The sequence below is a fragment of the Agromyces sp. NPDC029043 genome (genome assembly GCF_055564615.1).
Genome location: NZ_JBVHVX010000020.1, coordinates 57190 through 101649, shown reverse-complemented (window position 1 = coordinate 101649; position 44460 = coordinate 57190). Strand labels below are relative to the sequence as shown.

Genomic DNA, 44460 nt, shown 5'->3' with positions numbered 1-44460 from the left:
CATCCCCAGACTCACCGCCCACACCCCGCGACCTTGCTCACCCACATCTTGTGCCCGCGAGAACCCGTTCTACGCACCGTCAATTCGGAAGAGCCCCCATACGTCGTCGAAGGACGACGCGCCCGGCACAGGTTGAGTTCCGCTTAGCATCCAGAACAGGGTTGCGCCAAGGCTGTAAACGTCGGCCGCGATGCTGTAGACGCGCGCAGTCGTCGGGTGCTGACCGCGCGCCCCGATGCGTGCGACTTCCGGAGCCATGGTCGGAATGCTTCCGGCGGCGTCGGCCAGTCCGTTTGTGTCTTGAAGTTGGGCGAGCCCAAGGTCTCCTACGAGAACGTTTTGGTGGTGGTCTATGAAGAGGTTCTCGGGTTTGATGTCGCGGTGCAGCAACTTATGGTCGTGGATGCGGGCGACACCTTGGCAAGCTTGCCGGGCCCATCGAACGGCTATTGCGATGGGGACTCCGATGTCCGGCTCGATCTGGTTGGCGATCGTGCCATGCGTCGCCAGATCCGTCACCACGTAGGGGCGACCGGCAGCGAGGTCCGCATTCAGCACCTTGAGGATGTACTCGCCGTCAAGTTGCTTGAGGATCTGTGCTTCGGTCCACGGGCCCGCCACGGTCTGCTTGTGGATTTTGAGAGCACATAGTTCCTTGAGGTAGTAATCGAAAACTTCATACACCTCGCCGAAGTTGCCGTTCCCCAGAGCCTTTCGTATCTCGTACCGGCCAGCAATTATCTGTGCTGCCGGAATCGGTGCGGTCATGGCGTGATCCTAGGCACAATCTACAGATGCGGATGATGGGTTTGGCTGTGAGTATCAGCGGCAAAAAGATCACGGTGGCTGCCGTGATTCTCGACGATCACGCGCGACCGGAAGACGGGTTCGACAGGCAAGCGGTCAGCATAGAGAACTGCTTCGACGTCAAGGCGGACGAGGACGACCTCGCCGTTCGTTTAGGCGACCTGGCGAAATCGCTCAGCGGCAGAGTTCGGTCCATCGAGCCTGATGGCGTCGTGATTCGAAGAGCTGACAGGCCTCAACGTCCCTCCAACCAGGAGGGGCCACGGCTGAGACTTCTCGCGGAAGGTGCCGTTACAGCAGCGGTGCACGAGGTTGTTCGGGCGACTGCTATTCGCAACGGCAAAGACTGTGGAGCGGAGTTCGGCACTTCGAAAGAGAAGCTGGACGAGGAGGCACAGACCATTCTCGGCGGTAAGTACAAAGAGGCAACTGCGGCGGCGTTGTCGGGTCTGGCTAGTAACCGGAAGGCGGACTAAGGAACGTCGCTGATGTCCGGTGCGAGATGATTCGTGGCGATCGCGGCGTACTCCTCGGTGATCCGTTCGGCCTCTCTGGCCATCGCCTGTTCGGTCTGCAGTGCGGCAACCGCGTCCGCCAGCAACCCTGTCAGCCGCTCGCTCTGCCGTCGTTGCTTGCTGAGCTGATCCCGTGCGATATCGAGAGCCAGTTTCATACGGTGGGCGTCATCTCGGAACATCGCCTCGCTGATCGAGGGAAACCCGCGCCGCTGACCAGCGCGGCCCGCTTCCCAAGTTTCCAGCGAAGAGACGAACACCCGAGGCGCATTACGGGGTGCACGTGCGCCCGACGTCTGCGGCGGCCCGTCAAGGTCACCTGCCGTGAGCATCTGGTGGATGCGCTGACGCGAAACGCCGAGCCGCGTCGCCGCGGCCTGGATTGTCAGTGCATCTTCCACACCATAAGCATCGCGCAGTGACAATAGGTAAGCAACTTGCGTACAAGGGTGCTTCCGTTTCGTAGTTATGAAAGACATACTTGCTTACATGAGCATGCCTGTTAGCCTCCTGAACCAGGTTTGCGCAGCACAAACCGCCAACAGCACGCTGCGTGGCGATGATCTACGGAATGCTGGGCGCAAGGTCGCTGGCCTCGCCACTCGCGACGGTTGCGTGCTGATGGCGGTGGACGACGCTGGAGAGCGGCTCATAGCGGCGGCACTCCTTGCCGATCACGCCGTACGCGCTGCCGATTCCTCTGGCCGTCTCGACGACCAATCGGTTCTTCTCGTTGCGGGCCATCTCGCCGGGTCGACTGGCATCGCACTCAAAGCAGATCTCGCACGGGCGCTTGGAGCGGCGCACGTCCAGGCAGCATTCTTGGGCGACGAGCACCTGAGTGTCCACGGATGCGACCGCGTTACGTCGCTGACTGTGCGGCCGCACATGGTCGCGCTCTGAACGAAAGATTTGGAAGATGACCAAGCAGGGTTCGGCGATCGAGTGGACCGAGGTCACGTGGAACCCGACCACCGGCTGTGACCGCGTGTCGACTGGATGTGATTCTTGCTACGCGCTAGCTCTGGCTCGCCGGCTCAAGGCCATGGGGTCGGAAAAGTATCAGACTGACGGCGACCCGCGTACGTCGGGCCCCGGGTTCGGTGTCGCGATCCACCCGGGGGCGTTGCAGGAGCCATACCGCTGGCGCAGTCCACGCGTTGTGTTCGTGAATTCTATGTCTGACCTGTTCCACGCCAAAGTGCCGTTGAGCTTCGTGCGTGACGTCTTCGACGTCATGGCCGACACGCCGCGACACACCTACCAGGTGCTCACGAAGCGGTCGACACGGTTGCGCAAGGTCGCCGACAAGCTCGATTGGCCATCGAACCTGTGGATGGGAGTGTCGGTGGAGAATGCGGACGTTTTGTCGCGAGTGGACGATCTGCGAGCTGTTCCCGCAGCCGTGCGGTTCCTTTCCTGCGAACCATTGTTGGGACCGCTGGACGGAATCAATCTCGACGGCGTGTCGTGGGTGATCGCCGGAGGCGAGTCAGGTCCACGCTATCGCCCGATGGATCTGACTTGGGCACGCGGTATTCGCGACGCATGCCAGGGAGCGGATGTTCCGTTCTTCTTCAAGCAGTGGGGCGGTCGGACGCCGAAGGCGTCAGGCCGTGAGCTCGACGGGCGTTTGTGGGACGAGATGCCTAACGACGCTGCTATTGGCCAGTAGGCTGAATCGTCTGCTTGCGGGGCTTGACCTGCTTGTCACGCGGTTCAACGACCTTGTCGCCGGCGAGTGTGTCCCACGCTCGTGTGAGGTGCTTCTCGCGCGCAAGTCCTAACGTAGTGCCGAGGATTGCACCTATCCGGGACGACACGGGTATCGGGCCGCGCGCGACCAGGTCTCGAATGTTGTTGGTTATTAGACTGATCCAGTGCTGATCGAGCTTGTGTTCAGCTTCGCGTGCTTGCTCTGCCAGGTAATCGGAGGTGTAGTTGGCGAGTTCGACGTCGAAGAGATGTAGTTCTCCGTCGTCGATGGACGCCAGCCGATCCTCGCGAGCGATGTCGCTGAGGTAGCGGCGCCAGTCTTCGTTCGCCTTTGAGGCGGACTCATTGAACTGGTACGGGGCTCCCTCGTAACGATAGAAGAGCAGCATCACGAACAACGGGTGGTGTTCGGGACGGCGCCGAATCGGGACCGCGAACGATTCGAAGCCAGTGTCCGCCTGGATCTTCAAGCGGAACTGTTCGACAACGTGCAGCGCTGCCTTGGCGGCGGATCCGTCTGCGTCTAGCCTGCGTGCTTCGCTGAACGTGTCACGCCACCACTGTCCGCCGAGAAATTTGTCCATCCGCTCCAGCGTCGCTGAGCGCCCTGTGCTGGTCGTCTCATCGTCCTTCAGCTCACCCGTTAGGTACCCGCCAATCCGACTGACGGCGTTGACGTTGAAGTTGAGGAGTACCTCGGTCTTCAACCTCGCGTCGCGCTTGAGTAGCTTGTCCCGAAGATCGACATAGGGCAGCGCGGTACCGAACGGGTCGAGGAAGACGAACAGCGGCGACGAGCCAGCAACAGCCAAGGCGTAGTCGATATGATCTTGCACATCGCCATCAAGAACCTCATAGCACAGGTCGTCGCTTGCCTCCTGTCCGAGGACCGCGCGGAGGTTGTCGGCGTAGGCGCGCTTGCGTTCCACGAATATGCAATGCAGGTTGCGCCGCCACGCCCTGACGGTCGCTGCGGTCTGGATGGCCAGTAGCGGAGACCCGGGTTCTCCGTGGGCGCCTCCATTCTCGGGTTCGTAGCGTCCCGGTCCGGCGTACCCGTCGAGATACACGACCCGTCCGTCGGCGCTGCCCGCTCCTGTCATGGTCGCGAAGACTGTCGGATAGCGACTGAGGATGCCATGCTTGAGCACGGCGGCGGCCTGTTTGGTCTGGAAGAACTGATCGTTGTTCGTCACACTTCCCCTTCGCCGGGCAGGCGGAGCCCCTTCAATTGATGCGCTGACGCTTGGCACTGATTCTCCGCGGTGTGCGGCTTTGCATCAGGCTAAACCGCGCTTGACTCCGTTAGGACGGCTTCACGGCGGCCGACACAGGATCGGGGTAAGCGGATACTCTTCGGCTGTGCGTGGCAACTCGAACGGGCAACGGGATTCGAGAAGTCGTAACGCACGCTTCCACTTCAATCGCACCGCGCAAAGTACCAGGGCACAAGTTGATTTGCTGCTGGTTGGGAGATAGCACAACCTGCTTGCAGGTTCGTCACGCGGACAGGGTCGGCCTATGCTAAGCGATCGCTCGTCCCAATTCGGGACCTAACTCCGCAGCCACCCCTTGGTCAGTCGGTCGGAGTCTCGACACCGCCGTAGCGCGCCAGATGCCAACGAGCATGTGCCAATTGCTTGCGAAGGCTACCGCCAAGTTTGCTTTGGGAACCAGCAGCACCGATCGCAGCCTCAAGCGCCTGGACTTCATGGACTAGCGCGTATCGTTTCGCGGCGAAGTCTCGCGCGCAGTCGGGTGAGCAGTACAAGGGTCTCCGCCCACGAACGTCGCCAGGGTAGCTGCAGTTCTCACGGCACTCGGGGTTCATGCACGGGGCGAGGTCCGGATAGTGCTGTCGATGATGGAGTAGTTGCTCGACGGATGACGCGGGCTTCAATGCGCGAATGCTCATGATGTCCATCTACACGCGACCTCCGACAGCTGAAAGGCAAGGATGCGCGAATTGTGTGTGGTGTGTGTGGAGCCATCAGTCTAGCGCATAGGTAATCATGATTTCTGGTTCGATCTGAGTTCGTCATGCCACGTCATGAGTGTTGCGACACGCCGCCTCAGGTGCGAGGAAAATGTGACTGCCTCGGTACAGTCGCCTCAGTGTCCGCCTCCTACAGGAGGAAGGGGCGGGAGCAGACGCTGCGCCAACAGCGCCTACCCCCTTCGGGCACCTGACAGTAAGAAGGCGACCGCATGGTCAATCGTAGTGCCACCGCTCTCGCGGTCGACGCTGCCAATGATGCAGCGCTCGGCGACGCGATTGATGCCTGGTGGTGTCCGCAAACAGGCATTCCGCCGCCGCAGCATTCCACGATCCGGATTAGTTGACGCATCGCGTCTCGTATCACCGGAGCATTCGAGTTCCGGTGTGCCGTGGGAGGGCCGGTTGGCCCCGGCCCCCCACGGAGCGGCAACGCCGCATTCGACAACCCACCAGTCACATGGAAGGACATCATGTCTATTTCAGCGTGCCCTCGGCACGAACTCAAGCCGATCTCGTGCGTGTCGATCGGAGAGCGGTGATGGCGCGGCACGCGGGCGGCCCCGCGCCACGCATCGTCGACGAGCCCCGCACTGCCTCGATTGAGACGACTGCCGCTGAGGGGCAAGTCGTTCCGATCTCCGTCGACGGACTCGCCCTGGATCGGTTGAACCGGTTGCGGGAAATCCGAATCCGAGTTCGTAAGGGCGACAGAGCGATTCTGCCCGAGGCCTTGGAGCAGGCGGCGCGACTGCAAGCGATGCGACCGTTCACTTCGAAGGCTGTGGATCATGACACGGTAGCCGGGCTGGTCAGGTTGCTGATCGCCTTCTACCAAGCCAACGGCGTCATCGACGCACGCCGAGCGTTGCGCCGACCGGCTGTGGACCGCTACATGGAGCAACACGGACGGCCGACCCAGAGGACTGTCCGGTACTACTTGTACGCGATCGGCAGGCTTCTCTATCCGGGCGAGTACCCGCCCGCGCATACCGGATCGTCACCCAGGTCGCCACTGACAGCAGCAGCGAGCGATGACGACATCCGCACGCTGTACAGCCTCGCTCCTACGTTGGGAGACAAGGGAAGTCGTGTGCTGCTGTTGATGCTCGATGTCATCCTTGGGTCGGGAGCGCGCGTATCGGAGCTGAAGACGCTGCGATGCAAGGACTTCGATGACGTCGACGTGGCCGGTGAGAAGGTTCTCGTCATAACGCTGGGAACAGCGAAAGACGCTCCGCGCCGTGTTCCCGTCCTCGATGCTGCACGGGCACATCGATTGCGCGGGCTGGTCGCAACCGCTCCGCACCCGCACATCTTCGCTGCAGGCCGCAAGACCAAGGTTGAGCGTAACGCCGCGAACCGAATCAACAGCGACCTGGACACGCGCGGCTTGACTGTCCGGGTCGACCCCAACGCACTGCGGCACAAGTGGATGTTGGAGCAAGCTGCGGTTTTGCCGCTTGCGGACTTCACCGCTGTCGCCGGGATCATCGACGTCCGCGGGATTCGCGCATTGATGGGACCACAGCCTAGCGACGTCGCACGCCACGTGCTGCTCCACCAGATGCGTGCCCTCCGCGATCACCGATTGGAATCCTGACATGGCCGTACATCCCCATCACAACTATCCCGCCTGTACCGTCTCCGACCACGTCTTCAACGAAGCCCTTCTCATCGTGCGGGGCTCGGATGCCGAGGAACTTATTGGGTCCTGGCGGGGCGAACGACGCCAGGGACAGGGCGGACGACCAAGGTTGCCATTCACGGTGGCAGCCTTCATCTCCGCGTTGGCGTGCTGCATGCTCCTTGGTCTGCCGCGAACAATCGCTCAGGTATACCGGTGCCTGTCGGACTTCACCCCGGAGCAGTTGGAGAAGGTCGGCATGCGAGAGGACAGCTTTGCGGACCTGCGCGCCAATTACAAGAAGGGGTTGGCAAGCTTTCGAACTTGGCTGGAGACGGTCTTCGCGTGCGTCGATCCTGCACCAGAGCACCCGTTGCGGCGCGAAGATGTGGTCGTTACACGATCGCGCACCAAAGCGCTGACACCGGCGCAGCGCGCCGCCAACGAACTCGCGGAACAGCGACTGACAGAGCTCAGCAACGCCATCGTGGTCGCCCCGATTGATCGCACTCTGCTGGAGGGTGCACGCGGCGACCTGGTTGTCGACGGAACGAAACTTGAACTCGCCGGTCACACCTACGGCCTCGGCAACCATCCGGGCAAGCAACGCGGCGCTGCTCACTATGGCGCGCTGCAGGCGATCGAGTCCAATAGTCGTGTCGATTCCCAAGGTAAGAAAATCATCACGGATAGCGGATGGCGTCTGGAAGTCACCGCGGTCTCGGCTATCGGTCCCGCCGACGCGCTGCACAGTACGCCCACGGTATTCACCGGCATCGCCGTCCACCGGCCCTCATCCGGCTCGTTCGATGGACTCGACACCGCCGTCGGCTTCCACCGAGCAAATGGGTTTGACCAGCGAAAAACCGGCAACGCCCGCCTACCGATGGTCACCTGGGACAAGGGCTACACCGACGAGCGGATGGGGCAGTGGCAAGTCGACAACGGTTATGCCGGTGTCTTCCGTTACTCAGAACGTTGGACGGATCGTGTGCTCGTCGCGGTCGGCACTCGACCGGGTGAGGACGAGCTTCCCGGTCCCGTTCAGGTCGATGGAGTCTGGTTCTGCCCAATGGTTTCGCGCCTCACCGAAGGCAGGCCAGAAGTCTCACCGCTACGCGTGTTTCGCGACCCCGAGAACCCAGAGCTCTATGACCAGTGGGAGGCGCACGACACCTGGCTCAAGGAGTACCTGCCACTGGCGATGGGAGTGAACCGCCGGGCGTGGATCGCCAACGCGAAAGCAGGACGTCCGAGCACCATCGCTCCACCAGCGCGGGCCGTCAAGATGGAGTTGTCCTGTCCAGCGTCGCTGGGCAACATCAGGTGCACGCGATGGCACAACCCCGCTACCGAGGGGCGAGTCGACCTCGCCGAAGTGGCGCCCGGCCCAGACGTGCCCGACTACCGGTGCTGTCGTCGCAGGTCTGTGACTGTCACCCTCACTGAGAAGCAGGTCAGGCTGCATCAGCACTCGCAGTTCATCCCGCTGTCGTGGGACCACGCCATCTACTTTGAAGCCGCACGCTCGCTCACCGAGCAGCGCTTCAACGTCGTGAAGTCGCGCGCCGTGGCCGGCCTCGACAACCTGAAGATAGGGCCTCGTCGGGAAGCGCTGGTGAGGATCATCATCGCAATGGCATTCGCTGTCGCGAACCTCCGAGAGATTCAACGGTTCCGTGAGGTCGGACCAGCGAAGGGCGAATCAATCGAGCGGAAGTGGGCACGGCTCCGCAGGGACCTCAATCGCGAACCGGCGCGCACACCACCACGCACCTGAGCCGCATTTCCGCGAGACATCTCGCCATCAACGAGCCCCGGCCTACTCGGCTGGGGCTCGTTGCGTTTCCGTGTCGGCAAACTGCCCGGAGATTCAGCACCCCGCGCAAGTCCCCTGACCTGAACGGCGCCTGGCCCGCTACTCCCGCCGACATCATGGAACTGCGAGTCACTGAAACTGTGACGCTCGGCAGAATCACAGGGGCCACTGCGCACGGGTCAGAACCGGTACGGCAGCCCGTGAAATTCCCCGGAGATCGCGTCGAAATTCCCCGGACACCGTTATCAGGTAGCCGTGGTGAGCAGCCAACCTAAACTGCTCACCACCTCGAGCAAAGCCGCGACATCGGTCGAAGATGTCGCGGCTTTGTCGTTCCGGGTTTGGGTCGGCAAGATTCGCGACGGGGGTTCTTTTAGGTTCTGCGGCGCCGCGAGGTTGCGGTGGGTGGAGACTGACCCGCGGTTTCGTGGGGCGATCCGCAGGTTTTACGCTCGCCTCATGGCAGTCAGTCCCACGGTTCCCGTGGTCGCAGCAGGTTTGGTCGGTGGTTATGCGACGGCGCGCTTCAGCGGCGTTCGTCCGCTCGGCGGTGTCGTGCTCGCCGCGGCGGGTGCGTACTGTACGCGCGAGTGGGCCAAGCAGAGCCCCGTCGTCGCTGCTGGGCTGCTGACGACGTACCTCGGTGGGTTCGGGGCGTCGCATCCCCTGGCCAACAAGATCGGTGCATGGCCGTCGGTGGCGGCCGTGACCGTGGCGACCGCCGGTATTACTGCCGTCGCGACTCGCTGACATCACCTCGCTCGCCACGAGGTTGACGAAATCGACCCGCCAGGCGGCACAAGCGTCAACCGCGTCGGCCCTGATTCGGGGTCGACAGATCAGCGTTTGTCGTCGTCTCCGATATCGGTGCGCAGGTGACCGGTGATCTCGTCGACCTTCGCGCCGGTCGTCGGGGCGAAGCGTGATTCGTCGAAGCGCGGCGCGCCGTCGATGGTGAGGTTGTACTTCAGGAGTTGTTCTTTCACAGGGCTTTTGAGCTCCGCGAAGATCAGCGTGATGGCGTTGCCGCGTAGGTAGTCGTCGAGTTCGACGATCTCGTCGATCGCGGTCGCGTCGATCTCGGTGATCGGTTCGGCAGCGAGGATGACGGTGTGGATCGAGCGCCCCGCATCCCACGCCTTTTCGACCTCGCCGCGCACGAAGTCGTCGAAGAGGCCGCCGTTGGCGAAGAAGAGTGGGGCGTCGAAACGCACGATGACGACGCCGGGGATGCGCTCGGCGGTCGGGTTGCGCGTGACGTCGTGATAGCCGCGGACGCCGGGAACGCGTCCGAGTTCGGTGCGGTAGGGCCGCCATGCCTGGTTCACGAACGCGATGAACGCCAGGCCGATCGCCACCAGAATGCCTTCCAGCACACCGAGAAGCGCGACGCCCAGGAACGCCGCGATCGACAGCGCCCCCTCGACCCAGCTGACGCGGAACAGCTCGCGCACCGACTCGACGTCGATCAGCGAGAAGGCTGCCGAGATGACGACCGCGGCCAGCGCCGACGACGGCAGGTACGCGGTGACGCCGGGTGCGACGAGAATGAAGACGACGATCAGGAGGGCACCGGTCAGTGGTGCGAGTTGGCTGCGCGCGCCGGCCTGCTCGGCGACCGGTGTTCGCGACGACGACGCCGAGATGGGGAAGCCGCCCAGCAATCCGGAGCCGATGTTGGAGGCTCCGATCGCGGCCATCTCCTGGCTGCCGTTGACGCTGTCACCGGCGCGGGCGGCGAAGGTCCGGGACAGGACGCTGGTGTCGGCGAAGGCGATGAGCGCGATGCCGGCGGCCGGTCCGATGAGGGCGAGAGCATCACTGAGGTCGACGCCGCTCAGCGCCGGCGCGGGGAATCCGCGGGGCATGCCGCCGACGACGGGGAGATCGTCCTCCCAGCCGAGGGCCCACACGACGACGATCGCGCCGACGACGGCTATCAGCACTCCAGGAACCATCTTGCTGAACCGCTTGATGATGAGAATGACCGCGAGACAGGTGATTCCGATGACGGTGGGTAGTATCTCGAACTTGCGGTCGACGATGCCGCGGGCGATCTCGGTGATCTCGCCGAGGATGGAGTCTGCCTCGATGCTGAACCCGAACAGCTTGGGAAGCTGACTCAGGATCACCACGAGTGCGATGCCGTTGAGGTAGCCGATGCGGATCGGTTTGGACAGCAGGTCGGTGACGAACCCGAGTTTCAGCAGACCGCCGATGAGGAGGATGACACCGACCTCGATCGCGAGGACTCCGGCCAACGCGATGCGCTCGCCGTCGAACGCGGCCAGCGGGATGATGGCCGCCGCGATGATCGGGGCGAGTGAGGAGTCCGGTCCCAGCACCAGAATGCGCGACGGCCCGACCAGCGCGTAGATGATCAGCGGGACGATCGTGGCGTAGAGGCCGGTCACGGGCGGGAGTCCGGCGACCTCGGCGTAGCCCATACCCGCGGGGATCAGCAGCGCGGTCAGCACGATGCCGGCGACGATGTCGCCACGCAGCCAGCTGCGGTCGTAGTTCCGCGCCACGGCGAGTCCCGGCAGCCACCGGGAGAGTGTCGAACTCATCGGGTGATTATGGCTCAGCGCTCGGCCGGTTGGTGTGGGGTCCGGTGTCTGCCTCGTGCAGGTGTGCGGGCCGGTACACCGAACGGGCTAAAGGCAGGCTTCTCGCGCAAAACGGACTGTGATGTAGAGCACATATTCGTACACTCCAATGCGCCGCGGGATCTCGCCGAGTAGCACCCTGAACACCGCCCCGCTCCGTACTGGAGCGGGGCGGCGTCGTGTCCATCGCCCAACCGACTTACCCAGATTCAGTGCGTCGGATCGTCGATGCTGACGGCACAATCGCCGCATGCCACCCCATCCCCATCTCGATGTGCCGTCGTCACCGGAGCTTCGACGGCGATGTCAGGCGCGCGCCGTCCTCGAGGCCATCATCGCCGGCAGCGCGGAAGAGGCAACGTCGGCCCACCTCCGATACAACGACACCTGGCGCCCCGACGCCGCGCTGGCCACCTGGGAGGACGGGCAGGGCAACGAGTGGTCGGCGGTGTTCTCCCGTACCGGCACCTACCTGCGCGGCTACTACCGCGACTCCGCCATGAATCCCCTTCACTACCAACGTAATCGGCTGTGGGACGGGCTTCTCGACGACCTGCCGTCGCAGTTCGCCGGTTACGTCACCGACCCCGACGTCGACGGCAAGTACCGCTACGCGCCCGAACCCGATTCGGCGATACCGGCAATCACGTTGTGCGCGTGGCAATTACCTGACGACCGGTCGTGGCAGGGGTCGGGACTTCGATCCACCCGACGAGGTCGACGAGGAACTCGAAGGCCTGGAGTACCTGTTCCGCGATGTCGTCGAGTGGTCGTCGGACGAGGTCACCGAGGCGCTCACCGACTACCACGAACTCGACCTCGACGCAGCCGCCGTCGTCAAGGTCCTCGGTCGCGCGCCGCTGACCCCCGAACTCGTCACCTACGTCAACCCCGACGCCGACACCGCGTGGGTCCTGGCGCAGGCGGTCACCGCCGGCTATCCGAGCTAGGGGCCAGCCCCAACCTGTCCACAACCCACCATTTCGCGGCAACCTGTGGACAACTCACATGTGATCCTCGATCTGTCGTAGGCGGAACCTAATCTGGCCCGTATGAACGACTTTCGACCTCTCATCGTCGACGAGAAGTATCTCGCCGGGCGGTTCGGCAGTGCCGTTGCCGCCGGCTCTCGGCTCGCGCGCGACGGCCACGTGCTGACTCGCGAATGGTCGGAGTCCGGACTCGAACTCTCCGGCACCTGCGACGATCCCGACGGCTATTCCTACGCCGCGCAGATCCGGTTCCTCGGGACCCCCGGTGGTGGACGGCAAGTCGTCGGATCGCAGTGCTCGTGCCCGCTTACCCTCTACTGCAAACACGCCGTTGCCGTGATGTTGGACGAGACGGCCGCCAACCGCCACGTTTCCGGAGGTGTGGTTCCCGGTTGGCGCACCGCGCTCGACACCGTGGCCCAGACGCGCGGCAGCACGGCAGTCAGCCCAGTGGCGACTCCATCCCGCGCACGTGTGGGCCTCCTGTTCATCCTCCCCGATCTCGACGATGCACGAGACCCGGGCTTACGCATCCTTCCGGTGGTCACCGATGCCCTTGGCAGATGGCGGCCCTCGGTCACCTGGGATCAATTCGGCGACAGTTCGACCGCTGACTTCGAGTATGACGACGACGCCAGTCCGCTTGTCCCAGAACATGTCCGGGCGGCTCGCACCCTGGCGCGGGCCGCCATCGCCGCCGGGGCAGTCGACGACGAGACAGCGTGCATTGTCGTGGAACGGGCGCCCGAAGATATCTGGGATCTCCTCACATCAGCACGCGATGCAGGTATCGCGCTGATGGCAGATCCGGACGAGGCCGCATCCACCGTCGAGATCGTCCACGACGCCGAACTCGGCCTGCACGTCGAACGCGATGGTGACGGCATCGTCCTGCGTGCCGGGCTCCGCCGCGCAGGCGGGCACTCCACGGTCGACTCTCACGAGAAGCGCTACGCCCCACCCTTCGACGGTTACAGCGAGATGCTCCCGCACGGGTTCTTCCTCGTCGCCGAGCAGACACTGTTCCTCGGGTCGGTCGCAGCCTCCGTCAACAAGCCCGCTGTCGCCGAACTCGTCGATCATTCGACGATTCGTATCCCTGACGCGGACGTGCCCGAGTTCCGCGCCGAGGTGCTGCCCGCGCTGCAAGCCTCGCTGGCCATTCACGACCCGACCGGCGCCCTTGACGCCGCCGTCGCCCGCGGGCCATTCCCTCTACTAACGGTTGAGGGCACCGACCAGGGCTCACTCGTCTACTGGCAGCTCTGCTACGAGATCGACGGAACACAAGGGATTTTCGAGCGTAACTCGGTCCGCATGAACGCTTCGTTCCGAGATATGCGGGCCGAGGCCGACCTCTGGGAGCCTCTCGCCGACACGATGCGCGCCGTCGCGTCGACGTGCAATCGGTGGCCCATGCAGGCAGTGCGCTACGCGCAGCACGAGTTCATGCGCGCCGGCGCCACCAGAGAAGCGAGCTACGAGTTGCTCAAGAACATGATCGATCCGGAGAAGGCCATTTCCCAGGCGACGCCGGAGCTCCTGGCGCGCCGCTACACCTACAGCCGCGTGGACACCGCGCGCCTCTGCGGTGAGGTCGTCCCCGGCTTGCGGCAGCGCCCCGACGTCCGGGTGCGGCTACTCGGTATCGACACGGATTTCCGCGCCGCACAAACCGAACCGATCATCACCTTCGGCCTCGGCGATGATCCTCGCAGCGACTGGTTCAACCTGCGCATCCACGTCTCCATCGATGGGCAAGCCGTACCCTACGACGTTCTGCTTCGCGAATTACGCAGCAGCGCAACGCATATGATCATGCCCGATGGCACCTACTTCCCCCTCGATCACCCATCGCTGGAACGCCTGGTGGATCTGCTCGACGAGGCCAGGGACATCGGCGACATCCAATGCGGCCGCATCCGGCGCGGCTCCGTCAACGCGACCCTGTGGGAGGAACTGTTCGCACTCGGCGTCGTCGACGCCGATCTCACGGCCTGGAGCGAACGCCTCGTCACCCTCGCTCAGGCGACACCGCCGACTCCCGCGGACACGCCCGCGGCCCTGCGGGCGGAGCTCCGTGATTATCAGCGCGACGGCCTCACCTGGCTGAAGTTCCTCTGGGACAACAAAATCGGGGGAATCCTCGCCGACGACATGGGCTTGGGAAAGACGATCCAGACACTCGCACTGATCGCGACCGCGCTGGAGACCACACCCGACGCACGGTTCCTGGTGATCGCGCCGACCAGCGTCGTCGGAAACTGGGTGAAGGAGACCGAACGGTTCCTGCCCGACACGACGATCCGCGCGATCTCCTCGGTACGCACCCACGGGCCCGTCGACGAACAGATCGGTGACTCGACGATCGCGGTCACCTCCTACACGCTGTTCCGCCTCCAGTACGACACCTTCGCGGAGTTCCCGTGGTCGGTCATCATCTTCGACGAAGCGCAGTTTCTCAAGAACCACGACGGCAAGACCCACCAGTGCGCTCGCCGCATCCCCGCAGACCTGAAACTGGCCATCACGGGTACGCCGATGGAGAACAACCTCATGGAGCTGTGGGCCCTGCTCTCCATCACCACACCCGGGCTGTTCCCCACACCCCGGCACTTCATCGAGTTCTTCCGCCGACCCATCGAGTCGGGCGACAGGCGTGGCCGGCTCGCTCTCCTGCGCCGCCGCATCAAACCCGTCATGCTGCGCCGCACGAAGGATCAGGTCGTCGGTGATCTGCCGCCGAAGCAGGAGCAGACCGTCGCCCTCGACCTGAGTCCGCGCCACGAGAAGATTTACCGCGCCCGGTTCAATCGCGAACAGCAGAAGGTGCTCGGGCTCATCGAGGACTTCGAGCAGAATCGCTTCGAGATCTTCCGCTCCCTCACCATGCTCCGCCAACTGAGCCTGCACGCCGCCCTCGTCGACGACCAGCACGCCGACGTCCCGTCGTCGAAGATCGATTATCTTGCCGACAAGCTGCCCGAGCTCGTCGAGGAAGGCCACTCGGCGCTGGTCTTCAGCCAGTTCACCGGCTTCCTGAACCTGGTCCGCCGGCGCCTCGACGAGGTCGGGGTCCCCTACAGCTACCTCGACGGCTCCATGAGCGCACCCGCACGTGCCGCCGAGATCGACCGGTTCACCTCCGGCACCACTCGTGTGTTTCTCATCAGCCTCAAGGCGGGCGGTTTCGGGCTCAACCTCACCGAGGCCGATTACTGCTTCGTCTGCGATCCGTGGTGGAACCCCGCGGCCGAGGCACAGGCCGTCGACCGCGCCCACCGCATCGGCCAGACGCGTCCTGTCACCGTGTACCGACTCGTCTCGGCCGGCACCGTCGAGGAGACCGTCGTCGCCCTGCAGGAACGTAAGCGGGCACTGTTCGACGCCGTCATCGACGACGGCGATCTCTTCGGCACCGCGATCACCGCAGGCGACATCCGGGATCTGATGGGCAAGGGCGACGGTTAGACTCCCGGGACACCACAGAACGGGGGGACCCAGAGATGTTCATCAATCGTCGATTCCGCCGCGGCACCGTCGCCGCACTGGCATGTGCTGCCGTCTTCACGGTCGGCGCCTGCTCGACCGACGGGTCGGCCACCGGCGAACAGACCACGCCGACCGCCACCAAGTCCGGCAAGGAACTCATCGTCACCTCCGCCGATCTCCCGGCCGGTTACACCGAGACCCCGATCCCCGAGTCCGATTTCCAACGAACCGTCGATCAGATCCTGAACGCGACGAAGGGCGCCGACGTCGACCCGCCGCAGTGCGTGCAGCCGGAGATGATCCCCGGTTCTATGGACGTCTCCCAACTCGGCCTGATCGTCGCAACCAAGGGCGCAACCTCGTTGGCGGCCACGGTCGTGCCGACCACCCAGGATCTGGGCAAGATCGAGAAGTCGATGACCGGCGAGTGCGCCGAGATCACCATCAAGATCAACACCGGGCAGGCCGCGGGAGCGACGAGCACCGCCACCTACACCAAGAAGCAAGCACCCTCCACGCCCGCCACCGACGAAGCCGTCTTCGAGCAGAAGTCCGTCACGGCGTATCAGGGTCAGAACGTCACCACGACGACGCTCATGGGCTGGGCGGCGATCAACGGGTACACCGTCTCGGTGACCTCCGGCGGCCTCGACACTCCCGACGAGGCGGCGTTCAACGACCTCTTCGTGAAGGCCGTGACGAAGGTCGGCGACGCGACGTCGTAACCCGCTGGGCGCCACCTCCCGGACGCGATGACCCGCTGGACGTGACACCCCGCCGGACTCCGGTGCGGCGTACGGCCGGCGGTGCGCACCCCCTCGTGTGTTCACCGCCGACCGTCCGCGCGTGTTGTGGCCGCCGCCGACCGCGGTCGTCATCGGCGTCGCCGGGCCGTCGTACCGCTCCGCAGCGTTGGCCGTCGCAAGCCCACACACCCCCGACATCTGTGCCACCCCGAGGCACGTTCGGTGCGGACTCGTGGCGGCCAACGCTGCGTTGCCATCACGAAACCAGCGAAACGCCGGCCGAGCCAGCGACCCTCACGTATAGAGAGGTGAAGGTACAGGTCAGCGCGAGATTGGAAATTCCGGACCGGAAAAGCCCCGACGGTTTCCCGGAGTGTTTCCGCCGGGAACCCATGCGTAGGACTCAGTCGAGTGACTCAACTCACCGTCGGGAATTGGGCGAGTGAAGGGCGGTTAATTACCCTGAATCGGGTGTCCGTATCGGGGAGCGGAAAGCGTGAGGTTGCCTTCGGGGCGGCTTTGGCACGCCTGTTCATACAGGCGGGCCGTCCCACGCTGCGTGCCGCATCCTCGGCGTGTGCGGCGGCCGGAGCACCGGTCTCCGGCCAGCGGATCAGTGACTGGCGCAATGGACGGCACCTTCCCAAGGAGTTCTCCACCGTCCAGCCGCTGCTCGTCTGGTTGACCTCGCGCGCCGTCTCCGCGGGCGAAGACAACGTCCTGACGATCCCGCAGTGGAAGGACCTGTGGTCCGCGGACCCGGCCGCCGCCGACTCCGACACCGACGACCCGGGCAAGTCGCGGGACGTCGAGACGACCAACCGGCCGTTCCTCGGATTGGCCTCCCTCACCGCCGACGACCGTGCCGTCTACTTCGGCCGCGACGACCTCGTCAACGAACTCGCCGCGGTGATCCGCGGGGCGCTCGCCGACGAGTCAGGGGCCCCCCGCATCGTCATCGTGGCCGGCGTCTCCGGCGCCGGAAAATCATCGTTGCTCGGCGCCGGGATCGCCCGGGCCGACGGCGTCCCGACGCCGCGTCCCGCCGTCATCGACGCCGACGGTCTCCACTTCGACGACGAGCCTCCCGCCGACACAACCACAACCGCACAGATCGTCGTCATCGATCAGTTCGAGGACGTCTTCACCAACTCCGACGACGCGGTCCGCCACGTCATCGGCCAGCTCGAGGAGCTCGCCCGCGACGGCGTCGTGGTGGTGGGTGTGCGCGCGGACTTCTTCGGCCACTGCGTCGAGTTCCCCACCCTCGCCCGCGCCTGGCAGCGCCGCTGCGTCATCGTCACCGAGATGACCGACGCCCAATTGCGTGAGGCGATCACCGGACCGGTGAAGGTGGCCGGCGGGCGCATCGAGTCGGGGCTCGCCGACGTCCTCATCGCAGACCTGCACGCGGCGTCGGGTGTGGGTGATCGCGCCGGCCGGCTGCCGCTGCTCGCCCACGTGTTGCAGGTGACGTGGAGCCGGCGCTCGGGCAACCGCATGACGATCTCCGCCTACCGCGCCTCCGGCGGCATCGCCCGCGCCGTCGCCGATACCGCGGAGGCCGCGTGGGCCGCGGTCGATCCCGACGATCACGATCTCGCCCGCTCGCTGTTGATGGCGCTCGTCCACGTCGGGCCGTCGGGTGTCGCGCTGCGCACCGCGCTGGACCCGGCCACCATCGACGGCCGCTTCCCCGAACGTGTTCACGAGATCATCGACGTCTTCGCCCAGGCCCGGCTGCTGACGGTCTCGCAGGACGCGATCATGCTCATCCACGACGTCGTGCTCACCGCATGGCCGCGACTCGAGTCGTGGATCGGCGCGGACATGGAGAACCATCTCTGGCGTCAGCAACTCGACATCGATACCGCCGCCTGGGCCGGCAACGGCAAGCACAAGTCGTTCCTCTACACCGGCTCGCGGTTGGAAATGGCGCTCTTCCAACGCAGCGCCGTCGGCGAGCATTACCGGCACCTGCTCACCGCCGACAACGAAGCCTTCCTCGAGGCGGCCGTCGAACAGCGTCGCGGCAACCGGATGGTGCGCACGGGTGCCATCGGGCTCGTCGTCATCCTCGCGGTGATCTCGACCATCGCCGCCGTCATCAGTCTCCGCCAGGCACACGATCTGACCCAGCAGCGCAACAACGCCGAGCACGCCGCGCTGATGTCGCACATCGACAGCCTCCGCACCACCAACCCCACCGTCGCCGCACGCCTGTTGCTCGCCGCCCACAAGCTCTATCCCGACGACGAGTCCGTGTCCGAACGCATCCTCGGCGCCGCGAGCACGCCGCTGGCCACCACCGCTACCGGCCACGACGGCCCCATCTACGACGTCGCCGTCTCCGCCGACGGCAGCACGGTCGCCACGGCCAGCGGCGACCGCAGCGTCCGGCTATGGGCATCGTCGGACGACGCCGCGTCCTACCGGACCGTCGCGACCCTGCGCGGCTTCGGCAACTACGTCACCGCGGTCAGTTTCCACCCCACCAAACCGTTGCTCGCCGCGGCGAGCGGCGACGGCACCGTCCGCGTCTGGGACATGTCCGACCCGGCCGCACCGAAGGCCACCGCGACACTCCGTCCCGGCGACGGTCGGACCGTCTACATGGCCCGATTCTCGCCTGACGGAACACAATTGGCGACCAGTGCCGACGACGGATCGCTCACCGTCTACCGCGTCGGCACCGCCGTCGATCCACGGCCCGCCGCCGTCGTCCGCGCCCACTCGAGCGCCGTCCGCACACTCTCCTACCGCCCCGACGGGAAGGTACTGGCCAGCGGCGGTGACGATCAGGTGGTTCACCTGTGGAACACCGCCACCCCCGACGACGTGACGCCCGCCGGCCCCACCCTCACCGGATTCCCGTCCATCACGCACGCCGTCGCCTTCAGTCCCGACGGCCGCGACCTGGCGATCACCGGGGACTCCGCCAACGCCCAGATCTGGGATGTGTCCGACCCGTCGAGCCCGGTCGCCCGCAACTCCGCACTCCCGAACACCATCGGCGGATCCTGGTCGCTGACCTACAGCCCCGACGGCGCGCGGCTCGCGTCGGCCCGCTCGGACGGAAGCGTCGTCGTGTGGAACACGGTGAACCCGAGCGATGCACTTCCCCTGTGGTCCCTGGGCAATACCCCCGTCGACGGCACGCTGCGTACCTTCGCGGGCACCTTCAGTCCCGACGGCTCGCACCTGTTCGTCGGCCGTGACGACGGCGCACTCGATGTGTGGAGCATCCCGCCGGACGTGTACACCGGGCAGGGCGGGACGATCAGCAGTGTCGGGGCGTCGAAGACCGGGCAGGTGGTGGCCACCGCCGGCACCGACGCCGCGCTGACCGTGTGGACCGCTCAGGACGGGAAGCTCGCGGACCGCAGCCGAATTCCGTTGCAGCGCAGGGTCAATGACCGTCCAAGCGTGGCCGTCAACGCCGGCGGGACCCAGATCGCCACGGCGAACAACAACGGTGGCCTCGTCCAGCTGTGGGATACCGCCGACCGCGCCCGCCCCAGACTCGCCACCGACATCGCCACCGACACCCGCTACACGTCCTCGGTGGCGTTCTCCCCGACCGCCGACGTACTGGCCGCGGGCGCGTCGGATGTCACCGTGCAACTGTGGGACACGAGCAACCCCGCCCAACCCAGGCCGCGCTCGGCTCCCCTGACCGGCCCCACCGATCTCATCCGGAGCATCGCCTTCTCGCCCGACGGCACCCGCCTCGCCGTCGGCGCCGACGACACGCACACCTACGTCTACGACCTCACCTCCGATGCCACCACGCCGCTCGCCGTCATCGACGACACGAGCGCGCCGTCGCAGGTGGGCTTCACCGAGAACGGCGACATCCTCGTCGGCTCACGGGATCTCACCGCCTTTCGTGTCGATGGGAAGGGACAGGTCACCGAGGTCGCGCGCCGCGCCGACGTCCACGCCGCGACGCTGACGGTCCGCCCCGACGCGATCACGGTCGGCACCAGCACCCACGAACTGCTGACCTTCACCCTCGCCGCCGACGGCTGGTACGATGCGCTGGGCATCCAGCCGCTGCTGGTCCCCGGCGAGACGGGCACCACCTTCCAGCTCGCACCGCGCACGTCGTCGTCGGACTCGATTCTCGTCGCCGGCGACGGCACTGGCTCCCTCTACCGGCAGACCACCGACATCGACACCGCCAAGGCCTGGATCTGCACGAGCTCGCCGCCGCTCCACGAGGATCTCCAGGATTCGCTGCTCCCACACGAGCCGACCGACGACTCGTGCTGAGGTGCCCGGCACGGTTGCGCCGCCGGCCGACATCACGACCAATCCGTACGGTGCGACCCCGAATCAGGTTCCGCTGCAGGGATTTCCAGTGCAGGGGGAAGCACAGCACGGTGTGCCGGCGTTCGCGTCGGCCGACGTCACCAAGCCGTTCTCGATCGGCGCGATCCTCGCGCTCGTCGGGTCCGTCGTGGTGATCGCGTCCTACTTCCTGGCCTGGAACGTCGTCGCCGACGACACATCGGTCACCGTGAACGGATGGGGATCGGTCAGCGATCCGGCCTACGAGTTCACCACGGTCAAACTGCACTGGCTGCTGCTGGTGGCCGGCCTCGTCGCGCCGGTCGTCGCGGTGGTGCGGCTGCTCGGCAAGTACACCGAGGAGTGGAAGCGCGGGTCGATCGCGGTGATCGGAGCAGCCGCGATCGGCGCTCTGAGCACTCTGTTCCTGCCGCCGGATGGCGGGGAGCTCACCACGGGTGCCTATCTCGGCAGCCTCGGTGGACTGGTCATCGCGGCCGGTGTCGCGCTGATCGCGTTCGCGAAGCGCTGAGCACGACGGGCCGGCCGGTCACGACGGCTACTGCGCAGGCGGCGCGAACACCTCGAGCGCGTCGGGAATGACCTCGAACACCGCGGGCAGCTGACCGACGAGATCGCCGTCGAGGGACACCAGAGCCGTTGGATCGCAATAGAGTTCGACCTCGGTGCCCACCCACGTCGACACCAGCGCATGCCGTACGTGGGCACCGCTGAACACCGTCGGGAAGAGCCGCGCGATGGTGGTGCGCGGCAGCCGCGCGGGATACCGCGCCACGGTGAGATTGATGGCGCCGTCGAACATCGATGCCGCCGGCGTGACCTGCATTCCCCCGCCGTACGACGTCGCGTTGCCGATCGCCGCGAAGACGAGATCTTCCTCGCAGGTTTCGTCGTCGACACGAATCCGGTAGTGGCGAGAGCGCAGCCGCACCAGTTCGAGCAGGGCTGCGAGGGTGTATCTCGATTGCCCTTTCGGCCATCCCATCCGGCTGGCGCGCTCGGTCACCGAGGCGTCGAATCCGGTGGCGGCAACGGTTGTGAACAGGTGCGAGTCTCCGTCGGGAAACGTTGTTCGGCCGATGTCCATGCGACGGGTGTGCCCGGCCACGATGACCTCGACCGCGGCGAGCGGATCATGAAGGGGGATACCGAGATTGCGGGCCATGTCATTGCCGGAGCCGGCGGGAATGACCCCGATCGGGGTGCCGCTGCCGTAGCTGGCCTCCAGGGCCAGGCGGATGCTGCCGTCACCGCCGCAGACGACGAGCGCGTCGGTACCCGACGACGCCGCGTCGCGAGCGAGATCCGACGCGTGTGACACGTCGCTGCCGACCTCCAGCACCGCGTCGACGCCGCTGCTGCGGAACGCGTCGACCGCTGCGTTGGCGACCTCCTGGCCGCCGCCGTGACGCGACTGGGGGTTCGCGAGCACCATGACGTGCCGGACGGACATGGGTTACAGTCTCCCACAGAATGGCAACCTACGACCCTGGTGAGCAGGTTCTCGACGCTGCCCGGCGGTGCCTCCTCCGCCGCACGGGTCGTAAGGTCACGCTCGCACAGATCGCCCGCGAGGCGGGCGTCAGTCGCCCCACGGTGTATCGGCGGTGGGCCGACGTCAACGAGGTCATCCGGTCGCTGCTCACCCGCGAGGTGGTGCAGATCGTGCAATCGAGCCTGGGACCCAACGGCTTCGACGGCTCGTCCCTCGACGACATCGTGGCGCGGATCGTCCTTGGCGTGGAGGCGCTGCGGTCGAGCGAACTCATCGAAATGCTGTGGCGCGAGCAGAGTCAACTGATGGCGCCTTACGTCCTCGGACGCCTCGGCGCCTCGCAGCTCACCGCGCTGGATCTCATCGCCGACGGGCTGCGGCGGGCGCAGGATCGAGGGGTGATCCGCGCCGGCGACATCAACCACATCGCCTCGGTCGTGCTGCTGATCTGTCAGACGGCGGTGTCCTCGGCGCTGATCATCGACGCGACGCTCGGCGACGCATGGAAGCCCGAGGTGTACCGGCTGCTCTATTCCTATCTGGATCCGGCCGCCGGCCCGACGACCATCCCCGATCTCTCGCGCGGCTGACGACCGAACAGTGAGTACTCTCAACGCCATTCGACGACGGCACGCTCTTGAAGAGCTCGCCGATCCGCGGCAACCGCTGGATGTGCTCGTGATCGGCGGTGGCATCACGGGTGTCGGCGCCGCGCTCGACGCGGCGTCGCGGGGGCTGCGGGTAGCGGTGGTCGACGCCGCCGATCTCGCCAACGGGACCTCGCGGTGGAGCAGCAAACTCGTTCACGGTGGACTCCGCTATCTCGCCACCGGCCAGCTGCCGATCGCCTACGAGAGCGCCCTGGAACGCCACCACCTGATGACAACCATTGCGCCCCATATCATCTCGCCTCTTCGACTGGTCGTGCCCGATCGCGGTCCCCGTCCGGCGATCTCTGCCATTCGGGCCGGCTTCCGCGCCGGCGATCTGCTTCGCCGGGCGGTGCGCACCCCGTCGTCGGTGTTGCCCGGGCCCGCCCGGATCTCGGTGCTCGAAACGCTGACTCGCTGTCCGACGGTCGCGCGAGCGGGATTGCGGGGCGCGGTGACCAGCGCCGACGGACAACTCGTCGACGATGCGCGCCTGGTGATCGCGCTCGCGCGTACCGCCGCCGCGTTCGGTGCCGCGATCTGCACGTACACCCGTGCCGAGCGGGTCACCCCCGACGGTGCGCTCCTCACCGACGTCCGGACCGGCGAGCAGTTCGACGTCGCCGCCCGCACCGTCATCAACGCGACCGGAGTCTGGGCGGATCACCTCGACCCGACCATCGCGATACGTCCCAGTCGCGGAACACATCTCGTCTTCGACGCCGGCGTGTTCGGTCATCCGTCGGGAGCGCTCACCGTACCCGTCGACGGCTCGATCTCCCGGTTCGTCTTCGCTCTCCCCGAACAACTCGATCGGGTCTTCGTCGGCGTCACCGACGTCGCCGCGCCCGGCCCCATCCCGGACGTACCGCAGCCCGACGACGCCGAGATCGATTTCCTTCTCACCACGATCAATTCCGCACTGGAACAACCCGTTTCACGGGATCAGATCATCGGGACGTTCGCGGGCCTGCGCCCGCTCATCGACCCCGGTGCCGGAATGGCGACCGACGGCGCACTCGCCGACGTCTCACGCCGCCACCGCGTACAGGTCACCGATCGACTGATCAGCGTCGTCGGCGGCAAGCTCACCACCTACCGTCGAATGGCCCAGGACGCCGTCGACGCGGCCGTTACGGTCGGAAAACTGAATGCCGGGCCGTGCGTCACAACGGAACTCGCCGTGATCGGGGCCGTCGGCGACGTACCCTTCGGCCGGTATCCGCCATCGACGGTAGCCCGCTACGGCAGCGAGACCGCGGCGCTGTTCCGGGACGCGCGGACCGGCGAGGCGTCGTCGCTGATCGCCGATGGGATCGACGTGACGCGTGCGGAGATCGAGTTCGCGGTCCGCCACGAGGGCGCACTCACCGTCGATGATGTGCTGCACCGGCGCACGCGGATCGGACTGGTGGAGGCCGACGCCCGCCTCGCGCGGCCGGCGATCACCGCGATCGTCGAGAAGACGCTCGCGACGCTGTGATCAGTACCCCATCGTCCGGATCTCGCGGGCCAGGCGGTCGAGAGCCTCGCGTCGCACGTCGAGGTGCGGGCTGATGCGCAGCACGGCCTGTTCGGTGGACAGGGGTGCGCGCCACGAATCCGCGGCTGTCACAAGCAATCCCACGTTACGCAGCGCGTCACGGGCGGCCACGACATCGGAGGTCTCCCAGCCCGGCGGAGGAGCGAGGGTGATGATCGCCGACGGCTCGTCGATCGGCTCCATGACCTCCCAACTGCCGATACCGTGCAATCGTTCCCGGGCGGTGCGCCCGATGAGGGCCAACTCGCGGAACACCTTCTGCTGCCCGATCTCGAGGAGTTCGCTCACCGCGACCCCGAGACCGAGCCTGCCGGCGATGAACGTCTCCGAGTCGTCGATCTCCACACCGCGCAACGCATCTCGGCGCACCGCGATGAATCCGACACCGCGCGGCCCGGCCAGCCACTTGCGGCTGGTGCCGTAGACGATGTCGGCGCCGGTGACGGTCGGGACGTGGCCGACCGCCTGCGCCATGTCGGCGACGACCGGTACGCCGGCGGCATGGGCGATCTCCACGATGCGGGCCACCGGCTGCACCGCGCCGGACATCGACCCGACATGGCAGATGTGGATGAACGCGGGCTGCTCGAACTGCAGCATGTTCTCGAGCGCGTCGGTGTCGACGTGACCGTAGAGGTCCGCGTCGGGGAGGGCCCGCACGGCGTAGCCGCGGCGCTCGAACTCGTCGAGGTTGGGACCGAACTCGTTCTTGGCGACCCACACCGTCGAGGCCACCGGCAACGACCAGTGCGACAGCAGCGCACGTAAGGCGGCGCGGGCGCTGTCCCGGAAGGAGGCCTCGTCAGGGGTGTGTCCGATCAGCGATGCCAGGTGGCGACGGTGCGCGGCGAGTTCCTCGGCGGCGTCGTCGGCCGCGACATAGGACCCCACCTCCGACTCCCGCCAGAGGTGAGCTGTCACCGCGTTGATGGCCGCATCCGAGGAGCGCGCCGCAGCGGCGGAGTCCAGATGCGTCACGGCCGGTGGGATGCGTGCGGCGTGCCATTGTTCCCCGAGTTCGCTCACATACACACCGGCCAACCTACGCCAGCGCACCACCTGCCGGACAGGGGAGGTTGCCTGACCTGCGGCGCAGGAATCCGATGGAACCGGAGGAGTCGCTGCTGCGTCCAAGGATGCATGGAACCGCTGATCGAGTATCTCTTCGGCACCGGCGACGGCGTCACCACCACTTGGACCTCGCCCGCCGATGTCGACGTCGACGCGAATGGAACACCAGATGCGGTGCTCCTGGACTTCGACGGTGACGGCTCCCGCGACGACGCCATGTGGGACTCCGACGGCGACGCGCTCGCGGACGCCGTGATCCTCGATGTGGACGTGGAAGTGGAAGGCGACGCGGGACGTGGTGACGAGGGAAGCGGCGTCGGCGGTGGAAGCGCCGACACCGGCGCTGAACCGCGCATCTACCGGGACACCGGGCGCGGGCTGTGGGACCAGCGGGTGTGGGATGCGGTGGATTCAGGGCGGTTACCAGGGGAGCCTGACGACACCCACGATCTCGACGGTGACGCCCGCCCCGACGTGCGGATCCGATCCACCCCGCAGGGCCGGGAACTGGTCGTCGACTCCGATGGTGACGGCTCCTTCGACCGGATCATCGTCGATTCCGATGGCGATGGCCGCGCCGACGCCACCCGGGAGGCGACACCCTCCGATTAGGCGACCCCAGGGGCCGGGGTGCTGCACGAATCGTCCTGAAACTGAGCAGTGTGGCGCCGTTTCGCCCGTGAAACCTCCGGAATCAGGACGTTTCGTGCAGCATCACCGGGATATCGGTCGTTCACACGGTCCCGATCAGAGGGAACTGCGCACCGGAGGCGTCTGCGCGGCGGTGTCCTCGCGGTGCGAGACGTGCAGCACCCGCACCACGACGATCCCGATGGCGTAGAGCAGCACCCCGAGGATCGGGATGAAGGGCGTGCGGCCGTCGGGGGCCACCGTGACCGCGGCGACGGACACGGCCACCACATAGGCGACGTTGAACACCGCGTCCTGCACGGAGAAGACCTGGCCGCGGACGGAGTCGTCGATGTCGACCTGCATCGCCACGTCGCCGCACAGTTTGGCGATCTGCCCGATCAGGCCGAGCACAAAGGCCGCGACCCCGAACACCACGACGTTGAAGGTGAGCAGTGACAGTTCGGCGAGCAGGCCGACGGCGAGCGCGCCGAGGATCGTCGACCGCCGTCCGACACGGTCCACCGCGATCGGGGTCACCACGGCGGCCAAAAGCGCACCGGCCGCGGTGCAGACGGCGATGATCGAGACGAGGGCGAGGCCGTCGCCGTGACTGATGTTGCGGCTCAGCACGAGCACCATCAACGTGTTCAGACCGAACACCAGACGGTGCATCCCGATCGCGGAGAGGGCGGCGGCCGCACTGCGCGTGTGCGCCACCGCACGGAACCCGTGGAGAAGTCCGACGGCGACGGCATGCACTGCTGACGAGCCGGGTTCGTCGGGATGATCGGGGCCCAGGCGCAATCGCGTGAAGCCGTGCGCGAGAGCAGCGGCGAGCAACGCGATGATCACCCCGGACAGTGCGGTGATCGCGCTGCCCGAGTTGTCCGATCCGAAGATCGCGCGCAGCAAAAAGGCGAAGCCGGCACCCACGGCGAGTACGGCCGCACCGAGGGTCGTGAAGACAGCGTTGATCCCGACGATCAGATCGTGCGGCGCCACGTGTGGCAGCCCTGCGGACAGACCTGAGGCCACGAATCTGCTTGCTCCCGTCACCGCGAGCGCGCCGATGAGGACCACGGTGTCGGGGGCACCGGTTGCGATGGACAGCGACACGATCGCGATCATCGCCGCCCGAATCACGTTGGCGAACATCAGAACACTGCGTCGATCCCAGTGATCGAGGAGGGCGCCGGCGAACGGACCGATGAGCGAATAGGGGAGCAGCAGCACCGCCAGTCCGCCCGCGACGGCGAGCGGATCCGCATGACGTTCCGGGTTGAAGAAGATGGCCCCGAAGAGAGACGCCTGGAAGACGCCGTCGGTGATCTGACTCATCAAACGGACCGCGAGGAGGCGTCCGAGGCCGTCCGATTCCTTCAGCGCCACCCACATCGCACGGATGTCGGTACTGCGGTGAAGAGAAGCGGCGGGCACTCATACAGACTACCGACCTCCGGCTGATCGGCATGCCATGATTGACGGGTGGCCGGCGGTGACGACGCAGAGGATCCGACGCCCGAGTCCTATCCGGATTCGGCGGGTAATGGCGAGTGGGACGAATCCGGCGAGCGCCGGCATCGGGTGCGCGCGGGATCGTTGCTCATCGCGTCCACCGACCTGATCGAACCGACGTTTCGACGGTCGGTGATCTATGTGATCGAGCACAACGACAGCGGCAGTCTCGGCGTCGTGCTCACCCAGATGAGTCAGACCGCGGTCCACAATCTCCTGCCGCAGTGGACCGATCTCGCGGCCTCGCCGCGCGCCGTGTTCGTCGGTGGTCCGGTCAAACAGGACGCGGCCCTGTGCCTGGGCGTCGTGAAGCCGGGCGCGGACGCGTCGTCGTCGATGTCGTTGCGGCCCGTCGACGGCCGGGTCGTGCTCGTGGACCTCGACGGCGATCCCGACGAGCTCGCCGAACTCCTCGAAGGCGTCCGCATCTTCGCCGGATACGCCGGCTGGGGCATCGGGCAGCTCGAGTCCGAGCTCGATCAGGACAGCTGGCTCATCGCCTCCGCGCTCCCGCGCGACCTCCTCGCCCCGCCCACCGTCGACGTCTGGTTCGACGTACTGCGGCGCCAGCCGTGGCCCCTCCCACTCCTCGCCACCCACCCCATCGACGTCATGAGGAACTGACGAGGCATCGAGCGGGCGCGTTCTCACACCGAGCGGGCGCGTTCTCACACCGAGCGGGCGCGCACCAGCATCGAGTGGGCTCTACTTCACCGATTTCTCGTCGCTGCACATGCCGCGCAACGTGCACGCTCCGCAACTGCTCTCGCCGCAGTCGTCGGCGGGGCTGTCCGTAGCTGCAACGTCGGTTGACGACGCGGCGCCGTGATCATCGCCGCAGCATCCGCATCCGGCGTCCGACGATTCAGCGGCGGTCGCGGCTTCCGCCGCCCGGATGCCGATCCCGCTGACCAGGCCGACGACGAACAGCGCCACGACCAGCGCAACCAGCGCAAAGATCCACGACCACCAGCCGTCGACGCCCAGCGTGAGCAGCCCGCCCAGCGCGAGGATCACCCCGGCGCCGATCAGTCCCGGGCCGGCGACGCGATTCGCGATGCGGAACGCATCCTCTGAGTAGACGGTTTCCGCGGACCGAACCCCGAACCAGCGACTGCCGGGCAACCTGCCGGTCAACCCGAGCACGCCGACGGTCAGCCACATCGCGGCAAGCGCGAAGACGACGACGGCAGCGGCGATGGTCAGGACGGTCACGGACCCAGTTTACGACCGATCGACACCCCGACCGGATGCAGCCCGACGATCCGCACGATTTACGCTGGTGGAGTGACTTCAGCAGAACCCGGACACCGCTACACCGCCTCCCTCGCCGGCGAGATCGAGCAGCGGTGGCAGCAGATCTGGAGCGAGCGCCACGCGTATGAGGCGCCCAACCCGGTGGGTCCGCTCGCCGGCGACTTCTCGGCCTTCGACGGCTCTGGGCCCGACGCGAGCGACAAGCTCTTCATCCAGGACATGTTTCCGTACCCCTCGGGTGCGGGCCTGCACGTCGGCCACCCGCTCGGCTTCATCGCGAGCGACGTCTTCGCCCGGTATCAGCGGATGACCGGGAAGAACGTCCTGCACACGATGGGCTTCGACTCGTTCGGTCTGCCCGCCGAGCAGTACGCCGTGCAGACCGGCACCCACCCGCGGACCACGACCGAGCAGAACATCGAGCGCTACCTCGGCCAGATCCGACGCCTCGGCCTGGGCCACGATGAACGACGACGCGTCGCCACGACCGACGTCGAGTTCTACCGCTGGACGCAGTGGATCTTCCTGCAGATCTACAACGCCTGGTTCGACGCCGAGCAGGGCAGGGCGCGGCACATCGACGAACTGATCGCGGAATTCGAATCCGGTTCGCGCGCAACGCCGGACGGTCGTCCGTGGGCGGAGCTGGCCGCCGACGAGAAGACGACGATCATCGACGATCACCGCCTCGTCTACCAGAGCGATTCGATGGTCAACTGGTGCCCGGGCCTGGGTACCGTGCTGGCCAACGAAGAGGTCACCGCCGACGGCCGCAGCGACCGCGGAAACTTCCCGGTGTTCCGAAAGCGCCTGCGGCAGTGGATGATGCGCATCACCGCCTACTCGGATCGTCTCCTCGATGATCTCGACCTGCTGGACTGGCCGGACAAGGTCAAGACCATGCAGCGCAACTGGATCGGCCGCAGCCGCGGCGCCCAGGTCAGCTTCCCGGTGCCCGGCGTCGACGCCACCATCGATGTGTTCACCACCCGTCCCGACACGCTGTTCGGTGCGACCTACATGGTGCTCGCACCGGAGCATTCCCTCATCGATCAGCTGACCGCCGAGGTGTGGCCAGAGGGCACCGATGATCGGTGGACCGGCGGTGCATTAACTCCGGCACAAGCGATTTCGGACTACCGCGCGGGTATCGCCGCCAAATCCGACCTCGAACGCCAGGAGAACAAGGAGAAGACCGGTGTCTTCACCGGAACCTTCGCGACCAACCCGGTCAACGGCGATCACATCCCGGTCTTCATCGCCGACTACGTGCTGATGGGCTACGGCACCGGCGCCATCATGGCCGTCCCGGGCCACGATTCCCGCGACTACGAGTTCGCCACCGTCTTCGGTCTGCCCATCCGCGAGGTCATCGGCTCCGAGCAGGGCATCGGCACCGAGGCCTACACCGGCGACGGCCCACTGGTGAACTCCGGTTTCCTGGACGGACTCAGCGTCGACGACGCCAAGGCGACGATCATCGAGAAGCTGGAAGCCGACGGCGCGGGGACCGGCACCATCCAGTACAAGCTGCGCGACTGGCTGTTCGCCCGGCAGCGCTACTGGGGCGAGCCATTCCCCATCGTGTACGACGAAGATGGTGTGGCACACGCGCTTCCGGAGTCGATGCTCCCCGTCGAGCTGCCCGAGGTGGAGGACTACGCACCCGTCTCCTTCGACCCGAATGACGCCGACAGCGAGCCGTCGCCGCCGTTGGCGAAGGCCACCGACTGGGTCGAGGTGGAACTCGATCTCGGCGACGGCCTCAAGAAGTACCGCCGCGACACCAACGTCATGCCACAGTGGGCGGGCAGTTCCTGGTATCAGCTGCGCTACATCGACCCGACCAATGAGGAGGAGTTCTGCGCCAAGCCGAACGAGGCCTACTGGATGGGTCCACGCCCGCAGCTGCACGGCGCACATGATCCCGGCGGCCTCGATCTTTATATCGGCGGCGTCGAGCATGCCGTGCTGCACCTGCTCTACTCGCGCTTCTGGCACAAGGTCCTCTTCGACCTGGGGTACGTCACGAGTGTTGAGCCGTACCGAAAGCTGTTCAACCAGGGCATGATTCAGGCCTTCGCCTACACCGATGCGCGCGGCGTCTACGTACCCGCGGAGGAGATCGAAGAACGCGACGGAAAGTTCTTCTACAACGGTGAAGAGGTCACCCAGGAGTACGGAAAGATGGGCAAGTCGCTCAAGAATTCCGTTGCGCCCGATGACATCTGTCGCGATTACGGTGCCGACACCCTGCGCGTCTACGAGATGTTCATGGGTCCGCTCGACCAGTCCCGGCCGTGGGCGACGAAGGACGTCGTCGGTGCGCAGCGATTCCTGCAGCGTGTCTGGCGCCTCGTCGTCGACGAGGAATCCGGGCAGACGCGGGTAACCGACGCGACACCGTCCGACGACACCCTCAAGCTCCTGAACAAGACGATTGCCGGTGTGCGGGAGGACTATTCGGAGCTGCGAGACAACACCGCGGTCGCCAAGCTGACCGAGTTGACCAACCATCTCACCAAGAACTACGCCGACGGTGCCCCGCGCGGCGTCGTCGAGGATGTGGTGGTGATGCTGGCTCCGCTGGCTCCGCACATTTCAGAGGAGCTGTGGTCGCGGCTCGGGCACGACGAACTGTTGGCGCGCGGTCCGTTCCCCGAGGCCGACGAGAAGTGGCTCGTGGAGGACTCCATCGAGATCCCGATCCAGGTGAAGGGCAAGGTGCGCTCGCGCATCACCGTCGCGGCCGACGCCGACGAGACGACGATCCGCGAGGCTGCCCTCGCCGACGAGAAGATCGTCGCGCTGCTCGACGGCGAGCCCCGCAAGGTCATCGTCGTTCCGGGCCGGATGGTGAACGTCGTCCCCTGACCCGAGACCGAGCGGGCACGTTCCAGCGTCGAGCGGGCACGCACCAGCGTCGATCGGGCACACCCTCGCGTCGAGCGGGCGCTACTTGGGCGGCAAACCGTTCGCGTAGTCGATGCCTCGCGCAGCCCATCGTCGTAGATCCTGATCGTCGGCGAGGCCGGTGTCGGCGACGCGTACCCAACCCTTGGTCTCTCGGCCCGACATGATCATCGGAGCAGCGTGCGGCTGCGCCACCAACCCCTCGGTGTGCTCCCGCGGCACGCGGACCATCAGTCCGCCCTGGCCGCTCACGCACACTGCCATGTGCCCGTTGATCAGAAAGGCGAGCCCTCCGAACATTGACTTCTCATCGACGACCGGGCCGCCTGCGGGAGCCGCTGGCAACTCTGCCAACAACTCCCGAATCCGATACGCGAGATCCTCGTCGTACGCCATTCGCCGAGTGTAGGTCCAGTGCGGCGGCTCGGACGGGTGTTTGACTGATGCGCGCTGGGTTCAGTGCGGCGCGACGGTCGGTTCGAAATCCTCGACGACCGGCTCGCTGCCGGGTCGTAGTGTCACCAACGACCATTCCGGAACTTCCACCCAATGGGTGTCCCGGTACTCGAGTTCCAGCGGCTCGGACACGATGATGCGCCCGTCGGAGGGGAGCTGGATGTGCCCGGTGCCGTCGCCCGCGGACAGGGTCAGCGCCTCCACCGAGTGATACAGGGTGTTGGACTTGCGGTTGCTGGAGTAGCGCACGGCATAGATCTCGTCCCCGTTGGCGGCGCAGATCGTGGCGCTGAACGGGTCGTCGACCCCGTTGTCGGTGCGTGCCTTCTCCACCCGGCCGACCATGCGCGCGAGGGCGCCCTTCGGGTCGGTGTCGAGCCCGTAGGTCAGGGCAAGGTAGAAGCAGAGCTCGGTGTCGGCGTTGCCCTCGATGAACGGATACAACTCGGGGGCGACGTCGAACGTCAAGTCCCGCTTGAGTTTCGAGAATCCCTCGATCTCCCCGTTGTACTGGAACAGCCATCGTCCGTAGTGGAATGGATGGCAGTTGGCACGGCTGATGGTGCCGCCGAGGGCAGCACGGACGTGGGCCAGGAACATCGGTGACGAGATCTGCTCGGACAGGCGCTGCAGATTGTGATCGCTCCAGGCGGGCATGATGTCTCGGTACTGGCCCGGGAACTCTCGGTCGCCGTACCAGCCGATGCCGAAACCGTCACCGTTCGTCGGCCAGGTGTGGTTGCGGAACATCGTCGTCATCGGAGCGCCGGGTAGATAGAGCTGCCGCGCCTCGAAGCTCTGATCGACCAGGGAATGCGATGGTCGGGTGAGAAGGTCTTCGAGATGTATCGGGGAACCGGCATAGGCGAGCCATCGGCACATGGTGCGAGGCTAACGAGTTGGGGCGTCAACCACGGCGGGACTGAGGGTTTCGTCTCGCGACGAGCCGCCCCTGCCGCGCACGTCCTACCCGGACGTGGCGGATCGTCGTGCCTGTTCCACCGGGCTGCGCGGTGGCCACGGGATCAGCATGGACGTGCGTCGTCGGTAGTCGGCGTAGGCGGGATACTTCGACGCCGTGATCGACTCGGTGAATTTCGTCGAGCCGATGAACAGCACCGTGAGGAGCGCTGCGCCGATGATCGTCCAGTTCAGTGCGCCGCCGATGACGCCGAGGCCGGACCCGACGGCGGCGGTCGCGCCCAGGCAGTAGATCATCCACCACTGGGCCTGCTCGCAGAAGAAGTTCGGATGGCGGCTGACGTGGAAGAGGCCGGTGGTGGCGAAACCGGGGTCCAGGTGACCGCCGGCGCGGGCCTTGGCCTGATGAAAACTCCACTGCTCCTGGTCGGCGAGCGTCTCACCGATGAGGAAGATCGCGAACAGCACACCGAACACCAGGTCCCACACCGTGAGCGCTGTGGGATGCTGGGCCGCCAGGTAGGCCGGAAGAGTGATCAACACCAGCAGCGCGTTCTGGTAGAGAACGATGAAGAACAGGTTGAACAGCTGAAACTGCCCGGGCGACATCCGGTTTCGCAGAATTCCCCACCGATAGTCCTCGGTTCCCGTGTAGCCGCCCTTGCGCGCGAAGTTGAAAGTGAGCCGTATTCCCCACAGCGTGACCAGGACTGCCATCAGGATCAACCGCGCGGAATCCTGGCCGCTGGTGATCACCGAGCTGGCGAAGATCCACACGTAGACCACTGGCACGATCGACCAGATGCGATCCACCCATGAGGTGTCCTTCGTGATCAGCGACGCGACCCAGCACATCGCACAGGTCACAGCGGCCACGACGTCAACGAGGGTCAGAGCACTCATGTTCAGAGCGTATCGGTGCACGTCTACCCGCATGACCGGTCCGGGACGGAGCATAGGGGTTGGCAACTATCTTACTCAGCAGTAAGATAACCGCCATGGCGATCAACCTTGAGCTCCCGTCCTCCTTCGATTCGACGGTCGAAGCCACCCACATGGCTGCCGAGCACATGTTCCGGCCCATCTCACGCAAGTACGACAAGGCCGAGCACGAGTACCCCGTCGAACTCGACGACCTGGCCAAGCTCGCCAAGCAGCGTCGTGATGCGGAGAAGTCCGCCGACAAGGGTGAGAAGAAGACCTCCGACGCGCCGTCGAAGAACGGCGCCAACCTGCGAGCCATCATCCCCGCCACCGAGATGAGCTGGGGCGATGTGGGCCTCCTCCTCTCGATCCCGGGTCAGGGCTTGGGCAATGCCGCGATCGCCGCCGTGGCCAACGAGGAGCAGCTCGAACGTTTCGCCGACGTCTGGGCCGCCATGGCGATCACCGAGCCGAGCTTCGGTTCCGACTCGGCCGCGGTGTCCACCACTGCCACGAAAGACGGCGACGACTACCTGATCAACGGAGAGAAGATCTTCGTGACCGCGGGTTCCCGCGCGGATCACGTCGTCGTCTGGGCGACGATCGACAAGAGTGCCGGCCGCGCCGCGATCAAGAGTTTCGTCGTCCCGATGACCACCGACGGCGTCACCGTCGCCCGCCTCGAGCACAAGCTGGGCATCAAGGCCTCCGACACCGCCGTCATCCGGTTCGAGAATGCGCGCGTGCCGTCGGAGAATCTGCTCGGTTCGCCGGAGGTCGATACCAAGAAGGCGTTCGGCGGGGTCATGCAGACCTTCGACAACACCCGTCCGGTGGTGGCCGCGATGGCCGTCGGGCTCGGGCGTGCGGCGCTCGAAGAGCTTCGTCGGATGCTCGAAGAGGCCGGCCACGAGATCGACTACGACCGTCCCGCAGCGACTCAGCACGCGACCGTCGCCGAGTTCATCCGCCTCGAATCCGATTGGGAGGCGTCCTGGTTGCACACTCTGCGCGCCGCCTGGATGGCCGACAACAAGCAGCCGAACTCCGCCGAGGCGTCGATGTCGAAGGCCAAGGCCGGCCGCACCGTCACCGAAGTGACCAACAAGGCCGTCGAGGTCGGCGCCACCGCCGGCTACTCCGAGACCCAACTCATCGAGAAGTGGGCCCGTGACTCCAAGATCCTCGACATCTTCGAGGGCACCCAGCAGATTCAGCAGCTGATCATCGCGCGCCGCGTGCTCGGGAAGTCGAGCGCGGACCTCAAGTAGTCGAGCGGGCACGCTCCAACACCGAGCGGGCACAGCCGACCCCGGCTGTGCCCACTCGATTATTTTCTGTGCCCACTCACGGCCAGAGCGTGCCCGCTCGACGAAAATCTGTGCCCGCTCGGTGCGGGGTGCTAGCCTCTCCAACTAGAACACGTTCTAGTTTTGAAAGGCGCACACCCATGACCGTTGACCAGGCCGCCCCCGACACGGACAAGATCGACGCCGTCGTCGATGCGTACGTCGAGTACCTCACCTCCGGCACCGCCGAGCAGATCGCCGATCTCTACGCCGCGGACGCGACCGTCGAGGATCCGATCGGTGCCGACGTCCGCGACACCCGTGAGCAGCTCATCGAGTTCTACTCGATCATCACCGGCATGGAGGAGCGCACCGCGACGCTGAAGTGGAAGAAGATCGCCGGGGACACCGCCGTCTTCGAGTTCACCCTGGTCACCGGCACCGGCGGGATGCGTTTCGAGATCACTCCCGTCGACATCATGGTCTTCGACGACGAAGGCAAGATCTCATCGATGCGTGCCGTCTGGCAGCCGAGCGACCTCAAGCAGCTGTAGGAACGACGGAGTCAGCGACCCGTCGGCCGCAGCACGATCTCCTCGGGGCTGGCGTCCGACGGCGTCGCGATCGCCTGCACCACCGCACCCGCAACCGTCGACGGCTTCAAGAACTGCGACGCGTCGTACTCGCGACCCTCGATGGCGATGAGGTCGCGCTGCATATCCGTGTCGATGCGGCCCGGAAAGATCGACGTCACGCGCAACGACGGCTCCTCGGCGCGCAGCGAGTCGGCCAGTGCCCGCAGGCCGAATTTGCTTGCGGCATAAGGCGCCCAGCCCGGATTCGCCCGACGCCCCGCGCCCGAGTTGATGAACAGGACGTGGCCCGACGCCGCTCGTAGCGCGGGCAGCAACTGTCGCGTCAGTTCGGCCGCGGCGATCAGATTGACCTCCAGCACGAACCGCCATTCGTCGACGGGCGTCTCGGCCACCGTCGACAAGCTGCTGCCCACGCCGGCGCTGTGCACCAGCACATCCAACTCCGAGATGACCTCGGTGGCGGCGTCGACGGCGTCGTGATCGGTGAGCTCGACCGCGAAGGTGCTCGCGCCGTCGAGCTCCATCGCGAGTGCGTCGAGCTCGGCGGACGGTCGCCCGCCGAGCAGCAGGTCGTGGGTGGGTGCGAGTTGCCGGGCGATCTCCGCCCCGAGCCCGCGGCTGGCTCCGGTGATCAATGCGGTGGGCACGTGACACACGGTACGCGGCGGCGTGAGTCGGTTGACCGGCGCGCGGGGCGTCGGCAAGGCAGAATCTCGGTGTGGCCAGGTACGGATTCACCCCGACGCAGCTGGCGGCCCGCGCCGCCTACCTTTTGCGGGGCAATGACCTGGGCACCATGACCAGCGCGGCGCCCCGTCTCTATCCGCACATGTGGAGCTGGGATGCGGCGTTCGTCAGCGTCGGCCTGGCGCCGCTCTCGGTCGAGCGCGCGGTGATCGAGATGGACACGCTGCTCTCTGCGCAGTGGTCCAACGGCATGATCCCGCACATCGTCTTCGCCAATGGCCGCGACGGCTATTTCCCCGGCCCGTCGCGCTGGGAGTGCGCGCGCCTGGCGGACTGCTCGCCCGATTATCCCGACACCTCCGGCATCACCCAGCCGCCGGTCCATGCGATCGCGGTGCAGCGCATCCTCGATCATTCCCGACGCCACGGGCGCACGACGCGGTCGGTGGCCAACGAGTTCATCGACCGACGCTGGGGTGCGTTGATGCGGTGGCATCGCTGGCTCGCGCACGCGCGCGACCCCAGCGGCCGCGGCCGCATCACGATCTTCCACGGGTGGGAATCGGGGATGGACAACTCGCCGCGCTGGGACAGCCCCTACTCGAATGTCGTTCCCGGAGAAGACCTTCCGCCCTACAAGCGGGCCGATCTCGATCATGTCGGCGGCGACGCCTCGATGCGACCGTCGAACCTCGAGTACGACCGCTACATCTGGCTCGTCGAGCAGATGAAGCGTGCCAACTACGACGACGATCTGCTCCCGAAGGTGATGGACTTCGCGGTGGAGGACGTCTTCGTCTCCGCCATCTTCTCCGTCGCGTGTGACGTGCTCGCGACGATTGGCGAGGACTACTCCAAGCCGCGCGCGGACGTCCGCGATCTGCGTGCGTGGTCGGATAGGTTCCGGGCCGGCGTCGTCGCCGCGGCGAATGACCGTAACGGCGCCGCGCGCGACTTCGATCTCCGCGCGAACGCGTGGATCAACACCGAGACGATCGCCAGTTTCGCTCCGCTGATCTGCGGCGGACTTTCTCGTGAGCGCGAGCGCGCACTGCTGCGGCTGTTCGAGGGTCCGCGCTTTTGCGGGCATCCGGACCTGCGCTACGCCGTCCCGCCGTCGACGTCGCCGATCTCGATGGACTTCCGTCCGCGCGAGTACTGGCGCGGGCCGGTCTGGCCGGTGATGACCTGGCTGTTCAGTTGGGCCTTCGCCCGACGAGGCTGGACCGAGCGTGCCGCCCGCCTGCGCGAGGAGGGTCTGCGTCAGGCGACCGACGGCGCGTTCGCCGAGTACTACGAGCCGTTCACCGGTGAACCGCTGGGCAGTATGCAGCAGAGTTGGACGGCGGCGTCGGTGTTGGATTGGCTGGATTGACGCCCTGGTCGACGACGACGACGGTGGCGTGGCGGAGGAACTCAGCGGGCAGTAGCTTGCGTCTCACCGGAGAAGATGAGATTTCACCGCAATAAACAATCGCGTCACTCGTCCGTAACACACGTCCGGGTTCATAACAGGGGACAAAGTCCACTGGCGTGATCCACTCGCATCCGTGAGTGAGCGCCCTTCCCCTGGAGCAGAGACCATGACCGCGACCCCCGAAACCGCCACCACCGCACCCGAGTTCCTGGTCACCCCCGACGCCTGGAAGTCGTTGCCGCGCATGCCCGAGGCCGAGTACCCAGGCACCGAGGGCTACATCGGCGACGTCTACGAGAACCCGCAGGGCAGCCCCATGTGCAGCGGCTTCTTCGAGCTGAAGAAGACCGACGCCCCGCTGTACTACGAGTACGAGTACGACGAGATGAAGGTCGTCCTGGAGGGCGAGTTCCTCCTGGAGAACAAGGAGACCGGACAGAAGCTCGTCGCCAAGGCCAAGGACGCGATCTTCTTCCCGAAGGGCTCCAAGACCTACTTGAGCACCCCCAGCTACGCCCTGGCCTTCTACACCGGCCAGCGCGACGCCACGCTCCTCTGAGCCACACCATGGAGCAGCTCGCCTACTCCAGCATTCCGGCCTGGGCGCGGCCCGGTGATGGTGCCGGCACGAACGAGGCGCCACTCACCGAAGCCTCCATCCTCCCCGCGCCCACGGCCGGATTGGGCCGCAGTCACCTGCTCGTAGGTGTGGGTCGGGATGCGGCAGATGCGGTCGCGGACTGGTCCGCCCAGTTGGTGGCGCAAGGTCTGACCGTGGAGGAGATCGTCACGGAGACCGTGGCCGAGGCCGACGTGCAACTCCGTGCCGCGTTCGATGCGGCGACCGTCGGGATCCGGCTGATGCTGGCCGGACCCGTCGGCGTCTGCCTCGCCCTGCGTGCCACCGCGGTGCGGGCCGGACTCGACGACGACGAGCTCGCCGTCATGCCGTGCGGTACCGGCCCGATCGATGTGCAGTGCGCGCATTGCGGCGAGGTCACCTCGGTGATCGCGGCCGTCGACGACGTCGTCGAGTGCACCACCTGTGCACGCAATCTTCTTGTCTACTATCACGTCTCGCGTCGGACCGGCCATTACCTGGGCTTCATGATCGACGCCGAGACCGCGAATATCTCGGCTGCACAGCCGAACTCGCCAGAGCCAGAACGGGAGGGTGTCGGATGACCGCCACCATCTCCGCCGACACGCCGGCCGCCGGCCCGTCGGCCTCCGACACCCCGCCTGCCGCCGTCGAGCGCGTGCCGGAGACGATGACCCTCATCGTCACCGCGATCGACCGTCCGACCCCGGACATCCGCACCTTCCACCTCGCGGCGGTCGACGGCGCGGCGTTACCGGCCTTCGTCGCCGGCTCCCATCTCGTCGTGCACACGCCGAGCGGAGCCAACGCCTACAGCCTCACCGGTGACGGCACCCACCCGACGTCGTACTCGATCTCGGTCCTGCGCATCGAGGACGGCACCGGCGGATTCCTGTTGAACGACATCGGAATTCACGATTACGCCGGCGGTACCGCGGTCCACATGAACTCCGGTGTCGCGGCACTCGCACTCGCCCTGGTGCTGGGTGCGCGGCGTCGTCGGATGGAACGACCCAACAACGTGCCCCTGGCCCTGCTCGGCGGCGGCATCCTGTGGTTCGGATGGTTCGGATTCAACGGCAGCTGCGCCCTCGGCGCGAGTTTCCTCACCCAGGTCGTCATCCTCAACACGCTGCTCGCCGGGGGTGCGGGCATGATCGGCTTCTGCCTCATCGAGCGTCTGCGGGAAGGTCACGTCACGTCGCTGGGCCTGATCACCGGTGCGGTCGCGGGCCTCGTCGGCATCACCCCGGCGGCCAACACCATGACCCCGCTCGGCGCCCTCGGCGTCGGGATCCTGGCAGCGGCCGTCGTGGCGTTCATGCTGAGCTTCAAGTCACGCCTGAAGGTCGACGACTCGCTCGATGCGTTCGCCGTCCACGGCGTCGGGGGCATCGTGGGCACCCTGTGCATCGTGCTGTTCGCGTCGGAGTCGGCACCGGCCGGTGTCGAGGGCATCCTGTTCGGCGGTGACATCAGCATTCTGTGGAAGGAACTGGCGGGCATCGTGATCACCTGCACCTTCTCGTTCGTGATGACCTACCTCATCGCGAAGGCACTCGACAAGACGATGGGTCTGCGCGTCGACGAGGAGACCGAGATCGAGGGCCTGGACTCGACGATCCACGCCGAGACCGCCTACGAGATCCCTGCGGCGGGCGTCGGACATGCTCCCGGGTTGACCAGCGCGCTGCTCTCCAAGAGCGCCAAGCACGCCTCGGAGGCCGAACCGCAGGTCTCCACCAGCACCGCCTAGCGTCAACGATCCACCCGACGACCGGGCCGACGGGGGCTCACCGATCCGCATCGGTGAGCCCCCGTCGCCGTTTCCACCCGCGGGAGGTGGTGTCGCCGTCGGTCCGTTCAACCCGCGACACCAACACCTCACGCTGGCGAAACACGATCGAAACATTCCCGGCGTCTACTTAAAGTAGACAAAGGTTCACCGGAGTAGACATACTGGACCCCAGCACCATCCCTTGGAGAAACAATGACCGACTCAACCGAAGCCATCACCCCGTCGCTCGCGGAGTTGTGCGACAAGCACGGCACGGCGTTCGTCCTGGCCATGTTCGTGGACCTCCGCGGCAAGCCCTGCGCCAAGCTCGTCCCCGTCGAGGCCATCGACGAACTCGCCACCGACGGCGTCGGATTCGCGGGATACGCGGTCGGCGCGATGGGTCAGGAGCCCAAGGATCCCGACCTGATCGCCATCCCGGACCCGTCGTCGTTCCTCCCGCTGCCCTTCATCAAGGAAGGCCTCGCGCTGGTCCACTGCGACCCGCATGTCGAGGGCAAGCCGTGGCCGTTCGCGCCGCGCAACATCCTCAAGTCGCTCGTCGCGCAGGCCGCCGACGCCGGCTTCGAGCCGTGGGTCGGTGCCGAGGTCGAGTACTTCCTGCTCAAGAAGGACGCCAACGGCACGCTGGTCACCGCCGACGACAACGACGACTCGTCGCAGCCCTGGTACGACGTCCGCGGCCTGACCCGCATGTATGACCACCTGACCGCGGTGTCGACGGCGATGAATCAGCTCGGATGGGGCAACTACGCCAACGATCACGAGGACGGCAACGGACAGTTCGAGCAGAACTTCGCCTATGACAAGGCCCTCGTCACCGCCGACCGCGTCGTCACGCTGCGCTACCTGCTGTCGACGATCGCCGCCGAGCGCGGCATGGTCGCCACTTTCATGCCCAAGCCGTTCGCGGACCGCACCGGCACCGGCCTGCATCTGCACATGTCGCTCACCTCGACCGGCAATCCGGTGTTTCCCGGCAGCTTCGACGAGGACGAGCGCGGACTCGGCCTGTCCGACACCGCCTACGGATTCGTCGGCGGCATCCTCGAGCATGCCAACGCCCTGCAGGCGGTAATGGCCCCAACGGTCAACTCCTACAAGCGAACCGGCGCCACCGCGGTCCGGTCCGGCGCGTCTTGGGCGCCGCGCACTCCCACCTACGGCGGTAACGACCGCACCCACTACGTCCGCATCCCCGATCAGCAGCGCGTCGAACTGCGCGGCGGTGACGGATCGGCCAACCCGTACCTGGCCATTGCCACGGCGCTCGGGGCCGGCCTCGACGGCATCAAGCGCAGCCTCGATCTGGGCGTGCTGGGTACCTGCCCGGACCATATCGGTGCGTTGCCGCTGACCCTGCTTCACGCGGTCGAGGCACTCGAGGCCAGCCCGGTCGTCACCGGCGCCCTCGACGCCGCGCTGCCCGAGGACTGGCCCGAGGGCCAGCAGTCGGTGTCGCAGTACTTCTCGCACCTCAAGCGCGAGGAGTTCTTCTCCTGGCACTCGGCGGTCTCCCCCTGGGAGATCGACAGCTACCTGACGGCGTGCTGACCCCGCCTGTCACCCGACCTCATCCCGACGAACAAAGGACCAACACCATGTGCGGAATCGTGGGCCTGCATCTGCGCAACCCCGATCTCTACCCGAAGCTCGGCGAGATGCTGAGCGTGATGCTCGGCGAAATGCAGGACCGCGGAGCCGATTCGGCCGGCATCGCCGTCTACGGCAACCCGCAGTGGGCGCCGCCCGGACACGCGTGCGTCAGCCTGCTCGAGTTGTCGCAGGAGCCGTCGGCGGTGGCCGCGGAACTGTCGCCGATCCTCGGCACCGACGTCGCGGCGCAGCGCGTCGACGAGACGTTGGTGATCAGCGCCGACGTTCCGTCCGAGGAACTCCTCGCCGTGGCGCGGGCCAGCTACCCCGATGCGCTCGTCGCGGGCTTCGGCAGCGACCTCACCGTCCTCAAGGGTGTCGGTGCTCCGCGGGACCTCGCTAGATCGTGGGGTCTGGCCGGGGCGTCGGGCTGGCAGGGCGTCGGGCACACCCGGATGGCGACCGAATCGGCCGTCACCCCCTCGGGTGCCCATCCCTACGCCGTCGGACCCGAGCAGTGCCTCGTGCACAACGGTTCGTTCTCCAATCACGCGACGATCCGACGCGAATTGCGTGCGCAGGGCATTGAGTTCGACTCCGAGAACGACACCGAGGTCGGCGCCCGCTTCGTCGCCCGGGAACTCGCCGCGGGCAAGGACGTGGAGACCGCGCTCAAGGAGGTCTGCGCGACCTTCGACGGCTTCTACACCCTGCTCGTCTCCAACCGCGACTCGTTCGCCGTGGTCCGCGACGCCATCGCCTGCAAGCCCGCCGTCATCGCCGAGACCGACGACTGGGTCGCCATGGCTAGCGAATACCGCGCGCTGGCCCAGCTTCCCGGTGTCGAGAACGCCCGCATCTGGGAGCCCGAGCCCGAGGTGGTCTACGCATGGACACGTTGAGCCGCACCGCCACTGATCACCCCGCCGCCCCGCCCATCACCGACACAGAGGAAGCCGTAGCCATGAACCCCTATACGCAGTTCGATCTGGCGAGCACCTCACTGCGCGAGGTGAACTCCGCGCTCCACGGCGACATCGACGGTGAGATCGTCATCGACAATCCGGCCGGCGCGCACAGCGTTGCCGCGGGCGTCAACGCACCGGTGAAGATCACCGTCAACGGTCATGTCGGCTACTACGCCGCCGGGATGAATCAGCAGGCCGAGGTCACCATCAACGGCAACGCCGGGACCGGTGTCGCCGAGAACATGATGAGCGGCACCGTCGTCGTCAAGGGCAACGCGGCCCAGTCGGCAGGTGCCACCGCGCACGGTGGGCTGCTCGTCGTCGAGGGTGACGCCGCGGCCCGCTGCGGGATCTCGATGAAGGGCGTGGACATCGTCGTCGGCGGCAACGTCGGGCACAACAGTGCATTCATGGCGCAGGCCGGACGCCTGGTGATCCGCGGCGACGCCGGCGACGGGCTCGGCGACTCCATCTACGAAACCCGCATCTACGTCCGCGGTGACGTGAAATCCCTTGGCGCGGACTGCATTGCCAAAGAGATGCGCGCCGAGCACCTCGACGAGCTCGCCGGTCTCCTCAAGGCCGCCGGCTTCAAGGACGACAACCCCGCGGACTACACCCGCTACGGATCGGCCCGCGAGCTCTATCACTTCCACGTGGACAACACGTCGGCCTACTGACCACGCCTACGAACGAGAGAACGAATATGTCCGAGAACCTGAGCGTCGAGCAGCGCGGTCTGCGCGAATCGGCCACCTTCGACCGCACCACCATCGCCGCCATCCAGCGGGCCGCCGAGACCGGCATCTACGACGTCCGCGGGTGGGGTGCCAAGCGCAAGCTGCCGCACTTCGACGACCTGCTGTTCCTCGGCGCGTCGATGTCCCGTTACCCGCTCGAGGGCTACCGCGAACGCTGTGGCACCGACGTCGTCCTCGGCACCCGACATGCCAAGTACCCCTTGCATCTCGACACCCCGGTCACCATCGCGGGCATGAGCTTCGGTGCGCTCTCCGGACAGGCGAAGGAAGCCCTCGGACGCGGTGCCAGCGAGGTAGGAACGTCGACGACGACCGGCGACGGCGGCATGACCCCGGAGGAGCGCGGCCAGTCCAAGCACCTCGTGTACCAGTACCTGCCCTCGCGCTACGGCATGAACCCCGACGATCTGCGGCGCGCCGACGCCATCGAGGTGGTCCTTGGTCAGGGCGCCAAGCCCGGCGGCGGCGGAATGCTGTTGGGGCAGAAGATCTCCGAGCGCGTCGCCGGGATGCGAACGCTGCCCGAGGGTATCGATCAGCGCAGCGCCAGCCGCCATCCCGACTGGACCGGCCCCGACGATCTCGCGATCAAGATCAACGAGCTGCGCGAGATCACCGACTGGGAGAAGCCGATCTACGTCAAGGTCGGCGCCACCCGCACCTACTACGACGTCAAGCTCGCCGTGCACTCCGGTGCCGATGTCGTCGTCGTCGACGGCATGCAGGGCGGCACCGC

Annotated in this window: 38 protein-coding genes and 1 pseudogene (1 of these 39 only partly in view); 25 read left to right on the top strand and 14 right to left on the bottom strand. The window is 66.2% G+C overall.

The window, feature by feature from the left end:
* Positions 1-69: 69 nt before the first annotated feature.
* On the bottom strand, positions 70-768 hold the full coding sequence (locus ACZ4TW_RS19950; protein ID WP_465545627.1) for a serine/threonine protein kinase: 699 nt from the start codon (positions 766-768) through the stop codon (positions 70-72).
* A gap of 26 nt (positions 769-794) precedes the next feature.
* Here ACZ4TW_RS19950 and ACZ4TW_RS19945 point away from each other — a divergent pair, with 26 nt between their 5' ends.
* The gene (locus ACZ4TW_RS19945; RefSeq protein WP_465545625.1) at positions 795-1283 is read left to right on the top strand and encodes a hypothetical protein; all 489 of its coding nucleotides are present in this window, start codon (positions 795-797) and stop codon (positions 1281-1283) included.
* Here the strand turns inward: ACZ4TW_RS19945 and ACZ4TW_RS19940 are convergent.
* Positions 1280-1723, bottom strand: a complete 444-nt coding sequence (locus ACZ4TW_RS19940) for a hypothetical protein (RefSeq protein ID WP_465545623.1) — start codon at positions 1721-1723, stop codon at positions 1280-1282. The two genes, ACZ4TW_RS19945 and ACZ4TW_RS19940, sit on opposite strands and share 4 nt — an antisense overlap.
* Positions 1724-1886: 163 nt before the next feature.
* Positions 1887-2171 (bottom strand): hypothetical protein, encoded by a 285-nt coding sequence (locus ACZ4TW_RS19935; protein WP_465545621.1) that lies wholly within the window; start codon positions 2169-2171, stop codon positions 1887-1889.
* A 70-nt stretch (positions 2172-2241) separates the two neighbouring features.
* Between ACZ4TW_RS19935 and ACZ4TW_RS19930 the strand changes: the two genes are divergently transcribed.
* Positions 2242-2997 (top strand): DUF5131 family protein, encoded by a 756-nt coding sequence (locus ACZ4TW_RS19930; RefSeq protein WP_465545619.1) that lies wholly within the window; start codon positions 2242-2244, stop codon positions 2995-2997.
* Here ACZ4TW_RS19930 and tcmP read toward each other — a convergent pair.
* Complete coding sequence (gene tcmP / locus ACZ4TW_RS19925) at positions 2984-4234, bottom strand: three-Cys-motif partner protein TcmP (protein ID WP_465545617.1); 1251 nt, start codon at positions 4232-4234, stop codon at positions 2984-2986. The two genes, ACZ4TW_RS19930 and tcmP, sit on opposite strands and share 14 nt — an antisense overlap.
* A 1341-nt stretch (positions 4235-5575) precedes the next feature.
* Here tcmP and ACZ4TW_RS19920 point away from each other — a divergent pair.
* The 3 genes from ACZ4TW_RS19920 to ACZ4TW_RS19910 all read left to right on the top strand — a co-directional run bounded on the left by ACZ4TW_RS19920 (position 5576) and on the right by ACZ4TW_RS19910 (position 9230).
* Positions 5576-6637 carry a tyrosine-type recombinase/integrase gene (locus tag ACZ4TW_RS19920; RefSeq protein ID WP_465545615.1) on the top strand — a complete coding sequence of 354 codons (1062 nt, stop codon included), beginning with the start codon at positions 5576-5578 and terminating at the stop codon, positions 6635-6637.
* Positions 6638-6803: 166 nt separating this feature from the next.
* Positions 6804-8441: a hypothetical protein gene (locus ACZ4TW_RS19915; RefSeq protein ID WP_465545614.1), complete on the top strand. Its 1638-nt coding sequence runs from the start codon at positions 6804-6806 to the stop codon at positions 8439-8441.
* A 498-nt stretch (positions 8442-8939) separates the two neighbouring features.
* Positions 8940-9230, top strand: a complete 291-nt coding sequence (locus ACZ4TW_RS19910) for a hypothetical protein (protein ID WP_465545612.1) — start codon at positions 8940-8942, stop codon at positions 9228-9230.
* An 89-nt stretch (positions 9231-9319) separates the two neighbouring features.
* On the opposite strand, the gene ACZ4TW_RS19905 is transcribed toward ACZ4TW_RS19910, so the two are convergent.
* Both ACZ4TW_RS19905 and ACZ4TW_RS19900 read right to left on the bottom strand, forming a co-directional pair.
* Positions 9320-11050: a SulP family inorganic anion transporter gene (locus tag ACZ4TW_RS19905; RefSeq protein WP_465545610.1), complete on the bottom strand. Its 1731-nt coding sequence runs from the start codon at positions 11048-11050 to the stop codon at positions 9320-9322.
* 683 nt (positions 11051-11733) lie between these two features.
* Positions 11734-12063: a hypothetical protein gene (locus tag ACZ4TW_RS19900; RefSeq protein ID WP_465545608.1), complete on the bottom strand. Its 330-nt coding sequence runs from the start codon at positions 12061-12063 to the stop codon at positions 11734-11736.
* Between the two features lie 78 nt (positions 12064-12141).
* Here ACZ4TW_RS19900 and ACZ4TW_RS19895 point away from each other — a divergent pair.
* From ACZ4TW_RS19895 to ACZ4TW_RS19875, 5 genes and pseudogenes are all read left to right on the top strand, one after another.
* Positions 12142-12420 (top strand): annotated as a pseudogene (locus ACZ4TW_RS19895) (SWIM zinc finger family protein); the annotation flags it as partial.
* Positions 12421-12879: 459 nt separating this feature from the next.
* A complete protein-coding gene (locus ACZ4TW_RS19890; protein ID WP_465545632.1) occupies positions 12880-15552 on the top strand; it encodes a DEAD/DEAH box helicase in 2673 nt (890 codons plus the stop codon).
* 35 nt (positions 15553-15587) lie between these two features.
* Entirely contained in the window at positions 15588-16298 is a 711-nt protein-coding gene (locus ACZ4TW_RS19885; protein ID WP_465545607.1) for a hypothetical protein, read from the top strand.
* Positions 16299-16790: 492 nt separating this feature from the next.
* Positions 16791-20594 (top strand): NACHT and WD repeat domain-containing protein, encoded by a 3804-nt coding sequence (locus ACZ4TW_RS19880; RefSeq protein WP_465545605.1) that lies wholly within the window; start codon positions 16791-16793, stop codon positions 20592-20594.
* 1 nt (position 20595) lies between these two features.
* Positions 20596-21144: a hypothetical protein gene (locus ACZ4TW_RS19875; protein WP_465545604.1), complete on the top strand. Its 549-nt coding sequence runs from the start codon at positions 20596-20598 to the stop codon at positions 21142-21144.
* Between the two features lie 27 nt (positions 21145-21171).
* Here ACZ4TW_RS19875 and ACZ4TW_RS19870 read toward each other — a convergent pair whose 3' ends face one another.
* The gene (locus ACZ4TW_RS19870) at positions 21172-22086 is read right to left on the bottom strand and encodes a diacylglycerol kinase family protein (RefSeq protein ID WP_465545602.1); all 915 of its coding nucleotides are present in this window, start codon (positions 22084-22086) and stop codon (positions 21172-21174) included.
* A gap of 20 nt (positions 22087-22106) precedes the next feature.
* Between ACZ4TW_RS19870 and ACZ4TW_RS19865 the strand changes: the two genes are divergently transcribed.
* Together ACZ4TW_RS19865 and ACZ4TW_RS19860 are read left to right on the top strand one after the other, a co-directional pair.
* Positions 22107-22718 carry a TetR/AcrR family transcriptional regulator gene (locus tag ACZ4TW_RS19865; RefSeq protein WP_465545600.1) on the top strand — a complete coding sequence of 204 codons (612 nt, stop codon included), beginning with the start codon at positions 22107-22109 and terminating at the stop codon, positions 22716-22718.
* Positions 22719-22728: 10 nt separating this feature from the next.
* The gene (locus ACZ4TW_RS19860; protein WP_465545598.1) at positions 22729-24261 is read left to right on the top strand and encodes a glycerol-3-phosphate dehydrogenase/oxidase; all 1533 of its coding nucleotides are present in this window, start codon (positions 22729-22731) and stop codon (positions 24259-24261) included.
* On the opposite strand, the gene ACZ4TW_RS19855 is transcribed toward ACZ4TW_RS19860, so the two are convergent.
* Positions 24262-25347, bottom strand: a complete 1086-nt coding sequence (locus ACZ4TW_RS19855) for an aminotransferase class V-fold PLP-dependent enzyme (protein ID WP_465545597.1) — start codon at positions 25345-25347, stop codon at positions 24262-24264. It abuts the gene before it with no gap.
* A gap of 114 nt (positions 25348-25461) precedes the next feature.
* On the opposite strand from ACZ4TW_RS19855, the gene ACZ4TW_RS19850 reads away from it, so the two are divergent.
* Positions 25462-26004 (top strand): hypothetical protein, encoded by a 543-nt coding sequence (locus ACZ4TW_RS19850; protein WP_465545595.1) that lies wholly within the window; start codon positions 25462-25464, stop codon positions 26002-26004.
* A gap of 135 nt (positions 26005-26139) precedes the next feature.
* Here the strand turns inward: ACZ4TW_RS19850 and ACZ4TW_RS19845 are convergent, their stop codons facing one another.
* Positions 26140-27462: an MFS transporter gene (locus ACZ4TW_RS19845; protein ID WP_465545593.1), complete on the bottom strand. Its 1323-nt coding sequence runs from the start codon at positions 27460-27462 to the stop codon at positions 26140-26142.
* A gap of 48 nt (positions 27463-27510) precedes the next feature.
* On the opposite strand from ACZ4TW_RS19845, the gene ACZ4TW_RS19840 reads away from it, so the two are divergent.
* On the top strand, positions 27511-28164 hold the full coding sequence (locus ACZ4TW_RS19840) for a YqgE/AlgH family protein (RefSeq protein ID WP_465545592.1): 654 nt from the start codon (positions 27511-27513) through the stop codon (positions 28162-28164).
* 81 nt (positions 28165-28245) lie between these two features.
* Here ACZ4TW_RS19840 and ACZ4TW_RS19835 read toward each other — a convergent pair whose 3' ends face one another.
* Positions 28246-28755, bottom strand: a complete 510-nt coding sequence (locus ACZ4TW_RS19835) for an SdpI family protein (protein WP_465545590.1) — start codon at positions 28753-28755, stop codon at positions 28246-28248.
* Positions 28756-28827: 72 nt separating this feature from the next.
* Here ACZ4TW_RS19835 and leuS point away from each other — a divergent pair, with 72 nt between their 5' ends.
* Complete coding sequence (gene leuS, locus ACZ4TW_RS19830; RefSeq protein ID WP_465545588.1) at positions 28828-31671, top strand: leucine--tRNA ligase; 2844 nt, start codon at positions 28828-28830, stop codon at positions 31669-31671.
* Positions 31672-31752: 81 nt separating this feature from the next.
* On the opposite strand, the gene ACZ4TW_RS19825 is transcribed toward leuS, so the two are convergent.
* The 3 genes from ACZ4TW_RS19825 to ACZ4TW_RS19815 form a co-directional block, all read right to left on the bottom strand.
* Complete coding sequence (locus ACZ4TW_RS19825; protein WP_465545586.1) at positions 31753-32106, bottom strand: TfoX/Sxy family protein; 354 nt, start codon at positions 32104-32106, stop codon at positions 31753-31755.
* Between the two features lie 60 nt (positions 32107-32166).
* Positions 32167-32916, bottom strand: a complete 750-nt coding sequence (locus ACZ4TW_RS19820; protein ID WP_465545584.1) for a class II glutamine amidotransferase — start codon at positions 32914-32916, stop codon at positions 32167-32169.
* 216 nt (positions 32917-33132) lie between these two features.
* On the bottom strand, positions 33133-33990 hold the full coding sequence (locus ACZ4TW_RS19815) for a DUF1295 domain-containing protein (RefSeq protein WP_465545582.1): 858 nt from the start codon (positions 33988-33990) through the stop codon (positions 33133-33135).
* A gap of 95 nt (positions 33991-34085) precedes the next feature.
* Here ACZ4TW_RS19815 and ACZ4TW_RS19810 point away from each other — a divergent pair, with 95 nt between their 5' ends.
* Both ACZ4TW_RS19810 and ACZ4TW_RS19805 read left to right on the top strand, forming a co-directional pair.
* Positions 34086-35282: an acyl-CoA dehydrogenase family protein gene (locus ACZ4TW_RS19810; protein WP_465545580.1), complete on the top strand. Its 1197-nt coding sequence runs from the start codon at positions 34086-34088 to the stop codon at positions 35280-35282.
* Positions 35283-35461: 179 nt separating this feature from the next.
* Positions 35462-35854, top strand: a complete 393-nt coding sequence (locus ACZ4TW_RS19805; protein WP_465545579.1) for a nuclear transport factor 2 family protein — start codon at positions 35462-35464, stop codon at positions 35852-35854.
* An 11-nt stretch (positions 35855-35865) separates the two neighbouring features.
* Here ACZ4TW_RS19805 and ACZ4TW_RS19800 read toward each other — a convergent pair whose 3' ends face one another.
* The gene (locus ACZ4TW_RS19800; RefSeq protein ID WP_465545577.1) at positions 35866-36543 is read right to left on the bottom strand and encodes an SDR family oxidoreductase; all 678 of its coding nucleotides are present in this window, start codon (positions 36541-36543) and stop codon (positions 35866-35868) included.
* 71 nt (positions 36544-36614) lie between these two features.
* Between ACZ4TW_RS19800 and ggh the strand changes: the two genes are divergently transcribed.
* The 8 genes from ggh to ACZ4TW_RS19760 all read left to right on the top strand — a co-directional run.
* Positions 36615-37958 carry a glucosylglycerate hydrolase gene (ggh, locus tag ACZ4TW_RS19795; RefSeq protein WP_465545575.1) on the top strand — a complete coding sequence of 448 codons (1344 nt, stop codon included), beginning with the start codon at positions 36615-36617 and terminating at the stop codon, positions 37956-37958.
* Between the two features lie 208 nt (positions 37959-38166).
* The gene (locus ACZ4TW_RS19790) at positions 38167-38559 is read left to right on the top strand and encodes a cupin domain-containing protein (protein ID WP_465545573.1); all 393 of its coding nucleotides are present in this window, start codon (positions 38167-38169) and stop codon (positions 38557-38559) included.
* 8 nt (positions 38560-38567) lie between these two features.
* Positions 38568-39185 carry a dimethylamine monooxygenase subunit DmmA family protein gene (locus tag ACZ4TW_RS19785; protein ID WP_465545571.1) on the top strand — a complete coding sequence of 206 codons (618 nt, stop codon included), beginning with the start codon at positions 38568-38570 and terminating at the stop codon, positions 39183-39185.
* Positions 39182-40357, top strand: a complete 1176-nt coding sequence (locus ACZ4TW_RS19780; protein WP_465545569.1) for an ammonium transporter — start codon at positions 39182-39184, stop codon at positions 40355-40357. The genes ACZ4TW_RS19785 and ACZ4TW_RS19780 overlap by 4 nt, the downstream gene beginning before the upstream one ends.
* 234 nt (positions 40358-40591) lie before the next feature.
* Entirely contained in the window at positions 40592-41953 is a 1362-nt protein-coding gene (gene glnT / locus ACZ4TW_RS19775) for a type III glutamate--ammonia ligase (protein ID WP_465545568.1), read from the top strand.
* 47 nt (positions 41954-42000) lie between these two features.
* A complete protein-coding gene (locus ACZ4TW_RS19770; RefSeq protein ID WP_465545566.1) occupies positions 42001-42897 on the top strand; it encodes a class II glutamine amidotransferase domain-containing protein in 897 nt (298 codons plus the stop codon).
* Positions 42885-43643: a protein glxC gene (locus tag ACZ4TW_RS19765; protein WP_465545564.1), complete on the top strand. Its 759-nt coding sequence runs from the start codon at positions 42885-42887 to the stop codon at positions 43641-43643. Before ACZ4TW_RS19770 ends, ACZ4TW_RS19765 begins: the two co-directional genes overlap by 13 nt.
* A 26-nt stretch (positions 43644-43669) precedes the next feature.
* Positions 43670-44460: the 5' portion of an FMN-binding glutamate synthase family protein gene (locus ACZ4TW_RS19760; RefSeq protein ID WP_465545562.1), read on the top strand. The gene runs 541 nt beyond the window's last position; only the first 791 of its 1332 coding nucleotides appear in the window; it begins with the start codon at positions 43670-43672; the stop codon falls past the right edge of the window.

Bases quoted from the DNA above. Each gene is read 5' to 3' on its own strand.
- ACZ4TW_RS19950 (WP_465545627.1), bottom strand. From the start codon at position 768: ATGACCGCACCGATTCCGGCAGCACAGATAATTGCTGGCCGGTACGAG.
- ACZ4TW_RS19945 (WP_465545625.1), top strand. From the start codon at position 795: ATGCGGATGATGGGTTTGGCTGTGAGTATCAGCGGCAAAAAGATCACG.
- ACZ4TW_RS19930 (WP_465545619.1), top strand. From the start codon at position 2,242: ATGACCAAGCAGGGTTCGGCGATCGAGTGGACCGAGGTCACGTGGAAC.
- ACZ4TW_RS19920 (WP_465545615.1), top strand. From the start codon at position 5,576: ATGGCGCGGCACGCGGGCGGCCCCGCGCCACGCATCGTCGACGAGCCC.
- ACZ4TW_RS19910 (WP_465545612.1), top strand. From the start codon at position 8,940: ATGGCAGTCAGTCCCACGGTTCCCGTGGTCGCAGCAGGTTTGGTCGGT.
- ACZ4TW_RS19905 (WP_465545610.1), bottom strand. From the start codon at position 11,050: ATGAGTTCGACACTCTCCCGGTGGCTGCCGGGACTCGCCGTGGCGCGG.
- ACZ4TW_RS19890 (WP_465545632.1), top strand. From the start codon at position 12,880: ATGGCAGATCCGGACGAGGCCGCATCCACCGTCGAGATCGTCCACGAC.
- ACZ4TW_RS19885 (WP_465545607.1), top strand. From the start codon at position 15,588: ATGTTCATCAATCGTCGATTCCGCCGCGGCACCGTCGCCGCACTGGCA.
- ACZ4TW_RS19870 (WP_465545602.1), bottom strand. From the start codon at position 22,086: ATGTCCGTCCGGCACGTCATGGTGCTCGCGAACCCCCAGTCGCGTCAC.
- ACZ4TW_RS19865 (WP_465545600.1), top strand. From the start codon at position 22,107: ATGGCAACCTACGACCCTGGTGAGCAGGTTCTCGACGCTGCCCGGCGG.
- ACZ4TW_RS19850 (WP_465545595.1), top strand. From the start codon at position 25,462: ATGGAACCGCTGATCGAGTATCTCTTCGGCACCGGCGACGGCGTCACC.
- ACZ4TW_RS19825 (WP_465545586.1), bottom strand. From the start codon at position 32,106: ATGGCGTACGACGAGGATCTCGCGTATCGGATTCGGGAGTTGTTGGCA.
- ACZ4TW_RS19820 (WP_465545584.1), bottom strand. From the start codon at position 32,916: ATGTTCCGCAACCACACCTGGCCGACGAACGGTGACGGTTTCGGCATC.
- ACZ4TW_RS19815 (WP_465545582.1), bottom strand. From the start codon at position 33,990: ATGAGTGCTCTGACCCTCGTTGACGTCGTGGCCGCTGTGACCTGTGCG.
- ACZ4TW_RS19810 (WP_465545580.1), top strand. From the start codon at position 34,086: ATGGCGATCAACCTTGAGCTCCCGTCCTCCTTCGATTCGACGGTCGAA.
- ACZ4TW_RS19805 (WP_465545579.1), top strand. From the start codon at position 35,462: ATGACCGTTGACCAGGCCGCCCCCGACACGGACAAGATCGACGCCGTC.
- ACZ4TW_RS19790 (WP_465545573.1), top strand. From the start codon at position 38,167: ATGACCGCGACCCCCGAAACCGCCACCACCGCACCCGAGTTCCTGGTC.
- ACZ4TW_RS19785 (WP_465545571.1), top strand. From the start codon at position 38,568: ATGGAGCAGCTCGCCTACTCCAGCATTCCGGCCTGGGCGCGGCCCGGT.
- ACZ4TW_RS19780 (WP_465545569.1), top strand. From the start codon at position 39,182: ATGACCGCCACCATCTCCGCCGACACGCCGGCCGCCGGCCCGTCGGCC.
- glnT (WP_465545568.1), top strand. From the start codon at position 40,592: ATGACCGACTCAACCGAAGCCATCACCCCGTCGCTCGCGGAGTTGTGC.
- ACZ4TW_RS19770 (WP_465545566.1), top strand. From the start codon at position 42,001: ATGTGCGGAATCGTGGGCCTGCATCTGCGCAACCCCGATCTCTACCCG.
- ACZ4TW_RS19765 (WP_465545564.1), top strand. From the start codon at position 42,885: ATGGACACGTTGAGCCGCACCGCCACTGATCACCCCGCCGCCCCGCCC.